This window comes from Nocardioides sp. CFH 31398 (genome assembly GCF_022436705.1).
GTDB lineage: Bacteria > Actinomycetota > Actinomycetes > Propionibacteriales > Nocardioidaceae > Nocardioides.
This window is the reverse complement of the sequence record NZ_JAKUHT010000009.1, coordinates 1-55,149: the sequence shown is the minus strand read 5'-3', so window position 1 is coordinate 55,149 and position 55,149 is coordinate 1. Positions and strand designations below refer to the sequence as shown.

Here is a 55,149-nt window from a genome sequence, read left to right as displayed (position 1 = left end):
CCCCCGCACCGGGGTGGCCCGCCCGCCCCCATAGGGGCGGGGCGCCCCCGGGGGGGGGGGGGGGCCCCCCCCCCCCCCCCCGCGGCTCGTCTACCTCCGGAATCGGGCAGCCCGACCACCGCGGGCCGGGCCCGACGTCAGCGGAAGTCCGACTGCTTCGTGAACTGCCCGCTGCTCGGGTCCCAGGCGCCGACCTCGCTGTAGCCGTCGCCGTCCCAGTCGCCGGCGACCGGCAGGGCGCCGCGGGGGCCGAGGACGAAGGTCTTCGTGGTGCCGACCGGGTACCGCAGGGTGAAGGTGCGGGACTCGCGGTCGTAGAGACCGACGTCCGCGCGGCCGTCGCCGTTCCAGTCGCCCACGAAGGGCAGCTGACCGGCCTTGCCGAAGGTGATCTTGCGGAAGACGCCGCCGTCGTGGCCGCGCAGGTCGAAGCGGGTCACGTTGGCGCGCCACACGCCGACCTCGTCGCGGCCGTCGCCGTCCCAGTCACCGGCCAGGGGCACGTTGCCCTTGTAGCCGAAGCGGAACTCCTTCAGGCCCTTCGAGGTCTTCAGGCGGAAGGTGCGGTCACTGCCGTTCCACACGCCGGGCAGCGCCTTCCCGCGGCCGTCCCAGTCGCCCATGACGGGGCGGTCGGTGCCGCCACCCATCTGCCGGCGGAACATCCCGCCGTCCGGACGACGCGTCTCGAAGCGCCCGGTCTCCCGTCGCCAGACGGTGGCGTCGTCGGCCCGCCCGCCCAGCACGTTCGCCGCGAGGGGCACGTCACCGGCGTACGGCGCGGTCGGCAGCTCGGCCTGCGCGCAGTTGCGCGACACCAGCGTGGTGCCGAACGCGAACTCCTTGCCGTCGAACCAGGGGTGGATCACGGTGCCGTTGCGGCGCTGTTCGTAGTGCAGGTGGGGGCCGGTGCTGTTGCCGGTCGTGCCGAGGCGGCCGACCATGTCACCGGAGTCCACCTGCTCGCCGACACCCACCGCGATCGAGTTCAGGTGGGCGTACAGCGTCGACTCGCCGTTGCCGTGGTCGACGACGACCCAGTTGCCGTAGCCGCTGGAGGACCGCGTGGCCGTGGTCACCCGGCCGTCGGCGGAGGAGACCACCGGCATGTCGAAGTCGTCAGCGCGGTTCCAGTCGACCGAGAGCACGCTGGGGCTGTGCGAGGAGCGCGTGGAGCCGTACCAGTCCTCGCCGCAGCGGAAGGGCATCTGGAAGGCGGTCTGGGGCCGGGTGCTGGCCTGCAGCTCCAGGCGGTCCTTGCCGTCGCGCCTCGTCCCCTTCTCGCGCGAGCCGTCGATCCGGATCCCGTCCACCACGCTGCCGACCGGGTCGTTGGGGATGACGAGCGTGTCGCGGTCGCGACCCTGGGTGCGGTCCTTGTCCTTCTCGGCCGCGGAGGCCGAGCCGGCCGCGAGCCCGAGGGTCGTCACGGCGAGCGCCGCGGTGGTCAGGAGGGCGACGGAGCGGCGCACCGAGCGACGCGGGGGGAAGGGCATACGGAGTCCTCGAGATCGTGGGGAGCCGGCGAGTCACACCCTCCTCAGGAGTGCTCATCCGTCACAGCAGTCACAACCGTGACATGCGTCGGCGTGTCTGTCACCACGATCCCGTGAATTACAACGGTGTAGTGCTATAAGGCCCCGTCAGCCCGGCTTGTTCGCCGTGAGGCGGATCAGGCCCTCCTGCGCGACCGAGGCGACCAGACGCCCGTCCTCGGTGAACACCCGGGCCGTCGCGAAACCGCGGCCGCCGCTCGCCGACGGGGAGGCCTGGTCGTAGAGCCACCAGCGGTCCGGCCGGAACGGACGGTGGAACCAGATGGCGTGGTCCAGGGACGCCGGCTGGATGCGCGGGTCGCCGATCAGCAGCCCGTGCGGCACCAGGGACGCCCCGAGCAGCGTCAGGTCGCTGGCGTAGGTGAACGTCGCCAGCTGGGTCAGCCGGTCCTCGGGCAGCTCACCGTCGACGCGGATCCAGAGCCGGGCGCCGTGCCCCTCGGCGTCCTTCGGCGGGACGACGTAGCGGACGTCGAGCGCCGCCCACTCCTTCTCCCACCGCTCCCGCGCGTCGTCGCCGGCGGAGCCGACGATGTCGACGAGGCGCATCGCCTCCTCGGGGCCGGGCACGTCCGGCATCGGGTCGGCGTGGTCCAGGCCCTCCTCGGCCCGCTGGAAGTTGGCCGTGAGGTAGAAGATCGGGCGGCCGTGCTGGCGCGCCACGACCCGCCGGGTCATGAACGAGCGGCCGTCGCGGATGGCCTCGACGTCGTACAGGATCGGGATCTCGCTGTCACCCGGCCGCAGGAAGTAGCAGTGCATCGAGTGCGCCTCGTAGGCCGGGTCCACCGTGTGGCTGCCCGCGACCAGCGCCTGGGCCGCCACCTGGCCGCCGAAGACCCGCTGGCGCATCTTGACGGTCGGCTGGCGACCACGGAACAGGTTGTCGTCGAGCGTCTCGAGGTCGAGGAGCTCCACGAGCTCGTCGGCGGACCGGGGCACGGTGCCTCCTGGGGTCGTGTCGGGGTCAGGGGCGCGGGGGCTCGTCGCCGCGGTCGAGACGGGCGAGGAACTCCTCGAACTCGTTGCCCAGCTCGTCGGCCGTCGGCAGCGGCCGGTCCTCGGCCAGCAGCCCCTCGCCGGACTCCTCGGCGCGGCGGAACGCGTCGTACTGCCGCTCGAGGCCGAGGACGACCTCCGCCACCTCGGGGTGCTCGGCGAGGTACTCGGAGACCTCCTCGGCGCGGACGGCGGCGGCCTCGCGCAGGGCGGTGAGGTCGACCGCGATGGCCGCGGCCCGCTCCACGTGCTCCAGCAGGACCACGGAGGCTGCCGGGTACTCCAGCTGCGCCAGGTAGTGCGGCACGTGGGCGACGTAGCCGAGCGCCTGCTGGCCCCACTCCCCCAGCCGGATCTCCAGCAGCGCCTGCGCGCTCGAGGGGACCCGCATCTCGCCGTCCCAGGGGCTGGTGGTCGTCAGCAGCCCGGCGCGGCGGGCGGGGGCGTTGGCGTGCTCGGTGAACGTGATGGGGCGGGTGTGCGGCACGGCCATCGGGACGGCGCCCATCCCGACGACCCGGGACACCGAGAAGCGCTCCACGACCTCCCGCACGGCGCGGGCGAACGCCTCCCAGCGGTTGTCGGGCTCCGGTCCGGTCAGCAGCAGGTACGGCGTGTCCGCGGCGTCCCGCTGGAGCCGCACGACGAGACGCGGGGCCTCGTAGTCGGTGTAGTGGTCGCGCGCGAACGTCACCGGCGGCCGGCGGGCGCGGTAGTCGTAGAAGGCGTCGACGTCGAAGGTGGCCACGACGGGGCCCTCGGCCAGGCCGGCCAGGTGGCGGGCGGCCAGCCCGGCCGCGCTGCCGGCGTCCAGGAAGCCCTCGAGGGACAGCACCAGGACCGGCCCCTCGCCGTCCCCGGCACCCGAGGACAAGCCCTCGACGTCGTCGACGATGTGCACCAACCGACCCGACGAGCTCATGGGTCCACGGTAGTCGTCAGCCGTACTGCGCCAGGATCCGGTCGGCGGCCGCCGACGCCAGCCGGGGACCGGTGGTCCCCAGCACGCGGCGCACGAGCACGTCCGGGTCGGTCCGGGGCCGCCGGATCATGGCGTCGAGCAGCATCCACGGGGCGCGCTCGCCGTAGGTGAAGGCGATTCCCTCGCAGACCTGCCAGGCGATGTCGTAGTTGGCGCTCGAGCGGGGCCCGTCGTTGAACTCCTCGTCGCTCGGGAGGTCGTCGATCCCCGCCCGGGCCTCCCGCACGGCCGCCGCGGAGATGAGGCGGTCCGCCACGGGCAGCGGCTGCACCGAGACCCACTCGGCGAGCCCCTCCGCGAGCCAGCGCGGCACCAGCTCGTCACGGGCGGCCAGCGCCACGTGGGTCAGCTCGTGGCGCAGCAGGCGGTCGCGCTCGGCCGGGTCGGCCTCGAGCATGCTCGGGTTGAGGACGACGCGCTCCGCGTGGACGGGCCCGTCCTCGCTGGACCGGACCGGGAAGGACACGCCCTCGAGCCGGTCGGCCACGCCGCCCGGCAGCCCGGAGATCGCGTCGAGGAGCACGAGGTCGGACGGCGCGTAGACGACCACGGGGCGCGTCCAGCGGTAGGGCACCGCGTCGCGGACGTCGGCCGCGGCCGCGACCGCGGACGACACGACCTCCGGCGCGAACTCCGCGCTGCCGACGTCGAAGACCCCCAGGACGCCGTCCTGGCGCAGCGTGCCGATGGGCCGCAGGTCCCACGGCTGGGCGCCGCCGGTCGAGGGGTCGTCGGAGACCGGCGCCTCGGAGACCACCCGCAGTCGGTCGCGACGTCCGGGGCTCAGGACCAGCTCGTGCTCGGAGCGGACGGGACCGGCGTCGAAGCGCGACAGCTGCAGGACCTGGCGCACCCTGACCCGGACGTCCTCGCCGTCGACCGCGACCTCGGGCGGGCTCTCGTAGCGCAGCACCCCGACCGGCAGCCGGGAGAGGTTGACGGCGTAGCGGCGCTGGGCCCGCCGCGCCTCCCCGTCGTCGACGGTCTGCGCGACGACGCCGTCGACGTCACCCCGTCGCAGCAGCGTCGCGCGACGGTCGAGCAGGTCGCCGACGGCGGCGTCGAGCCGGTCGGCGTCCTCGAGCAGGCCCGGCCGCTCCGGCTGCGCGGGCCGCTGCTCGCGCGCCGGGACGGCGGCGGGGTCGTCCTCGAGCCAGGAGCAGCCCGCGACGGTGGTGGTCCCGGCCAGCAGGAGGGCGACGAGGCGGACCCTGCCGCCCCGCGGGCTCACCGGGCGGCGTCGCCCCGCGCGCTCTCGCGCGCCGGGGCGGCCGTCCCGCCGAGGGCGGTGACGTCCTCCACGATGCCGCGCGCCAGCGTCTGCGCGTCCAGGCCGACCCGCTCCAGGATCGCCCCGCGCTTGGCGTGGTCGAGGAACTCCTGCGGGATCCCGTGCAGGCGGAACGGGACGTCGACGCCCGCGTCGACGAGGGCCTGGAGGAGCGCGGTGCCGCAGCCCCCGACGCGGCCGTTGTCCTCGACGCTCACCACCAGCCGGTGCCCCCGGGCGAGGTCGACGAGCGCCGGGTCGACCGGCTTGACCCAGCGGGGGTCGACGACGGTCACGCCGATGCCCTGGTCGACGAGGCGGCGTCCGACCTCCACGGCGGTCGTGGCCATCGAGCCGATGCCCACGACGAGCACGTCGCGGGTCCCCTCCGCGCCGGTCGAGCGCAGCAGGACGTCGCAGCCGCCGACGCGGTCGACCGCCTCGACGTCCTCGGGCGGCGGGCCCTTGGGGAACCGGACGACGGTCGGGGCGTCGGACACCTCGACCGCCTCGTTCAGGAGCTCGCGCAGCCGGGCGCCGTCCCGGGGCGCGGCGAGGCGCAGGCCGGGCACCACCTGGAGGACCGACATGTCCCACATGCCGTTGTGGCTGGCGCCGTCGTCACCGGTGACGCCGGCGCGGTCGAGCACGAAGGTGACGCCGCAGCGGTGCAGCGCGCAGTCCATGAGGACCTGGTCGAAGGCGCGGTTGAGGAACGTGGCGTAGACCGCGACCACGGGGTGCAGACCACCCATGGCCATGCCGGCGGCGCTGGTGGCCGCGTGCTGCTCGGCGATGCCGACGTCGAAGGTCCGCTCGGGGAAGTGGGCCTGGAAGTGGTGCAGGCCCACCGGGTGCATCATCGCCGCGGTGATGGCGACGACGTCCGGACGGCGGTGGCCGACCCTGACGATCTCGTCGGCGAACACGTCGGTCCAGATGCTGGCCTTCGGGTTCTCGACCCCGCTGTCCACGTCGAAGGGGCCCGGCGAGTGGAACTGGTCGGCCTCGTGCTGCTCCGCGGCGTCGTACCCGAAGCCCTTGCGGGTCAGCGCGTGGACGATAACCGGGCCGTCGAAGCGCTTCGCCTGGGCCAGCGCCTGCTCGGTGGCGGCGCGGTCGTGGCCGTCGACGGGGCCGACGTACTTCAGCCCCAGGTCCTCGAACAGGCCCTGGGGGGCCAGGGCGTCCTTCATGCCCTTCTTCATCGCGTGCAGCGCGTCGTAGGCCACCGGTCCGATGCCGGGCACGGCGTTCAGGCGCTTCTTCACCACGTCGAGGACCTGCTCGTAGCGCGGGTCGGTGCGCAGGCTGGTGAGCGCGGTCGCGAGCCCGCCGATGGTCGGGGTGTAGGAGCGGCCGTTGTCGTTGACGACGATGACGAGGCGGGAGTCCTCGGCGATCGCGATGTTGTTGAGGGCCTCCCAGGCCATGCCGCCGGTGAGGGCGCCGTCGCCGATCACGGCGACGACGTGGCGGTCCTCGCCGCGGACGGCGTAGGCCTTGGCGAGCCCGTCGGCGTACGACAGGGCCGTGGAGGCGTGGGAGTTCTCCACGATGTCGTGCTCGGACTCCGCCTGGCTCGGGTAGCCGCTGACGCCACCCTCCTGCCGCAGCTTGTCGAAGCCCGCCCGGCGCCCCGTGAGCAGCTTGTGCACGTAGGCCTGGTGACCGGTGTCGAAGACGACGCGGTCGCGCGGCGAGTCGAAGACGCGGTGGATGGCCATGGTCAGCTCGACCACGCCGAGGTTCGGCCCCAGGTGACCCCCGGTGCGCGCGCAGGTGGCGACCAGGAAGTCGCGGATCTCGACCGCGAGGGTCTCCAGCTGGTGGTCGTCGAGCCCCCGCAGGTCGCGCGGTCCGGTGACTCCGTCGAGCAGGCCCATGGGCACCAGCCTAGTTGCCGGTTCCTCGGGTCCCGTCGAGGACGGCGACGGCGGGCTCCTCGAGGCTGCCGAGCCACACCCGGCCGTGGTGCTCCCGGACCCCGGTGACGAAGTGGAACGCCCGGTCGCCGACGGCCTGCGGTGTCGCGTCGAGGTCGTGGACCAGCGTCCCCGTGGCGCCGTCGTAGGCCTGGACGCGGACGCTGCGGCGCGGGCTCGGCCTGAGCGCCGCCGGCGCCCGGGTCGAGGCCCGGCGCAGGACGGGCGGGAGGCGGTGGATGACGGCGAGCAGGGGCACGACGGGGCTCGCCAGGGCGACCCAGACCAGCCCGTCGGTGCCGAGCGAGGCGTTGTCGGGGTAGCCGGGCAGGCCGTCGACGAGGACGTCGGTCGTCCCGGCGCGGTCCCCGGACAGGTGGTGGCGACGGATCCGGGCGGCCCCCGTCTCGTTGACCGTGATCCAGGCGCCGCCGGGGTCGACCACGACCCCGTTGGCGAACGACAGGTCGTCGAGGACGACGTCGACCCGGCCGTCGGGGTCGCGGCGCAGGAGTCGCCCGGTGCGGGTGTCCTGGGCCATCTCCTCCTCCCACTGCTCGCGCCCGTGGTGTAGCGAGGAGTCCGTGAACCAGACGGTCCCGTCGGCGGCGACCGCGGCGTTGTTGCAGAAGCGCATCGCCCGCCCGCCGAGCGTGCTCACGAGGGGCTCGACCGCTCCGCTCGCGAGGTCGACGGCGAGCAGGCCGCGGGTGCTGTCGCACACGAGCACCCGACCGTCGGGGAGCCACTCGAGGCCGAGCGGGCGCCCGCCGGTGCTCGCCACCCGGGTCGCCCGCCGACCGTCGGGGGTGATCCGCAGCAGCGAGCCGTCGTCGACACCGACGACGAGGGAGCCCGTGTGGGGTCCGAGGTCGTGGACCAGGACGTCCTCGGGCCCGACGCCCGGGATCGGCAGGACCGTGAGCCTCATCGCGCGCCTCCGGCCAGGAGCTCCGACGCGGTCAGGGACGGCCACAGCGTGCGTGCCGCGAGCGTGAGCGGCAGCGACGGGGCGGCGCCCGGGTCGACGAACACCATCCGGCGCCCCTCGCCGCAGACGACGTCCTCGTCGGAGACATCGAGGCGGACGCCGTACAGGTGGCAGTGGTGCAGGCCGACGACCGGGTGGTCGACGGCGAAGACCCCCAGCGGCACGAGGTCCTCGGCGCGCAGGCCGGTCTCCTCGTCGAGCTCGCGGTGCGCGGCCTGCTCGGGGCTCTCCCCCGGCTCGACCGAGCCGCCCGGCAACCCCCAGCACTCGGGGTCGATGACGGGGTGCTCGTCGCGCTCCTGCATGAGCACCCACCGGCGGGCGTCGGCCACGGCGACGCAGGCGAAGTCGGGAACGCTCCCTGAGTGGGTCACGGGGCCACCGTAGGACCCTGGCAGCATGGGCGCCGTGACCGTTCGCCGCCTCGCCCTGGCCACCTGCTCGGAGGTCCCGGACCTCGACGACGAGGGTCGCCTGCTGCTCGACGCGCTGCGCGACGCGGGCGCCGAGGTCGTCCCGGTCGTCTGGGACGACGCCGACGCCGACTGGGCGGCCCACGACCTGGTGGTCGTCCGCTCGACCTGGGACTACGCCGAGCGCCGCGGGGAGTTCCTCGCCTGGGCCGACCGGGTGTCGGGGCTGACGAGGCTGGAGAACCCGCCCGCGCTGCTGCGCTGGACGACGGACAAGCGCTACCTCGCGGACCTCGCGGCGGCCGGCGTCCCGACGGTGCCCTCGGCGTTCGTCGCGCCGGGCGAGGACACCGCCCACCCGTACCTGGACGTCGAGCACGTCGTGAAGCCCAGCGTCGGCGCCGGCTCGCGGGGGGCGCTGCGGTTCGGCGCCGACGAGGCGGACCGCTCCCGCGCCCACGTCGACGCGCTCACCCGGGACGGCCTCACCGCGCTGGTGCAGCCCTACCTGGCGGAGGTCGACACCGCCGGCGAGACCGGCGTGGTCTGCATCGACGGGGAGATCTCGCACGCCTTCCGCAAGGGCGCCCTCCTCGCCGTCGGGGACGCGCTGGTCGAGGGCCTGTTCAAGGAGGAGGAGATCACCGCCCGCGAGCCCTCCCCGCTGGAGGTCGAGGTCGCCCGCCGCGCCCTGGCCGCCGTGCCCGGCGGCAGCGCCGCGCCGCTCTACGCCCGTGTCGACCTGCTCCCGACCCCCGACGGTCCGCTGCTGCTCGAGCTGGAGCTCTGCGAGCCGTCGTTCTTCCTCGACACCGCCCCCGAGCGCGCGGCGTCCGTCGCCGCGGCGTTCCTGCGGCGGGCCTGACGCTCAGCCCCGGCGCTCGGGCGGCGGGCCGCCGTACAGGTCGGCCCACACCTCGACGCTCTCCACGATCAGACCGCCGCGGAGGGTCAGGAAGCTGGCGACCGCGAAGTGCTCCGGCTCCCCCATCGCGTTGCGCCCGACGACGTGGGCGCGACCGACCGCGCGGTCGCCGCTGACGAGCGAGTCGTCGAGGTGCAGCCGCTCGAAGCCGGGGTACCCGGCGTTGAAGTCGACCCACGCGTCGCGCGCGAACTCCTCGCCGGTGTGGACGAGCCGGCAGGTGAAGTCCGGGTGCAGCAGCGCTCGCAGCCCCTCCCAGTCGTGGGCGTCGATGGTCGCGGCGAAGCGGGCGAGGGCGGTCTCGGCGTCCATGCGAGGCGATGGTCGCAGAGAACTCAGTCCTCCGGGAGGGCCGCGAAGTCCTGCTTGACCTGGCGGTACCAGCCGAGCGACCGCTTCGGGTGACGCCAGCGGCCCTTCATCGCGTCCCGGGCCTCCTGGTGGGTGGCGTCGCCGTCCTTCTCGGCGGCCTTCAGGTGCTGGTCCTGGGCGTTGATCACGTCGTCGGCGCTCTCCCCGTGGTGGGCCAGGTCGCAGGGGCCGCCCAGCTGGCGGCAGGTCATGGTCTTCACTGTCGTTCCTCCGTGGTGGTGGGGGTGGCCCGGCGCCGCACCACGCGGGCCAGGACGTCGGGGTCGGCCCGGAACACGAGACCGGTGACGACGCCTCCGGCGACGGTGAAGTCGAAGAGGACCCGCGCGTCGCCGCGGTCGAACCAGGCGTAGCCGGGCCGGTCGTCGAGCAGCACCGGCAGGGCGGCGTGGGCGCTGCCGTCGAAGAAGGCGGCCACCTCGGTGGCGCCGGTGAGGCGCTGCGGGGTGCCGAGGCCGAGGGCGGCCGCGTCGGCGGTGACCTCGACGTCCGGGGCGAGCAGCCGCAGCAGGCCCTCGAGGTCACCGCCGCGCGCAGCGGCCATGAACGCGTCGACGACCCGCCGGTCGGCGGCCGCCTCCTCGGAGACCGGCTCGGCGACCTTGGCCCGCGCCCGGGAGGCGAGCTTGCGGGCCGCCGCCGGGGTGGTGCCGAGGACGGCGGCGACGGTGGCGTGCTCGACGCCGAAGGAGTCGTGCAGCACGAACGCGACCCGCTCGGACGGCGTCAGGCGGTCGAGCACGACCTGCAGGGCCACTGCGACCGTGTCGGCGAGGACGACGTCCTCGGCGGGGTCCGGGGCGGTGCCCCCGGGCTCGACGTCCTCGAGGAGCAGGGGTCGGCGGGCCTTGAGCCGGTCCAGGCAGATCCGCGTGGTCACGGTGGTGAGCCACGCCGGGAGGCTGTCGATCGTCCGCCGGTCCGTGCCGTCGAGCCGCAGCCAGGCCTGCTGGACGACGTCCTCGGCCTCGACGGGGTCGCCGAGCACGCGGCTGGCGATCGCCACGAGTCGCGGTCGCTCGGCCTCGAAGGCGTCCTCGACGTCCTGCACCGTGTTCTTCACAACCCCCTGACGATCCAGGGGACGCCGATGTGACCGCTAGCCCGCCAGGAAGCTGAAGCGGACCTCGCGCTCGTGGTTGTCGACGTTGAGGTCGACGAGGCAGACGCTCTGCCACGTGCCCAGCGCGAGCCGTCCGCCGAGCACCGGCACGGTGGCGTACGGCGGCACGAGGGCCGGCATCACGTGCGAGCGGCCGTGCCCGCGGGTGCCGTGGGCGTGGCGCCACCGGTCGTCGGCGGGCAGCAGGTCGTCGAGCGCGGCGAGCAGGTCGTCGTCGCTGCCGGCGCCCGTCTCGAGGATCGCCAGACCGGCGGTCGCGTGCGGGACGAACACGTGCAGCAGCCCGTCTCCGCGTCCCCCGACCCACTCCCGGACGTCGCCGGTGAGGTCGAGGACGACGTCCGAGCCGCCGGTGCGGTAGCTGCGGGTCTCGGAGTCCATCAGCCCTCCGAGGACTCGCGCAGCGACTGCTCGAGGCGGTCGAGCTTGCCGGTCATCTCACCGGTGCGGCCGGGACGGATGTCCGCCTTCAGCACCAGCGAGACGCGCGGGGAGACCTCGGCGACGACGTCGACGCAGCGCTTGACGACCGTCATCACCTCGTCCCACTCGCCCTCGAGGTTCGTGAACATCGAGTTCGTCTCGTGGGGCAGCCCGGACTCGCGGACGACGCGGACGGCGGCGGCGACGGCCTCGGTGACTCCCCCGGCCTCGTCGGCGGTGGCGGGCGCGATGCTGAAGGCGACGATCATGGGTCCACCGTACGGACCCCCGCCGGTCGGCCCCCTAGCTGATCAGCTCGTCCAGCCGGGAGTACGCCGAGGCGTCGCCGCGCAGCACGCGGCTGCGGCGGCCGTCGACCGACACCGGCACGTCGCCCGACACGGTCACCCGGCGCACCTCGCGCCGCTGGGTGTCGAAGTCGGCGACCGCGTAGTGCTGGGTGGCGCGGTTGTCCCAGATCGCGACGTCGCCGTCGGACCACGTCCAGCGCACCGTGTTCTCCAGCTTGGTGACGCGGTTCTGCAGCAGGGTGAACAGCGCGACCGACTCGGCGCTGTTGAGCCCCGAGAAGCGCTTCACGAAGTGCCCGAGCACCAGCGAGCGCTCACCGGTCTCCGGGTGCACGCGGACGACGGGGTGCTCGGTCTCGAAGACGGTCGAGGCGAACTCGTCGCGCGGCAGGGCGGCGGTGTCCTCCGCGTCCGGGTCCTCGGCCTCGCGGACGTAGTCGTACTCGTTGGTGTGCACGGCCCACAGCTCGTCGACGAGCGCGCGCAGCGGCGCCGGGAGCGCGTCGTACGCGGTGACGGTGTTGGCCCACACCGTCGTGCCGCCGTACGCCGGCATCGTGACGCCGCGGAGCACGCTGAAGGCGGGCACCCGGTCGACGAAGGTGACGTCGGTGTGCCAGGAGTTGGCCGCCATGCCCTTGGTCGCCTCGAAGCGCAGCACGCGGGAGTCCCCGGTGCTGACGGTCGGGTGGGCGGTGGTGAGGGGGCCCAGCAGGGAGGCGAACGCCGCCTGCTCGGCGTCGTCCAGGTGGTGCTGGCCCCGGAGGAAGACCACCTTGTGCGCCAGCAGCGCCGCCCGGACGTCGGCCACGGTGGCGGGGTCCAGGCCACCCCCCAGCTGCACGCCGTCGATGCGGGCGCCCAGCCGTCCGCCGAGCTTGGTCACCGTGAGGGTCCGGTCCTCGAGTCCTGCCGTCATGGTCCACACCTTTCTCAACAATCTGTGTAGAGATTGGCGAGATTAGCAGGACGCCGCCGCGGTCAGGACAGCGACACGACGAGGACGGTCGTGGCGGAGGCGGCGCAGGCCAGCAGGACCAGGGGCCGCACCCGCTCGGGCGCCAGCCGCTCGCGCAGCACGCCGCCACTGACGGTCCCGACGGCGAGGGCGGGGAGCAGCGAGAGCGCGACCACGGCGCTCGCGGGGCTGAGCTGTCCGCCGAGGCCCAGGCCGGCGAGGCTCAGCACCCCGCCGAGGACGAAGTAGACGGCCAGGGTGCTGCGGATCTGCGCCGGCGGGCGGTGCTGGTAGAGCAGCGCGACGGGCGGGCCGCCCACCGACGTCGTCGTCCCCGTGAAGCCCGAGACGACGCCGGCGCCCAGCAGGCTCGGGCGCGTCATCGGGATGCGGACGGACCGCCAGGTGAGGAGGGTCGCGAGGAGCACCATGAGGCCGACGGCCACGCCCAGGGCGTCGTCGGAGAAGGCGGCGACGGCCGCGACGCCGAGGGCGATGCCGGGCAACCGTCCCGGGACCACCCAGGCCAGCCCGCGCCAGTCCACGCCGTCGTGGTCACGCAGCAGCGTGAGCAGCGGCAGGGTCAGCACCAGCCACAGCAGCATGTCGGGCATGAGCTGGGGTGCGACCAGCACCGTCACCGGTGCGGCCAGCAACCCCAGCCCGAGTCCGACCAGCCCCTGGACGAGGGTCCCCGCCGCGACGGCGACGAACAGGATCGTCCAGGCCCAGGGGCCGAGGTCGGTGAGCCCGGTGAGCAGGTCCGGCAGGACCTCAGCCCCGGAGGCTGCGGAGCACGTACTGCATGATCCCGCCGTTGCGGTAGTACGACGCCTCGCCGGGGGTGTCGATGCGGACGGTCGCCTCGAACTCGGTGTCGCCGGCCTTCACGGTGACCGTGCGCGGGGTCTCGCCGTCGTTGAGCGCGGTCACGCCGGTGACGGAGAACTCCTCCTCGCCGGTCAGGCCCAGGCTCTCGGCCGACTCGCCCTGCGGGTACTGCAGCGGCAGGACGCCCATGCCGATGAGGTTCGAGCGGTGGATCCGCTCGTACGACTCGGCGATGACGGCCTTCACGCCCAGCAGCGCGGTGCCCTTGGCGGCCCAGTCGCGCGACGAGCCGGAGCCGTACTCCTTGCCCGCCAGGACGACCAGCGGGGTGCCGGCCTCGGCGTAGTGCTGCGCGGCGTCGTACACCGTGGTGACGTCGCCGTCCGCGGTGAAGTCGCGGGTCACGCCGCCCTCGGTGCCCGGCGCGAGCTGGTTGCGCAGGCGGATGTTGGCGAAGGTGCCGCGGATCATGACCTCGTGGTTGCCGCGGCGCGAGCCGTAGGAGTTGAAGTCCCGCTGCTCGACACCGTGCTCGGCGAGGTACTTCCCGGCCGGGCTGTCCTTCTTGATCGCACCCGCGGGGCTGATGTGGTCGGTCGTGACCGAGTCACCCAGCTTCAGCAGCACGCGCGCACCGGCGATGTCGGTGACGGGCTCCGGCTCGGCCGGCATGCCGTCGAAGTACGGCGGACGACGGACGTAGGTCGACCCGGCGTCCCACTCGAAGGTGTCGCCCTCCGGGGTGGGCAGCGAGCGCCAGCGCTCGTCGCCGGCGAACACGTCGGCGTAGTCCTCGGCGAACATCTCGGCGGTGATCGCCTGGCCGACGACCTCCTCGACCTCGGACGGCGAGGGCCAGATGTCGCGCAGGAACACCTCGTTGCCCTGCTCGTCCTCACCCAGGGCGTCGTTGAACAGGTCGACGTCCATCGACCCGGCGAGCGCGTAGGCGACGACCAGCGGCGGGCTGGCGAGGTAGTTCATCTTCACGTCGGGGTTGATGCGGCCCTCGAAGTTGCGGTTGCCCGAAAGCACCGAGGTGACGGCGAGGTCGTTGGCGTTGACCGCGTCGGAGACCTCGGGGATGAGCGGGCCCGAGTTGCCGATGCAGGTGGTGCAGCCGTAGCCGACGAGGTTGAAGCCCAGCTTGTCGAGGTAGGGCGTGAGGTCCGCGCGCTCCAGGTAGTTGGAGACGACCTGCGAGCCGGGGGCCAGCGTGGTCTTCACCCAGGGCTTGCGCTGCAGGCCCTTCTCGACGGCCTTCTTGGCGAGCAGCGCCGCGCCCACCATGACCGACGGGTTCGAGGTGTTGGTGCACGAGGTGATCGCCGCGATCGTCACGGCGCCGTGGTCGATCGTGACCTCCTGGCCGTCGATCGTGATGGTCGCCGGGTTGCTCGGGCGGCCGCCGTCCGCGGGGACGCAGGACAGGTAGTCGCGCGGGGCGCCGTTGGTGCCGGACGCCGAGCCGCTGGGCGCGTCGGAGGCCGGGAAGGTCTCGTCGAGCGCCTCGTCCTGGGCGCCGTCGATGCCGTCCCCATCGGTCTCGACGTAGTTGGCCAGCGCGCCGCGGAAGGACTCCTTCGCGTCGGTGACCGCGACACGGTCCTGCGGGCGCTTCGGGCCGGCCAGCGAGGGGACGACGGTCGACACGTCGAGCTCGAGCTTCTCCGAGAAGCGGGGCTCGGCGCTCGGGTCGTGCCAGAGGCCCTGCTCCTTGGCGTAGGCCTCGACCAGCGCGAGCTGGTCGTCGGGGCGGCCGGTCAGGCGCAGGTAGTCGATGGTCTGCTCGTCGATCGGGAAGACCGCGATGGTCGAGCCGAACTCCGGGCTCATGTTGCCGATGGTGGCGCGGTTGGCCAGGGGCAGCGCCGAGACGCCCTCGCCGTAGAACTCGACGAACTTCCCGACCACCCCGTGCTCGCGGAGCATCTCGGTGATCGTCAGGACGAGGTCGGTGGCCGTGGTGGCCTCGGGCAGCTCGCCGGACAGCTTGAAGCCGACGACGCGCGGGATGAGCATGGAGACCGGCTGGCCGAGCATCGCGGCCTCGGCCTCGATGCCGCCGACGCCCCAGCCGACCACGCCGATGCCGTTGACCATCGTGGTGTGCGAGTCGGTGCCGACGCAGGTGTCGGGGTAGGCCAGCGTCTCGCCGTCCACCTCGCGGGTGAAGACGGTGCGCGCGAGGTGCTCGATGTTGACCTGGTGGACGATGCCCGTGCCGGGCGGGACGACCTTGAAGTCGTCGAACGCGCCCTGGCCCCAGCGCAGGAACTGGTAGCGCTCCTTGTTGCGGTCGTACTCGATCTCGACGTTGCGCTCGAAGGCCTCGGGGGTGCCGAAGACGTCGGCGATGACGGAGTGGTCGATGACCAGCTCGGCCGGGGCGAGCGGGTTGATCTTGGACGCGTCGCCGCCGAGCTCGGCCATGGCCTCACGCATCGTGGCGAGGTCGACGATGCAGGGCACGCCGGTGAAGTCCTGCATGATCACGCGCGCCGGCGTGAACTGGATCTCCTCGCTGGGGTCCGCGTCGGCGTCCCAGCCGGCGAGCGCGCGGATCTGCGCCTCGGTGATGTTGGCGCCGTCCTCGGTGCGCAGCAGGTTCTCGAGCAGCACCTTCAGCGAGAAGGGCAGGGTCTTGACGTCGTCGTCGCCGACGCCCTCGCCCGCGACCTTGTCGAGGCGGTAGATCGTGTACGACGTCCCGTCGACGTCCAGGGTGTCCTTCGCGCCGAAGCTGTCCTTGCTGGCCATCCGCGGTGTCTCCTCGCTGTCGCTGGCGTCGTCGGTGACGTGGTGGTCCCGCTCGAGTCATCTTGCCGCCGCGGGGGCGGCCCGACCTAGCAAGGCTTGCCTTACCGGTACCCGAGCAAAGTCTCTTGACGTCAAGATAACACGGTCTCGGGAACACTGCGGTCCATGACGCTCTCCGGACTCCCCTGGCCCCGTCGTACCGACCGGTGCGTGGTCCGGCCCGTCCGCGACGACGCCGACGTCGACGCCATGTGGGCCTACTGGGGCCGGCCGGAGGTCGTGCACTGGACCGGCGGCGGCGACGAGGACCTCGACGCCCACCGCGAGCGCCTGTCGGACCCCGAGAAGCGGGCGCGCCGGCTCGTGGTCGAGCACGGGGGCGCGGTGGTCGGGGACCTGGTCCTCTTCCCCCGCGACGGCTGGGGGCAGCGCCCGGTGCGCGAGCAGGCCGCCGGCACCGAGGCGGAGATCGGCTGGGCCTTCGACCCGGCGTACGCCGGCCGCGGCCTGGCCACCGAGACGGTGCCGGTCCTGATCGACGCCTGCCTCTCCCCCGCCCCCGACGGCCTCGGTCTGCGCCGCGTGATCGCGAGCTGCTTCGCCGACAACGTGCCGTCGTACCGGCTGATGGAGCGGGTCGGCATGCGCCGCGAGGCCCACCACCGCCGCGACTCCCTGCACGCCGAGCTGGGATGGCTCGACGGCCTCGTCTACGCCGTCCTCGCCGACGAGTGGCGCCGACGGCCCCAGTGACCGATCGGTGTCGCTGAGCGACACCACTCGGTCACCCAGTCCCGGGCACCCGGTCGACCGGCGGGGTGCTCGACCCGGGTCGTGGACTCGGGTAGGTTCTCGCGCTTGTGCGCCCAGGCGCGGAGGTGGCCGTGACACAGGCCCCCCGGGGTAGGTCTCGGAGGGTCCGCCCTGTCCTGCGCACCTACTCCCGGCTGCTGGCCGCCGGGTTCCGGCGCGGGTCGCGCTACCGCCTCGCGGCGTTCGGGGGTCTCGTCGCGAACGCGACGTTCGGGCTGCTCAAGGTCGCCGTGCTGTTCGCGGTGGTCGACGCCGCGGGCGGCGAGGTCGCCGGGTACGACGTCGGCGCGATGAGCGCCTACATCTGGATCTCCCAGGGCCTGCTGGGGTCGGTCAACCTCATGGGGCGCACCGACATCGCCGAGCGCATCCGCACCGGCGACGTCACCACCGACTTCCTGCGGCCCCTCGACGTCCAGGCCGCCGCGGTCGTCGAGGACGTCGGGAAGTCGCTGTTCGCCCTGATCCCGCGCGGCGTCCCCACGGTCACCATCGGGTTGCTGCTGGTCGGCATGGACGGCCCCGACGGCCCGCTCGGCCTGCTGCTCGGGGCGCTCAGCCTCCTGCTGGGGATCACCGTCTCCTGCGCGACCGTCTACCTCGTCGCCGTCGCCGGGTTCTGGATGGTCGACAACCGCGGGCTCCAGATCCTCTACATGGTCCTGTCCGGGTTCCTCGCCGGCTTGTTCGTGCCGATCGCCCTGTTCCCGGGCTGGCTGCACGCGACGGCCCTCGCCACCCCGTTCCCCTCGATGCTGCAGTTCCCGGTCGACGTCCTCTCCGGCCGGGCCGACCACGCCACGGCGGCGCTGCTCGTCGTCGTCCAGGTGGGGTGGCTCGTCGCCGTCGCCGCTCTCGGGCAGGCGCTGACCCGCGCGGGCCGGCGGAGACTGGAGGTGCAGGGTGGGTGACCGGACGGCCGTCCTGGCCCCCTACCGCGCCGTCCTCGCCTCACGGGTGCGCGCGCAGCGCTCCCACCGCGCCAGCTTCCGCCTCGACCTGGGCAGCTCGATGCTCGTCGGGGTCGTCGAGCTCGCCGAGATCGCCGTGCTGTTCCTGACCGTCGACCGCCTCGGCGGCCTCGACCTCGCCGCGATCGTGCTGGTCTTCGGCATCGCCGACCTGTCCTTCTCGCTCGCCGACACGGTGTTCGGCCACTGCGACAACCTGCCGACGTACCTGAAGGCCGGCACGCTCGACGTCTTCTACCTGCGACCGCAGCCCCTGCTGGCGCAGCTCGTCACCAGCGACATCTCGCTCCGACGGCTGGCGCGCGCCTTCGTCGGCCTGGTCGCGCTCGTCGCGGGGCTCGTGGTCAACGACGTCGCCTGGAGCCTCGGCAACGTCGCCCTCCTGGTGCTCGCCGTGCTGTCCGGGATCGCCACCTTCTCGGCGATGTTCGTGTGGGCCGGCGGCATGCAGTTCTTCCTCGTCGACGGCTACGAGGCCACCAACGCCTTCGTGTACGGCGGCCGGTACGCCGCCACGCAACCGGCCTCGGTGTGGGGCCGCCCGCTGGTCGTCGTCTTCGGCTTCTTCTTCCCCATGGCCTTCACCGCCTACCTGCCGGCGCTGACGATGCTCGGCCTGCCCGGCGGGGACTGGCTGCCCGGCTGGCTGGGCTGGCTCGCGCCGGTGGCCGCGGTGTGGGCGTGGGTGCTGGCGCTGGCCGGCTGGCGGATCGGGGTGCGGCACTACCAGGGAGGCGGCGGATGAGCGGCGGGACGATCATCGAGACCGAGGGGCTGGGTCGCGACTTCCGCGTCCGGGAGGGGATGCGGCGTCGCACCGTCGTCGCGCTCGACGCCCTCGACATGCGGGTCGAGGCGGGCGAGGCCGTCGGCTACATCGGCGCGAACGGCGCCGGGAAGTCCACGACCATCAAGATGCTGTGCGGGATCCTCGTTCCCACCCGGGGGCGCGTCGTCACGTGCGGGCTGCGCCCGGTGCCGGACCGTCGTCGCCTGGCCCGCGAGATCGGCGTCGTGTTCGGTCAGCGCAGCCAGCTGTGGTGGGACCTGCCGACCCAGGAGTCGTTCCGGATCCTCGCCGCCGTCCACGGCCTGAGCCCGGAGCAGGAGCGCGGGCGCACCGCGGAGCTGGTCGAGCGTCTCGAGCTCGGCGAGTTCCTCACCGTCCCGGTCCGCCAGCTCTCCCTCGGCCAGCGGATGCGCGCCGAGGTCGCCGCCGCGCTGCTCCACTCCCCCCGCCTGCTCGTCCTCGACGAGCCGACGATCGGCCTCGACGTGCTCAGCAAGCAGCGGCTGCGGGAGTTCCTCGTCGCCGAGCGGCGCGAGCACGGGACGACGCTGCTGCTCACGACCCACGACATGGGCGACGTCGAGCGGCTGTGCGACCGCGTGCTGCTCGTCGACCGCGGGGCGCTGGTCTACTCCGGCACGCTCGCCGGGTTGTCCCGCACCGTCGGCGCCGAGCGGGTGATGGTGCTGGACCTGGCGGAACCGGTGCCGCCCCTCGAGGTCGCCGGCACCACGCACCGCGGGTCCGAGGGAGGGTCCGAGGGACGCAGCTTGCGCCAGCGCCTGGCCTTCGACCCCGAGGCGACCACCGCCGCCCGGGTCCTGGCCGCCGTCACCGAGCAGCTGGGGGACGACAACGAGGTGCTCGACCTCGCCATCGAGGAGCCGGACGTCGAGGACGTCGTCCGCCGGGTCTACGCGGCGCGCCGCTGAGCGGCTCGGCCCCCTGGGTCGGGGCAGGCGGGTCAGGGGTCGGCAGGACGAGCCGGTGGGCTAGACGTCCGCGGCGAGGAGGTCCAGGGAGTGCCGGGCCAGGTCGGCCCGCAGCGCACACGTCGCGGCCAGGGACTCCGGGGGTGACCCGAGCTGCTCGAACGGCACGGCCGAGACCCCGGCGAACAGCCACAGCAGCATCGCGTGGTGGCGCCGGACCATCTCGTGCAGCCCGGGCCGCCCCTCGGCGGCGAGCCCCTCGGCGTACGCCGCGACGCAGGCGGCCGAGAGCTCGGGCAGCGGCACGGGTGGCGCGACGCCGAGCTGGAGGGCGCCCGCCACGAGCTGGGTCAGGTCGAAGCCCAGCGGCTGCGGCTGCCAGAAGCCGAGGTCGATGACGGTGAAGGAGCCGGCCTCGGGACCGGGGAGCAGGTTGGCCGGGCAGGCGTCGCCGTGGCTGGGAGCGGTCCCGGCGGCGTCGAGCTCGGCCGCGACCACGTCGACGTCCACCGTCGCGGCCAGCAGCTCCTCGCGGAGGTCGCCGAACGCCGCCGCCACCGCGGGGTGCGCCCAGAGGGCGTCGTCGGCGAGCGCCGGGAGCACCTGGAACCGCAGGCGACCGGTGACGTAGTGCGCGATGCTCCAGTCGAAGCCACCCACCCCGGCCAGCGGCGCCACCGCCGGGCTCCCGGCGAGGCGGCCCAGCAGGTACGCCGCCCGCTCGTAGCGCGCGCGGTCCCAGGGGACCGCCGGCCGGGTCACGTCCTCCAGCCAGGCCACCCACGACTCCGGGCAGGGGTCCGGGTCGAGGTCCACGACCGCGAGCGCGCGCGGCATCGTCAGACCCGCCGGCAGCCGGTCGCGCAGGTCGGACCGGTACGCCGCGGCCTCGTTGCGCCAGGGGTAGCCGGCGGCCGCCACCTCGCGCACCGGCTCCGGCACGTGGGCGAAGAACGCCGAGTGCCGCCAGGCCTGGACGTGCTTGACGAAGACCCGCCACGACTCCTCCCCGTCGGGCGTCCGCGCCGTCCCCGAGACCCACCAGCGCGCCACGGTGGTGAGCGCCGGGACGTCGTACGCGACCCGCTCGACGGACACCGGGCCGACGGCGACCTCCTCGGTCGGGTGGCCCAGCAGGTCGGCCACGACCCCCCTCAGCGTCGTGTCGTCGAGGTCGGCGGGTCCCAGCAGCGATCGGTCACCCATGCGGGTAGTAAAGTCACTTTCATGTCTCGGGTCAACGGCTCCCACCACGTCGCCGCCCTGCTCGCGGCGCTGCTGGACGACGTCCGCGCCGCCCACGGCCGCCGTCTCGACCTGCGGGTCTCACACCTGCGGGTGCTCGACGCCTGCCCGCCCGACGGCGCAGGCGTCGGTGACCTCGCCGCACGTCTGGGCATGACCGCGCAGGGCTGCGGGCAGCTCGTGAACCGGCTGGTCGACTCGGGGCACGTCGAGGTGCGGCGCGACCCGGACGACGGGCGCGCCCGGCGGGTCCTGCGGACGGCAGCCGGCGACCGGGCCCTGACGGAGTTCGAGCAGGCGCTCGTCGAGGTCGAGACGGCCTGGTCCGCGCGAGTGGGTGCCGGGCGCTACGCGGCGTTCCGGGAGGTGCTGACCGAGCTCGGCGCCGGCGGCTAGAAGCCCAGCACCTTGCCGAGTGCCGAGAAGACGGCGTCGAAGGTCCTCGTCACCGGGTTGGTCGGCCCCTCCGCGCTGGACTTCTGCCAGAACAGGGGGTGGGCGCCGGTGAGCTCGTCGTCCACGAGGGGCTCCTTGCCGCGCAGGTACGGCCAGAAGACCTCGGTCCGGTTGACGCCCTTGAGCAGGCGGGAGTCGAAGCCCATGAGGAGGTTCTGCTCGATCCGGGTGGACCCGCCCCGCGGGTTGGTCGCGACGGCGTCGCCGACGCCCTCGACGACGAGACCACCGGTGCCCGCGAACAGGATGTAGCGCACCTGCCAGGTCGCGAACGACTGGATGCCCCACCGCCACCTCGTCCGCAGCTCGGGTGCGCCGACGACGCCCACGACGTGGCGCGGGTGGATCACGACGCCGGGATGGTCCGTGAAGTCGATGCGCATCAGGTAGGCGTCCGCGTCGTCGGGCGAGCCGAGCGTCGCCGACGTCACGCCCTCCCCGCCGCTGATGCGGCTGAGGAAGGACAGCCCGGCGGCGAAGCTGATGAAGGGCGCGGACCAGTCGTACAGCAGGCGGCTCCGCGTCCGCCCCTGCACGGGGCGGACGTACTCCGAGCGCGCGGAGAGCACCTCGCCGTCGGCCAGGTCCACCGTCAGGGTCCGTCGGGCTTCGCCGACGCTGAGCTCGGCCGCCTCGTCCTCCGACGGGTCCGCGAGACGTATCGGCGTCTGCGCCCGGTGGACCAGCGGCATCAGCACGAAGTAGCTGACCGTGCGCAGGGCCGGGGGCAGGAGGATCAGCAGCACCGCCAGGCCGACAAGCCATCGCCAGGACCGCGCCCACTGGTCGACGACCCACCCGGCCGCGGTCGACCTCGTCTGCTCGAGGCTCTCCTGCTCCGCCCGGTTCCGGGCCAGGTCGGACTCCGTGGCCTCGATCTCCCGGTCGGCGAAGGAGGAGCCACCCCCCTCCCCGATCCGGTCCAGCTTCTCCGCCGGCGTGAGGGACGGGTCGGCCAGGACGGCGGCGTCGTCCTGGGCCTGCTCCAAGGACTCCTGGACGGTGTCGACGGACCGCGCGGCCGCCTCGGCCGCGGCCTCGGCGGCCTCGCAGGTGTCCCCGGGGGTCAGCAGGTCACCGAGCCGCTGCCAGAGGTCGCACTGGACCCGGGCGTCCTCACGGAGGTCCTCGGCCTCGGCCCGTGCGTCCGCCACCTCACCGGCCAGCCCGTCCACCTGCTCGGCGGCGAGGGACTCGAAGTACTCGACGGACGCGCTCTGGTCCGCGACGGAGGAGTCCTCCAACCGCTCCAGGTCGGCCTCAAGGTCCGCTCGCTCCGCGGCCAGCTGCTGCAGTCGCTCCCGGTCCGCCGCAGCCTCGCGGAGGCTCGGGACGACGGTCTGGCCGACCAGGTAGCCGAGGAAGAGGACGAGCACGAGCACGAGGAAGAGCCCGACCTTCTTCAGCAGGAAGCCGAGGACGGCCGCGACCAGGCGCACCCGACGAGCCTAGTTGGACGGGCTGAGCTCCAGCAGCGCCACGCCTTCGACGTCAGCGCGATCACGTGAGGCCCACTGCACTCATGGTGCCGAGCGAGCCCGTGACCCGCGGCCGGTGCGGGTGGTCCCGAACGAGAGCATGCACGACGCGGGCCCGCCCGCCCACGACAGCCGACGACCGCAGCTCGTCTCCTGCCCCGCGTGGGCGACATGAGCCCGCGGCGCGTCTCGGACCCGACGTCCTCGTCCGGCTGACGCCCCGGCCAGCCTGCCCGCTCCAGCTGGCCCGTGAGCGGCGTACGTCCCGGCGCGCAGCGACGACGTCCCAGAACCTCTCCCAGGCCGTCGGCGGACAGGCCCCGCCCCCGACCTCGACGGCCCGCTCGGCCGCCGAGGTCGGATCACCGAGCAGGTACCGGGCGGCTCCAGGTCATGGAGCGTGAGTCTCGGCAGGCTCCTCGACGTAGATGGACGAGCCCAGCTCCACGAACTGCGTGGACTTCTCCGCCATGCCGGAGTCGACGTAGTCGCGGACGTCCTGACTGATCCGCATGGAGCAGAACTTCGGCCCGCACATGGAGCAGAAGTGTGCGGTCTTGCTCGCCTCGGCCGGCAGCGTCGCGTCGTGGAAGGACTCCGCCGTGTGCGGGTCCAGCGACAGCGCGAACTGGTCGTGCCACCGGAACTCGAAGCGCGCCTTCGACAGTGCGTCGTCCCAGTCACGCGCGCCCGGGTGGCCCTTCGCGACGTCCGCGGCATGGGCGGCGAGCTTGTAGGTGATCACGCCGGTCTTGACGTCGTCGCGGTTCGGCAGGCCCAGGTGCTCCTTGGGGGTGACGTAGCAGAGCATCGCCGTGCCGTGCATGGCGATCGCGGCCGCGCCGATCGCCGAGGTGATGTGGTCGTAGCCCGGAGCGATGTCGGTGGCCAGCGGGCCGAGGGTGTAGAACGGCGCCCCGTGGCACCAGTCCTGCTGGAGCACGACGTTCTCCTCGACCAGGTTCAGCGGGACGTGGCCGGGGCCCTCGACCATCACCTGCACGTCGTGCTCCCAGGCCCGCTGGGTGAGCTCGGCCAGCGTGCGCAGCTCGGAGAGCTGGGCCTCGTCGTTGGCGTCCGCGGTGCACCCGGGGCGCAGCCCGTCACCCAGGGAGAACGACACGTCGTAGCGCGCGAAGATCTCGCACAGCTCGTCGAAGTGGGTGTAGAGGAAGTTCTCCTGGTGGTGGGCCAGGCACCAGCCGGCCATGATCGCGCCGCCACGCGAGACGATCCCCGTGATCCGCTGCGCGGTGAGCGGGACGTAGCGGAGCAGCACGCCGGCGTGCACGGTCATGTAGTCGACGCCCTGCTCGCACTGCTCGATCACGGTGTCGCGGTAGATCTCCCAGGTCATCCTCGAGGCGTCGCCGTCGACCTTCTCGAGGGCCTGGTAGATCGGGACGGTGCCGATCGGGACCGGGGAGTTGCGCACGATCCACTCCCGGGTGGTGTGGATGTCGTCCCCGGTGGAGAGGTCCATCACGGTGTCGGCGCCCCAGGTGACCGCCCAGGTCATCTTGTCGACCTCCTCGGCGATGGAGCTCGTCACCGCGGAGTTGCCGATGTTGGCGTTGACCTTCACCAGGAAGCGCTTGCCGATGATCATCGGCTCGGCCTCGGGGTGGTTGACGTTGGCCGGGATGATCGCGCGTCCGGCCGCGACCTCGCTGCGCACCAGCTCGACGTCCATCCCCTCGCGGATCGCGACGTACTCCATCTCCGGGGTGACCACACCTCGGCGGGCGTAGTGCATCTGCGTCACCGTGCACCCGGGCCGTGCACGGCGCGGTCGTGCCCGGTGCCCGCGCCAGGGGTCGCGGGCCTCCCCGCGGCGTACGGCCGCCCTGCCGTTGTCGAGCAGCTGGGCCTCGCGGCCGTCGTAGTCCTCGGTGTCGCCGCGCTCCGCGACCCAGCCGCTGCGCAGCGCGGGCAGGCCGACCTCGGGGTCGCTGCCGGGGCCGGCAGTGGCATAGCGGTCGAAGGTCTCGCCGTTGGTGAGCGCGACGCGGGTGAACGGCACGGCGATGTCGTCGCGCTGTCCGGTGCGGTGGACGGTGCTGTGCTGGGGGTGGATGTGCATCAGTTCTCCTCGTGGGGGATGGGTGGAGACGTGGGCGTGCCGGGCAGCGGTCAGGAGGTCGGGGCCGCGGGCCCGGTGGACGGCGAGGGCTGCGCTGTCGGTGCCGGAGTCCGTGCCGGGGTCGCCGAGGACCATCAGCGGGGCGGCCATCACTCCCCCAGCTCGGCCATCAGCGCGGAGACGACGGCGGCCGGGTCGTGGGCCCGCATGACGGCACCCATCACCGCGACACCGTGGGCCCCGGCCGCGCTCAGGTGGGCCGCGGACCCAGCAGACACGCCGCCGAGCGCCAGCACCGGCAGGCCGCCGGCGGCCTCGACGGCCCGGCGTACTCCCTCGGCGCCGAGCGCCGGACCGTAGCCCGGCTTGGAGACCGTGGACGCGACCGGCGAGATCGTCACGTAGGCCGCCCCCTCCTCGGCGGCCCGCGCGACCGCGGCCTGGTCGTGGCAGGAGCGGCCGTGCGGCGGGCCGCCCGGTGCCGGAACGGCCTGGTGGGCAGCGAGGTGCAGACCCCTCACACCGGGTAGGACGGTGCGCGCCGAGATGACCTGCATGTGAGCCGACAAGGCGTCGGCGAGGGCGGCACGCGCCGGCTCGTCCAGGTCGAGCTCGCGCAGCACGACCGTCGTCGCGCCGGCCGCCGCGCACGAGGCCAGGGTCTCGACCAGGCCACGACCCGGGGGCAGCTGCCCGCGGTCGGTGAGCAGCAGCAGCCTCGGCACCTTCACCTCCCCACCCGCCCGCGCATCGGGCTCGATGCCCGCGCCGTCTCCCGGCGCGGGATCCGCCCGGCCCGACGGGCGAGCTGTCCCGCCTCGACGGCCAGGCTCATCGCGCGCGCCATCGCGACCGGGTCCTCGGCGCGGGTGACCGCGGTCGCCACGAGCACCGCGTCGCAGCCGAGCTCCATCGCGTGCGCCGCCTCGCTGGCCGTGCCGATCCCCGCGTCCAGGACGACCGGGACGTCCACCGCCGCCCGCACCGCCTCGATCGTGTGCGGGTCAGCGATCCCGCGCCCCGAGCCGATCGGGGAACCCAGCGGCATCACCGCGGCGCAGCCGACCTCGACCAGCCGACGGGCGACGACCGGGTCCCCGGTCGTGTAGGGCAGCACGGTGAAGCCGCGAGCCACCAGCGTCTCCGCCGCCTCGACCAGCTCGACGACGTCGGGCAGCAGGCTGAGCTCGTCACCGATCACCTCGAGCTTGACCCACTCGGTGTCGAGCGCCTCCCGGGCGAGCTCGGCGGTCAGCACCGCCTCCTGGGCTCCGAGGCAGCCTGCGGTGTTGGGCAGCACCCGGACGTCGAGCCCACGCAGGGTCGCCAGCAGGCTGCCGGTCCCCGTGTCGGAGGTCCGCCGGACCGAGACCGTCACCAGACCGGGGCGCGCCGCCTCGACCACGCGGCGCACGGTCTCCAGGCTGGTCAGTCCGCCCGTGCCCAGCCACAGCGGGGCGAGCCGCACGCCCGCGACCTCGAGCACGTCCACCCCCTCACCCGCCCTGGTGGGCGGTGACGACCTCGACGAGGTCGCCGTCGCGCAGCGGGGTGGCCGGCCACTCGGCGGCACGCACGACGCTGCCGTTGAGGGCGACGGCGACGCCGCGGGGGTCGGGGGCCACCGTCTCCAGCAGGCCGGTCAGCGCGGTGCCCTCGGGCAGCTCGTGCGGTCGTCCGTTCACGCTCAGGCGCATGGTTCCTCGTTCCGATCGGTGTCGCGGTCCGTGTTGCGGTCTGCGGGGCGGTCCGTGTCCCCGGGGCGGTCGAAGCGCTGGGGGTGGAACGGCCGCGCCGCCGGCGGCACCGCAAGGCCGTCGACGTGGGCGCGCACGGTCGCCGCGGTCACCGGCGCGAGCAGCACGCCCCCGCGGTGATGTCCGCCGGCGAGCAGCAGCCGGGCGCTCCCCGTGCCCGGCACCGGTCCGAGCAGGGGGCCGTTGTCGGGGCTGCCGGGCCGGTCCCGGGCGACCACCTCGAGCAGCTCGGCGGTGGCGAGGCCGGGCACCAGGGCGCGCGCGGTCTCGAGCAGCCGGGCCACCCCGCCGAGGGTGGGCAGCGGTTCGCCGTCGCCGGCCGGGTGCTCCTCCTCGGTCGCGCCGATGACCAGCTCGGAGTGCGCGCGCGGCACGACGTAGACCCGCTCCCCGTGGACGCGGGCCCGCAGCACCCGGGCCGGGCCCGGCCCGGACCGCACCCGGACCGCCTCGCCGCGCACCGGGCGCACGTGCGGCATCCCGGTCGCACCGGTGGCGAGCACCACCACGTCCGCTCGCAGACGGGAGCCGTCGTCCAGGACCACGCCGTCGGACCCGGGTGTCGCGCGGGCACGGACCACCCGGTCCCCCAGCACCGCGAGCAGCGCGTCGGCGACCCGCCGCGGGTTGACGTGGCGGTCGTCGGGCAGCAGCGCCCCGCCGACGAGGCGCCCCGAGAGCATCGGCTCCGCCGCTCGCAGGGCGCGCCGGTCGAGCTCGTCCACCAGCACCCCGCTGGCGTCGAGCAGCCGGCAGGCACGGTGCACCTCGGCGAGGTCGTCGCGGTCGGCGGCGACGAGCACGGTGCCGGTCGAGCGCAGGTCGGGCTCGCGCCCCGATCGTTCCGCCAGCGAGGCCGCGAAGGCCGGCCACCGCGCGAGCGAGTCGATCCCCAGCCGCAGCAGTGCCTCCTCGCCGAACCATGCCTCGCCACCCGGCGCGAGCATCCCGGCGGCGGCGTACGTGGCGCCACCGCCCGGTCGGGGGTCGCAGACGGTCACCTGGTGCCCGGCCCGGACCAGCTCGTCGGCGCAGGCCAACCCGATCACCCCGCCGCCGACGACCACCACCCGGAGCCGGGGCGTCACCGGGCTCACGACGTGTGCACGGGCTCGGCGATCTCCCGGGCGGCGCCGGGTGGGTCGGGGTCCTTCCAGACCGCGGCGAACACGGCGACCACGGCGACGCCGAGCGCCCCGGTGGCGGGGGCGACGTCGAGGCGGTCGTCGTCGATCACCCGCGTCCCCGGTGCCGCGAGCCCAGCCACCAGCTCACGCGTCCGGGCGACGACCCCACGGTCCCTGGCCTGCTTCGCACGGACCCGCACCGGTTCGACGCCCGTCGTGCCGACGGTGCCCTCCCCGACGACGGCGAGCAGGCGCGACAGTGCTTCCCGATCCAGAGGACCGAGGTCGGTGATCAGGTGGCAGCGTGGCAACACGTCGATCTCACTTCCTTCGCCGGCATGACCCGGAGCAGGTTCGACGGTCAGGGCGGCTTCAGCCCCATCTCAGCCCGATGCATCGGGCTCCCGTGTGGATGCTGAGGACACTAGCACCGGACCGGTCCGTGCCCACGGGTGTCGTCCGCGCGGGTGTGCGGGGAGCGGCGCCACCAACGTCGGAGGAGCCCGCGCGGGCGTCCGCGGCGCCCGCGCCGCCCTGGAGTGCCGGGACCGACGTCGGGACGCTGACGGTGGGTCGAACCCGGCCGCGCAGTCCTCCTGGGTCGTCTCCGGGTCGGCGGCGTACCGACCTCGGAGGAGCAGCGGGTCAGGGGCGTCGACGTCGCGCGCCGGCCATCACCGCGGTCTCACCGTGAGCCCCGTGTGAGCCCCGTGTGAGCCCCGAGGCCGGATCCCGGGGTTCGGCACCGAGACGACCAGTCGCCTCACCGGAGGTCAGAGCCGGTCCTCGTCAGCAGGGCCACGCACTCGACGTGGTGGGTCATGGGGAACAGGTCGAACGCCCTCAGCGACGTGAGCCGGTAGCCCAGCTCGGCGAGCGTCGCGACGTCGCGGGCCAGCGCCGCGGGGTCGCACGCGACGTACGCGACCGCGCGGGGGGCGCGGGCGGCGACGGCCTCGCAGACCTCCCGTCGCGCACCGGTGCGGGGCGGGTCGAGGACGACGAGGTCGACGCGCGACGGCGCGTCCGGGCCCGCGAGGACGGCGGCCACGTCACCGGGCAGCACGTCGACGCCGGGGAGGTTCTCGGCGGCCAGGGCGGCCGCGGTGGCGTCCCCCTCGACGGCGGTCACGCGCCCGACCGGGCCGACCTCCTCGGCGAGGAAGGCGGCGAACAGGCCGACGCCGGCGTACAGGTCCAGCACGGTCTCCCCCGGCTGCGGCACGAGGGCCTCGAGGACGGCGGACAGCAGCGCCTCGGGCGCCCCGGGGTGCACCTGCCAGAACCCGTCCGCCGCCACGGCCAGCCCGCGACCGCGGACGGTCTCGACGACGCTGAGGCCCTGGGTGGCCGGGCCCGGCTCCCTCGCGTCGCGGGCAGTGATGAGGCAGTCGTCGACCTCGACGACCTCGTGGGAGCGGTGCTTGCGCATCCCCCGCCGTCCCCCGGGCAGGGGCACGAAGCGCTGTCGTGTCCGCCAGCGCAGGCCGGGCGGGGCGTCGGGCTCGCCGGGCACCTTCTCCACCACGACCGCCACGTCGAGACCGGCGAGCCGCTCGAGCTGCTCGGCCACCACGTCGGCCTTGAGCCGGCGCTGGGCCGGCAGCGCCACGTGCTGCAGGTCGCAGCCGCCGCACAGACCGGGACCGGCGTACGGGCAGGGCGCCTCGACACGGTCCGGGGAGGCCTCGAGCACCTCGACGGCGTCCCCGCGCCAGAAGCGGTCGCCCTCCGTGCCCTCGGTCAGCTCGACGACGACGCGCTCGCCGGGCAGCGCGTGGCGCACGAACACCACCCGACCCGGCTCGCCCTCGGCCACGGTCACCCGCGCGACACAGTGCCCACCGTGGGCCACCGGCCCGACCTCGACCTCGTGGCGCCGTCCGACCACGGAGGCACCGCGGGCGGCGCGCTGCCGGGGCCGTCGGTCCCCGCGGCGGGGCGTCGTGCGGCGGGGGCGGCTCACCGGGTGTTGCTGGGTCGGCTGGGGCCCCGGTTCTCGGGGTCGATCAGGCGGCCGCGGCGCACGTCGCCGGCGCGGACGCGGCCCTGGTCCCGCTTGGCGCGCTCGAGCGCGATGGACGACGAGCGCAGCTGGTAGGGCACCGAGATGACCATGACGCCGGGCGCGAACAACAGCCGCCCCTTGAGGCGCAGCGCGGTCTGGTTGTGCAGCAGCTGCTCCCACCACCGGCCCACGACGTACTCGGGGATGTAGACCGCCACGACGCCGCGCGGGTTGCCCTTCCGGATCTCCACCGCGTACTCGACGACGGGGCGGACGAGCTCGCGGTACGGCGAGAAGAGCACCTTGAGCGGGACGTCGAAGCCGCGCTCCTCCCACTCCTTCAGCAGCGTGTTGGTCGCCGCCTGGTCGGTGCCGACGTACACCGCCTCCAGGACGTTGGGCCGGCTCGCCTTCGCGAACGCCAGGGCGCGCAGGGTCGGCTTGTGCAGCTTCGAGACCAGCACGATGGCGTGCACGCGCGTCGGCAGGACCTTGTCGGACTCGTCGGCGGCGAGCTCGAGGGCGACGTCGTCGTAGTGACCGCGGATCCGGCGCATGAGCCAGAAGAAGAAGCCCATCGCGAGGATGGTGATCCAGGCGCCCTCGGTGAACTTGGTGAGGACGACGATGACCAGCACGACCGCGGTGAACGACAGGCCGATCGTGTTGATCGTGCGCGAGCGCATCATCCGGCGGCGCACCGCGGGGTCCTTCTCGGTGGCGAGGTGTCGCGTCCAGTGCTTGATCATCCCGAGCTGGGAGAGGTTGAACGAGACGAAGACACCGACGATGTAGAGCTGGATGAGCCGGGTGACCTCGGCGTCGAAGGCGACGATCAGGACGATCGACATGACGGCGAGGAAGACGATGCCGTTGGAGTAGGCGAGGCGGTCGCCGCGGGAGGCGAGCGCGCGGGGCGCGAAGCCGTCCTGGGCGAGGATCGAGCCGAGCACCGGGAACCCGTTGAACGCCGTGTTGGCCGCCAGCAGCAGGATCAGGCCGGTCACCGACACGACGACGTAAAAGCCGGGCGGGAAGCCGTCGAAGATGCCCCGGGCGATCTGCGCGATCAGCGTGCTCTGGTCGTAGCCCTCGGGCAGCATCTCGCCGGTCGCGGTGCGCAGCCGCTCCAGCTCGTGCGGCTCGACGTACTTCACGCCCATCTCGCGGGCCAGCACGATGACCGAGATCATCATCGTCACCGCGATCATGCCCAGCAGGAGCAGCGTGGTCGCCGCGTTGGCCGACTTCGGACGCCGGAAGGCGGGCACGCCGTTGCTGATGGCCTCGACCCCGGTCAGCGCCGCGCACCCCGAGGAGAAGGCGCGGGCGAGCAGGAAGACCAGCGCCAGCGCGGTCAGCGGCTCCTCGAAGCCGGGCCTCGGCTCGATGATCAGGTCCGCCGACTCGGCCTGCGGCAGCGTGCCGGTGAGCAGCCGGAAGACGCCGATCGCGCACATGCCGAGGATCGCGACCATGAAGGCGTAGGTCGGGACGGCGAACACCGAGCCGGACTCGCGGACGCCCCGCAGGTTCACGGCGGCCAGCAGGACCACCATGACGACCGCGAAGGTCGCCTCGTGGCCCACGAGGAACGGCAGCGCCGACGCGGCGTACTGGGCCCCGGAGCTGATGGACACGGCCACGGTCAGCACGTAGTCGACCAGCAGCGCGCTCGCGACCGTCGTCCCCGCGGTGGGGCCGAGGTTCACCGTCGCGACCTCGTAGTCGCCGCCGCCGGAGGGGTAGGCGTGGACCGTCTGCCGGTACGACGCGATGACCGCCGTCATCACGACCGCGACGGCGATCGCGATCTGCCAGGACCACACGTACGCCGAGGCGCCGGCGATCGCGAGCATCAGGAAGATCTCGTCGGGTGCGTACGCCACGGACGACAACGCGTCGCTGGCGAACACGGGGAGCGCGATGCGCTTGGGGAGCAGGGTCTCCCCCAGCTGCGAGCTGCGCAGCTTGCGGCCGAGGAGGATCCGCTTCGAGGCGTCGGTGAGACCCACGATCGGCAACGGTAAGCCATGCGGGGACTCGCCCGTGGGCGGACGCCGCCTGGGATAGCGTGCGTGCCGTGCACGTCGTGATCATGGGTTGCGGGCGGGTCGGGTCGACCCTGGCGCGCAGCCTCGAGGACCGGGACCACACGGTGGCCGTCATCGACACCGACCCGGACGCCTTCCGGCGCCTGGGCCCGTGGTTCAACGGGGACAAGGTCACCGGGGTCGGGTTCGACCAGCAGGTCCTCGCCAAGGCCGGCATCACCCGCGCCGACGCCTTCGCGGCCGTCTCCAGCGGCGACAACTCGAACATCATCGCGGCGCGCGTCGCCCGCGAGACGTTCGGCCTCGAGCAGGTCGTCGCCCGGATCTACGACCCCGGCCGCGCCGAGGTCTACCAGCGGCTCGGCATCACGACGGTGGCGACGGTCAAGTGGACGGCCGACCAGGTCCTGCGCCGGCTGCTGCCCGCGGGCACCGAGCCGGACTTCCGCGACCCGTCGGGCACGATCCGCGTCGACCACCTCGTCGCGCCGATCTCCTGGGTGGGCAGCCGTGCCGGGCAGCTGCAGGAGCAGTCCGGCGCCCGGATCGCCTGGATCGACCGCCTCGGCGAAGGCGTCCTGCCGACCCGCGAGTCCGTCATCCAGGAGGGCGACATGCTCCACGTCGTCATCCGCGAGGAGCACGCCGGCCACGCCCACCGCGTCTTCGAGCGCGGACCCGAGAAGGACTGAGGACCCCGATGCGAGTCGCCATCGCCGGAGCCGGCGCCGTCGGACGCTCCGTGGCCGCCGAGCTGATCGAGAACGGCCACCAGGTCCTGCTCATCGACAAGGCACCCGTGTCCATCAAGCCCGAGCGCGTGCCGGACGCCGAGTGGCTGCTCGCGGACTGCTGTGAGCTGTCGTCGCTCGAGGAGGCCCGCCTCGACGCCTGCGACGTGGTCATCGCCGCCACCGGCGACGACAAGGCCAACTTGGTCGTCTCGCTGCTCGCCAAGACCGAGTTCGGGGTGCCCCGCACCGTCGGCCGGGTCAACCACCCCGACAACGAGTGGCTCTTCACCGAGGCCTGGGGCGTCGACGTCAACGTCTCGACCCCGCGCATCATGTCGGCGCTGGTCGAGGAGGCCGTCGCCATCGGCGACATCGTCCGCCTCTTCACGTTCCGCCAGGGCAACGCCAACCTGGTCGAGCTGACGCTGCCGGACGACTCGCCGTACGTCGGCACGCCGACGGGCCTGATCCCCTTCCCCGAGAACTGCGCGCTGGTGACGATCCTGCGCGACGGGCAGGTCTACACCCCGGACGGCGAGCAGCCCATCGAGGGCGGCGACGAGCTGCTGTTCGTGGCCTCCGCCGACGTCGAGGCCGACCTCGAGCGTCTGCTCGCGCCGTCCCGCCACCCCCAGTAGACGCGAGTCGGCCCGAACGCACGCCGTACAGACACCGAGTCGGCCCGAACGCACGCCGTACAGACACCGAGTCGGCCCGAACGCACGCCATGTCCTGGACCCCGTGGGGATCCGGAGGCCCGTTCAGTCGTGGTCGCGGCCATCCGGGGCGAGCCGTCGCGAGGGTGCGCGAGGCGGCGGCGGGCCGCCGACTCCTCTGCGTCGACGTGCACCTGTCCCCCGACTCATCCAGGAGGTCGACGAGAGGCTCAGTCTGCGCGTGCCGGAGCACGACGTCGTGTTCACCCACTGGGACCTGCCCAGCGGCCGCGTCGGCTTCCGACGCCGCACGGCGCTCGGGCACCGGTAGCCAGGAGACGCGGAGTCCCTTGACGGCTCGAGGGCTTGCCTGCGCTCGGGCCGACTCGGCGTCCCCCAGTCAGGAGTTCGGGCCGACTCGGCATCCCTCAGCCGCGAGTTCAGGCCGACTCGGCGTCCCCCAGCCGCGAGTTCAGGCCGACTCAGCATCCCCCAGCCGCGAGTTCGGGCCGACTCGGCGTCCCCCAGCCGCGCGTTCGGGCCGACTCGGCGTCCCCCAGCCGCGAGTTCAGGCCGACTCGGCGTCCCCCAGCCGCGCGTTCGGGCCGACTCGGCGTCCCCCAGCCGATAGCTCCGGCCGACTCGGCGTCCCCCAGCCGATAGCTCCGGCCGACTCGGCGTCCCTCAGTCGGTAGTTCGGGCCGACTCGGGGGTGACGGGGGTGGCGTTGCGGCCGAGGACCCAGGCCATGGCCGCCAGGGCACCGACCTGGAGCGGCCAGCCGAGGACGACCTTCATCACGCCGAGCGCGGCGATGACCGGCTCCGCGGGCAGGACGTCGCCGTTCGCACCGAGCCACAGGGGCCCCTGCGAGACCACCCGGACGACGCACGGCAGCACCAGCAGCCAGGTCAGCCGCGTGCAGAGCCTCACGACCTGGGGGTCGGAGCGCCACGCGGTGGGGTCGCCGGTGACGCTGCCGACCATGAAGCCGACGACGGGCCAGCGGGTGATGCACGACAGCGACATGAGGACGGCGTACCCGGCGTTGTAGATCAGGCCGGGCAGGAAGTAGGCGAGCGCCTGCTCGTCCTCGGTGCCGCCCGAGCGCGCCGACAGGGTCACGAAGAGCGCCCCGATGCCGATGCCGAACAACGCGTTGAGGACGAACTGCACCGAGGAGCGCTGGGCGAGACGGACGACGAGCAGCACGAGCGCGGCGCCCACGCTGCAGATCAGCGCCAGGCGCAGGTCCCGGGCCGTCAGCCAGGTCGCGGTGAAGACCAGCGTGGGCACGGCCGCCTCGAGCATGCCGCGGACGCCGCCGAGGGCGGTCGAGAGCTGGCCGCGGACGACCTGCTCGACCGTCCGGGTGGTCGCGGCCTCGCTCACGACAGGAGCTCGTAGCGGGGGTTGTAGATGACCCGCGCCTTCTCGTTGCGGCCGATCCGGCCCTCGACGGCGAGCTGTCGCCCGGCGCTGATGCCCGCGATGTGGCGTCGGCCGAGCCAGACGACCACGATCGTCCCGGTGCCGTCGCTGAGCTCCGCCTCGAGGGCGGGGACGCCGCCCCGCGGGCGCAGCGTCACGGTGCGCAGGTGTCCCTCCAGCCGCACCCGGACCCGGTCGGGCGCGCTGCCGACGGGACACGCCTTGACCGGCGCGGGCCCCGACCCGGGCGCGCGCGGCGGGCCCTGCTCGACGGCCGCCGGTGTCGGGCCCTGCTTCTGGCGTCGCAGCCCGGGGAGTCCTCGTCCAGCCACGGCCCTAGCCCAGCCTGCGGGCGCTGTCGGGGAGCACGATCGGCAGCGGGTCGCCGACAGGCATGGCGTGGGTGCCGCGCCGGACCACCACGGTGGCGAAGGCGTCCTCCCAGTCCTTCGCCTCCTCCGCGTCGACGGCGGGCTTGCCCAGCAGGGTGGCGCGCAGCAGCCAGCGCGCGCCGTTGTAGCCGATCACCCGCGACGGCTGCTCGGCGGCGGTGCCGTCCGAGCGCTTCACCGGCATGCGGCAGACGAGCTCGGTGCCGAAGCGGCCCTCCCGCTCCGAGGCCGTCCCGCCCCGGCGGGTCAGGTCCTCGGCGATCTGGGGACGCACCTCGGACCACAGGTCGCCGTTGCGGGGGGCGGCGAACGCCCGGAGCTCCATCGCCCCGTCGGGGGCGGCGACGAGCACGGAGCGGACCGCCTGCGTCTTCTCGTCGACCTGCACCCGCACCTCGCGGCCGTGCCAGGGGGCGATCAGGAGCGAGCCGAGGTCGACACGCTCGGTGCCCTTGAGGTCGACCTCGCTGACGTCGAACGGGCCGGCGGCGGAGTCGTCGGTGCCCGCCTCGGTGGTCCCGGTGGCGGCCTTCTCGTCCGTGGTCGCGCTGCTGTCCTTGCGGCGGAACCTCACGGTGCGCTGCTCCTCGGGTCGGTGGGATCGGGCTCGGCTGGGGGGCCGAAGCCACCGGTAGAACCGTAACCCCCGGTCCCCCGGGGCGAGTCGGGAAGGACGTCGGCCTCGACGAACACCGCCCGCTCGACGCGCTGGACGACGAGCTGGGCGATCCGGTCGCCGCGCCGCAGGGCGACGGTCTCGGCGGCGTCGGTGTTCACCAGGAGCACGCTGACCTCCCCGCGGTAGCCGGCGTCCACCGTGCCCGGCGTGTTGACGATGGAGAGCCCGTGGCGCACGGCCAGGCCCGAGCGCGGGTGCACCAGCGCGACGTAGCCCTCCGGGAGCGCGATGGCGATACCGGTGGGGACCAGGCGGCGCTCCCCGGGTGCGAGCTCGACGTCGACGGTGGTCCGCAGGTCGGCGCCGGCGTCGCCGGGGTGCGCGTACGACGGGGGCGGGAGGCCGGGGTCGAGGCGCTGCAGGAAGATCTCGGGTCCGGGCACGGGGGCGAACCTACGCCCCGGGCACCGCCGCCGACCGCGACAGTGGGAGGCTGGGGGGCGTGCAGGACGCTCCGCCCACCCACCACGAGCGGCTCACCGTCCCGCTTCGCTGGTGGGTCCAGGCCACGATGATGGTCGCGTCGTTCTGGCTCGCGCTCGTCGTGGCGCTGCCCGGCGTCGCCGCCTGGGGGATCACCGCACTGGTGATGGGACTCGTGGCGGCGGCCTTCCTCACCTACGGCTCGGCCTCGATCACGGTCACCGACGGGCACCTGCAGGCCGGCCGGGCCCGCATCGAGCTCGAGCACGTCGGCCGGGCCGTCGCCCTGGACCGCGAGGCAGCCCGTCGCGCCGCCGGCGTGGAGGCCGACGCCCGCGCGCACCTGCTGCTGCGCCCCTACCTCCATCGGGCGGTGCGGGTCGAGATCACCGACCCGGCCGATCCGACGCCGTACTGGTTGCTGGGGACCCGGCACCCGGACGACCTCGCGGCCGCCCTCGCCGGGGACCGGCACGAGCGCGCCTGACCCGTCGCTAGGGTGAGGTCGAACACCCCCGTCGCGCAGCTTCGAGCAGGAGGACAGCATGGCCAAGGACTCGTCGAAGGTCTGGTCCGCCTTCTCGCTCGTCTCCGCGCTCGCCGCCGCGTCGGTGGCGAAGAAGACGCTGAACACCGGGTGGCGAGCCGCCACCGGCAAGAACCCGCCGGCGAACCCGGCCGACCCGGACGTCGAGCTGTGGGAGGCCGTGCTGTGGGCCACCGCCAGCGGGGCCGCCGTCCAGCTCGCCCGCATGTTCGCCGCGCGCCGTGCCGCCGGCTACTACCTCAGGAGCACCGGCCACCTGCCGCCGGAGCTGCGGGCCGACGACCAGCGCGCCGACAAGGCCCCGGCCCCCACCACCTGAGCCCGACCGGGCCGCGACCCCGGGAACGACGAAGCCGCCTCGGAGGTCTCTCCGGGGCGGCTCTGACGTGGGCGTGCTGGTTCGGCCGGGCGCGCTCGTCGCGCCCGGCGCGCGCTCAGGCGCAGTCGCGGCAGATGAGCTTCTTCTCGTCGAACAGCTGGCTGCGGTGGTGGACCAGGAAGCAGCTCATGCAGGTGAACTCGTCGTCCTGGCGGGGCTTGACCTCGACGGCCAGCTCCTCGTGGGACAGGTCGGCGCCGGGGAGCTCGAACGACTCGGCGGCCTCGGTCTCGTCCTCGTCGACCTTGCCCGAGTTCTTGTCGTGGCGGCGAGCCTTGAGCTCCTCGATGCTCTCCTCGCTCTGGTCTTCCTCTGTCTTGCGTGGTGCGTCGTAATCGGTGGCCATCGTCGGTGTGCAACTCCCGTGTGCAGGGTGGGGCTTGGGGGGCGGACGGGCCGTGGCTGGACCTCGTCCGTGGTGGTGCCGGCCAGTCATGGTGCACCATCCCGGGCGGGGGCGGCACATCGGTGTCCGGCGAGTCGGAGCAACCGCGTGGGGGTCCCTCCTATTCCGCCGCAGTACCCCCGGTGAAACCGGCCCACTCGACCGCGTCCAGCAGCTCCTCGAAGCCGTGTGAGGGGGCACACACCAGGAGGTCCAGACCTCCCACACCGGGCAGGACCCGCGTGCTCGCGCCGGCCTCGCGGGCGACGAGCCCGGCCGCCGCGTGGTCCCAGAGGTGGACGCCCTCCTCGACGTACCCGTCGGCCCGCCCCTCGGCCACGAGGCAGAGGTCGAGGGCCGCCGAGCCGCGCCGCCGGATGTCCCGGACGTGCGGCAGCAGCCGGACCCAGGCCTCGGCCTGGAGCACCCGGATCCGCCGGTCGTAGCTGAACCCGGTGCACAGCAGCCGCTCCGCCAGCGGCGCCGGGCCACGGACCGCGAGCGGGACGCCGTCGCGCCGCGCGCCGCCACCGAGGACGGCCTCGTACTCGGTACCGGTGGCGGGGTCGACGACGACACCGGCGACGACCTCGCTCGTGCCGTCGACAGTGACTTCCGCGGCCACGCAGACGGAGTAGCCGTCCAGGTCGTAGAGGAAGTTCACGGTCCCGTCGATGGGGTCGACGATCCAGCGGACACCGTCGGCGGGGACGGCGTGCTCGTCGTCCGCGCTCTCCTCCCCGAGGAACCCGTCCTCCGGGCGCGCCGCGAGGATCCGCTCGCGGACGAGGGCCTCGCAGGCCCGGTCGGCCTCGGTGACCACGTCGATGTCGCTCGTCTTCGTCGCGGCGACCTCGACGGCGCCGCTGCGACGCTCGCGCACCAGGGCCGCCCCCTCCCGCGCCACCGCGAGCGCGAGGTCACGCAGCGCCTCCGGTGACGCGCCCGACGGCCCGGACGGCGCCGACGGCGCCGACGGCGGGCTCATGCCTCCTCGACCCCGCCGGCGACGGGCAGCGCCTGGCGGGCGTTGGCGCAGCAGTCCACGGCGCAGCGGTCCCAGGCCGGGCCGAGCTCGCCGGTGGTGGCGCGGGCGACGTCCTCGCCGCGCTCGACCGCGGCGCGCTCGAGCAGGAGGTCGCGCACGGTGGCGACGAACCGGGCGTCGGTGCCGGCGGTCCCCGCCCGGACGGCGGGCAGGCCGAGCTCGCGGGCCGTCTCGAGGGCCTCGGTGTCGAGGTCGTAGACGACCTCCATGTGGTCGGAGACGAAGCCGATGGGGGCGATGACGACGGCCGTCGTCCCGGACTCCTTCAGCGCGGCCAGGTGGTCGTTGACGTCGGGCTCCAGCCACGGGACCTGCGGCGGGCCGGAGCGCGAGCAGTAGACGAGGTCGGCGCCGTGGGTGCGCCCGGTCTGCTGCGCCACCTCGGCCACGATCGCGTGCATGACGCTGGTGTGCTGCGCGACGTACGCGCCGCCGCCGAGCGCCGGCGGGCCGGAGGCCTCGTTCATCGACGTGGGGATCGAGTGGGTGACGAACACCAGGCGGGCGTCGTCGCGGACGTCCTCGGGCAGCTGCGCCAGCGCGGCGAGGACGGCGTCCACGTTGGGCTCGAGGAACCCCGGGTGGTCGAAGTACACGCGGAACCGGTCGAGCTTCGGCGGGGTGCCCACCTCCGGCGGCACCGAGTCGCGCGCCGCGGCGAGGTTCTCGCGGTACTGCCGGCACCCCGAGTACGACGAGTACGCCGAGGTGACGAAGCAGGCCGCGCGGGTCACGCCGTCGGCGGTCATCTCCCGCAGCGTGTCGGTCAGGTAGGGGTCCCAGTTGCGGTTGCCCCAGTAGACGGGCAGGTCGACGCCCGCGCCGGTTAGGTCGGCGCGCAGCCGCTCGAGGAACGCCCGGTTCTGGTCGTTGATCGGCGAGCGGCCGCCGAACTGGAAGTAGTGCTCCCCCACCTCCACGAGCCGCTCGCGGGGGATGTTGCGCCCCCGCGTCACGTTCTCGAGGAACGGGACGACGTCCTCGGGCTTCTCGGGGCCGCCGAAGGACACCAGGAGCACGGCGTCGTACGGCGAGGGGTCGGGGACGGGCGCGGACTCCGGGGGCGAGGTGGTCATCGTCCTCAATCGTAGGCAGGGCGACGCGGCCCCGACACCGCGCTCCCGGGCCCCGCCGGGCAGGATCTGGCCATGCCCCCCTCCGACGCCTCCCCCGGTGCCCCGGCCTCGGGTCTCGCCGAGCAGGTGGCGCGTGACCTGCGCGAACGCATCCTGACCGGCGAGCTGGGCAGCGGGCAGCCGTTGCGCGAGGCGGCGCTCGCGACGGCGCACGGGGCGTCGCGCAACACGGTGCGGGAGGCCTTCCGGCTGCTGGCCCGTGACCGGCTCGTCGTCCACGAGGCCCACAAGGGCGTGACGGTGCGGACCCTGACCGCGGACGACGTCCGTGACATCTATCGCGTGCGCCTCGCCCTCGAGCCCGCCGGCCTGGGCTCGGTGGACCCCGACGAGCTCGGCGCCGTGGTCGAGGCCGCCCAGCGGGCCGCGGCGGCCGGGGACTGGGCCGCGGTGTCGACCGCCGACCTGCGCTTCCACCAGCTGCTGGTGACCGCGCTGGGCAGCCCGCGCTTCGACGAGATGTTCCTCTCCGTCCTGGCCGAGCAGCGGCTCGCCTTCGCGCAGGTGGCGTCGGGCCGCGACCTCCACGCGCCGTACCTGGAGCGCAACGCCGGCATGGTCGCCATGCTGCGGCGCGGTGAGGTGGAGGCCGCCGAGACGGAGCTCCGCGCCTACCTCGCGGACGCCCGCGAGGAGCTGTGCGCGGCGGTCGAGGCGTAACGGCCCCGTTAAATCGTTGAACAATCCCTTGACGGGGTTGTTGAACAATCCCTACGTTCGTGAGCCATGACACACGAGCAGCCCGCGGCGACGACCCCGCCGCCCGCCTCCCCCGAGTCCAAGGCGCTGAAGGTGGCGGGCCGCAAGGGCTTCGTCGGCGCCATGTTCCTCATGGCCACCTCGGCCATCGGGCCCGGCTTCCTGACCCAGACCACGACGTTCACCATCCAGCTCGGGGCGGCGTTCGCGTTCGCGATCCTCGCCTCGGTGCTGGTCGACATCGCGATCCAGCTGAACATCTGGCGGATCATCGGCGTCTCCGGCCGCCGGGCCCAGGACCTCGCCAACACGGCGGTCCCCGGGTCGGGCTACGTGCTGTCGGGCCTCGACGTCTTCGGCGGCCTGATCTTCAACATCGGCAACATCGCCGGCTGCACGCTGGGCCTGGCGGCCCTGTTCGGGCTCGACGTCCGCATCGGCGCCGTCGTCTCCGCGGCGTTCGCGATCGTCGTCTTCCTGGTCCGCCGCGCCGGCGTGGCGATGGACCGCATCGTCGTCGTCCTCGGCGTCGTGATGCTGGTCCTCACCGCGTACGTCGCGCTCACGACGTCCCCGCCCGTCGGCGACGCCCTCGTCCAGACGGTGGCCCCGGAGACGATCAGCTGGCTCGCCGTCGCCACCCTCATCGGCGGCACCGTCGGGGGTTACATCGTGTACGCCGGGGCGCACCGCATGGTCGACAACGGCGTCCGCGGCGCCGAGGCGGTCGGCGAGATCACCCGCGCCTCCGTCCTCGGCATCGCGATCACCGCCCTGATGCGCGTCCTGCTGTTCCTCGCCGTCCTCGGCGTCGTCACCGCCGGCGCGGAGATCGACGAGGCCAACCCCGTCGCCTCCGCCTTCACCGCCGCGCTCGGCGACGTCGGCCGGATCGTGTTCGGCACCGTCATCTGGATCGCCGCCATCACCTCGGTCATCGGGGCGTCCTACACCTCGACGTCCTTCCTCAAGGTCATGGGCCAGTGGGTCACCGACTACGAGCGCTGGGTGGTCGTCGGCTTCATCGTCGCCTCCACCGCGATCTTCGTCGCCCTCGGCACCCAGCCGGTGACGCTGCTGGTCTTCGCCGGCGCCTTCAACGCCTTCATCCTCCCCGTCGGTCTCGGCCTGCTGCTGTGGGTCGCCTGGCGCCGCAGCGAGGTGCTGCACGGCTACGTCTACCCGAAGTGGCTCCTCGCGATCGGCGTCCTGGCGTGGCTGGCGACCTTCGGCGTCGGCGTCCCCGCCGTCATGGCGCTGCTCGAGGGCATCTGATGGGGGCCGCCACCTCGCCGGCCGTCGACCTCAACAGCGACCTGGGCGAGAGCTTCGGCACCTGGCGGCTCGGGGACGACGAGGCCATGCTCGGGATCGTCACCAGCGCCAACGTCGCCTGCGGCTTCCACGCCGGGGACCCGACGACCATCCGGCAGTCGTGCGCCTGGTCGGTCGCCAACGGCGTGGTGGTCGGCGCCCAGGTCGGCTACCGCGACCTGCCCGGCTTCGGCCGCCGCTTCATCGACGTCGCCCACGACGACCTCGTCGCCGACGTCCTCTACCAGCTCGGCGCCCTGGACGGCCTGGCCCGCGCCGCCGGGGACCGCGTCCGGTACGTCAAGCCGCACGGCGCGCTCTACAACACGATCGTCACCCACACCGCGCAGGCGGCGGCGGTCGTGGAGGCGGTCACGACGTACGCCGACGCCGTCGGCCACGCGCTGCCCGTGCTCGGCCTGCCGGGCTCGGAGTGGCTGCGCCTCGCCGGGGAGGCGGGGCTGGCCACGCACGCCGAGGCGTTCGCCGACCGCGCGTACACGCCCGAGGGCACCCTGGTGTCGCGCCGCGAGCCCGGCGCCGTGCTCGCGGACGCCGACGAGGTGGCCGACCGCGTGCTGCGGCTCGTCACCGAAGGCGTCGTGACGGCCGTCGACGGCAGCGAGGTCGCCGTCGAGGCCGACTCGGTCTGCGTGCACGGCGACTCCCCCGGCGCGGTCGGCATGGCCCGCGCGGTGCGGGAGAGGCTGACCGGCGCGGGCGTCGAGGTCCGGGCGTTCGTGGGGCCCGAGGCGTGAGGTGGCGCCCGTGCGGTGACGCCGCCGCGCTCGCCGAGGTCGAGGACCTCGACACGGTGCTGCGGCTGCACGCCGCCGTCGCCGCCGCCCGCGAGGACGGCGGCCTGCCGGGCGTGGTCGACGTCGTCCCCGCCGCCAGGACCCTCCTGCTGCGTTGCGCGACCGGCGCCGACCTGGAGCGGGCGGTCGACACGGTCACCGCGCTGGAGCTCCCCGACGCCCCACCGACCTCCGGCGAGGAGGTGACCGTCGAGGTGGTCTACGACGGCGAGGACCTCGGCGACGTCGCCACCCACCTCGGCTGCGACGTCGAGGAGGTGGTGCGCCGCCACACCGCCACCCGCTGGCGGGTCGCGTTCACCGGGTTCGCCCCCGGTTTCGGCTACCTGGTGCCGGACACCGGTCGGGACGCCGGTCACGACGCCGGTCACGACGGGGCCGACGACGAGCCGCACCCGCTCGAGGTCCCCCGCCGCCCCGAGTCCCGCACGGCCGTCCCCGCCGGGGCGGTCGGGCTGGCCGGGGAGTTCTCCGGGGTCTACCCGCGGTCCTCCCCCGGCGGCTGGCAGCTGATCGGCTCCACGGCGACGCCCACGTGGGACGTCGACCGCGACCCTCCCGCCCTGCTGACCCCGGGCGCGCGGGTGCGCTTCGTGGAGGTGGGGGCGTGAGCGCGCTCGAGGTGGTCGCCACCGGCGCCCAGGCCGTCGTCGAGGACCTCGGCCGGCCCGGGCTCGCCGGTCTCGGCGTCGCGGAGTCCGGCGCGCTGGACCCCGGGGCGCTGCGGCTCGCCAATCGGCTCGTGGGCAACCCCGAGGACGCCGCGGGCCTGGAGGTCACGTTCGGGGGCCTCGTCCTGCGTGCGCGCGGGGACGTCCTGCTCGCCGTGACCGGCGCGCCCGTCTGCGTCACCGTGGCCACCGCGGACGGTCGCCGCACCCACGGGGCGGGGGCGGCCGTGGCCGTGCCCGACGGGGCCGAGGTCACCCTCGACGCCCCCGCGCACGGCCTGCGCAGCTGGGTCGCCGTGCGCGGCGGCCTGGACGTCGCCCGGCCGCTCGGGTCGGCCAGCACCGACCTCCTCGCCGGGCTCGGCGCCGCGCTCGGGGCGGGGGACGTGCTCGACGTCGGACCGGCGCCCGCCGACCCGCCGCCGGCGCTCGACCAGGCGCCGCTGCCGACCCCCCTCGACGGCACCGTGGTGCTGCGCGTCGTGCTCGGCCCCCGCGACGACTGGTTCACCGCCGAGGCGCTCGCGACACTCGGGAGGCCGTGGTCGGTCGACGCGCGCAGCAACCGGGTCGGCGTCCGGCTCGACGGGCCGCCGCTCGAGCGCGCCCCGGCGTACGCCGAGGCCGAGCTGCCCAGCGAGGGCACCGTCGCCGGCGCCGTCCAGGTCGCCGCCAACGGCCTGCCCGTGCTCTTCCTCGCCGACCACCCGGTCACCGGCGGCTACCCCGTGATCGCCTGCGTGGTGACCGAGGACCTGCCGCTGGCCGCCCAGGCCGTCCCGGGCCAGCAGGTCCGGTTCCGCACCGTGAAGGGACCCCGCTTGCCATGAGCACCGCCACGACCACCCCGCTGCCCCCGACCGACCCCCGCAGCCTCACGCCCGCGCAGGCCCGCACCCTGTTCCGCGACGGCCTGCGCGTCCCGACGTCCGGCTGGTGCGAAGGCTGGACGCAGGCCAACCTCGTCGCCGTCCCGGCGCTGTGGGCCTACGACCTGCTGCTGTACTCCCAGCGCAACCCGAAGCCGTGCCCCGTGCTCGACGTCGGCGACGCGGGCGCGACGTCGTTGTCGATCCTCACGGGCGACGTCCGCACCGACCTGCCGGCGTACCGGGTGTACGCCGACGGCGAGCTCGTCGCCGAGGTCGAGGACGCCACGTCGTACTGGCGCGACGACCTGGTGACCTTCCTCATCGGCTGCTCCTTCACCTTCGAGGACGCCCTCGCCCGGGCGGGCGTGCCCGTGCGGCACGTCGAGCAGGGGCGCAACGTGCCCATGTACCGCACCAGCATCGACACCCGCCCCGCCGGCACCCTGCACGGGCCGCTGGTGGTCTCGATGCGGCCCGTGCCCGCGAGCCAGGTCGCGGACGCCGTCCGCGTCACCTCCCGCTACCCCGCGGTCCACGGGGCGCCGGTGCACGTCGGCGACCCCTCGGCGATCGGCATCGCCGACCTCGACGCCCCCGACTACGGCGAGGCGGTCGATGTCCGCCCCGGGGAGGTCCCGGTCTTCTGGGCGTGCGGGGTCACCCCGCAGGCCGCCATCGCGGCCTCGCGCCCGGCGTACGCGATCACGCACGCCCCGGGCCACATGGCGATCACCGACGCCCGCGACTCGGACTACGTGGTGCCCTGAGTCGGTCCGGCCGGTCGCGCAGCCGGGCCGCGCCAGCGGCTCCCGGTGGTCGAGCAGGGAGCGCTGGCGAGCGACCACGTCGAGACCGCCGGTCAGGTCTCGACGCCGCAGGCTCGCCGAGGGCTCGCGTGCTGCTCGACCACCTCTCGGTGCAGGTGGTCGAGCGGGGAGCGAGCCCCGGCGAGCGAGCGCGTCGAGACCGCCGCACCGGACCCGGGGCCCCTCACCGGGTCGGTGCCGCTGTCCCGGCCCCGCCGATGGCGCTGGCGGCGTGCCCGCCTCCTAGGCTCGGGGGGTGCTGGAGACGTACCGCCGGGTGCTCGTGGTGCCCGGGGCGGCGGCGTTCAGCGCCACGGGGCTCGTGGCGCGGCTGCCCATCTCGATGGTCAGCCTGGGGCTGGTGCTGCTGGTCTCGGCGCGCACCGGCTCGTACGGCAGCGCGGGGTCCGTCGCGGCGGCGTACGTGCTCGCGCAGGCGGTCGCCACGATCGTCCACGGGCGGCTCTCCGACACCTACGGGCAGGCCCGGGCGCTGCCGCCGGCGATCCTGCTGTTCGGGGTCGGCCTGACCGCCACCGCGTGGTCGGTCGAGGCCGGGCTGCCGCTGTGGGCCACCCACGTGCTCGCGGTCGTCGCCGGCTGCGGGCTGCCGCAGGTCGGGGCGTGCGTGCGGGCGCGCTGGTCGCACGTCCTGCAGGACTCCGAGAAGGTCCAGACCGCGTTCGCCCTCGAGGCGGTCGCCGACGAGGTCGTCTTCATCCTCGGCCCGGTCGTCGTCACGCTCCTCGCCACGACCGTCGACCCGGTCGCCGGGCTGGCGGTGGCCGTCGTCAGCGGCGTCGCCGGCACCCTCGCGCTGGCGGCCCAGCGCGGCACCCAGCCGCCCCCGACGCCCCGCGGGCGCCGCGCGCCCGAGGACACCGTCGCCGCGCCGATGCCCTGGGACGCCGTCGTCCCCCTGACCGTGGTGTGCCTCAGCCTCGGCGGGTTGTTCGGCTCGGTCGAGGTCATCACGGTGGCGTACGCCGAGGAGGCCGGCGTCCCCGCGGCCGCCGGCCCGCTGCTCGCCGCCTTCGCCGCCGGGAGCCTGCTCGCCGGCGTGGTCGTCGGGGCGGTGACGTGGCGACGCGGGCCGGAGCACCGGCTGCGCTGGGGCATGGGCGTCCTGACCGCGGCGATGCTGCCGCTGACGGTCGTCGGGCCGGTGTGGCTGATGGCCGTCGTCCTGCTGCTCGGCGGGTTCGCCATCTCCCCCACCCTGATCTCCGCGATGTCGTTGGCCGAGGCCGTCGTGCCGTCGTCCCGGCTCACCGAGGGCATCGCCATCCTGTCGACCGGGATCTCTGCCGGTCTCGCCCCCGGTGCGGCCCTCGGTGGCCTGGCCGTCGACGCGTACGGCGCCTCCCTGGCCTTCGGGGTGTGCGCCGCCTCGGGCGTGGTCGGCATTGTCGGCACCGCACTCGTGCGGGCGCCCGCGAAGGCCTCTACGGTGACCGCGTGAACCGCTGGCAGAACTGGTCGCGGCTCGAGACCGCGGTCCCGCGCGTCGTCGAGCACCCCCGCACCCCTGCCGCGGTGGTGGCGCTCGTCGAGCGGGCACGCGCGGACGGGCGGCCGGTCAAGATGGTCGGCAGCGGCCACAGCTTCAGCGCGATCGCCGCGCCGGAGCACACCCTCGTGCGCCCCGACCGCCTCGTCGGCATCACGGACGTCGACCGCGACGCCGGCACCGTCGAGGTCCTGGCCGGCACGCCGCTGCACCACCTCACCCGCGAGCTCGCCCGGCTCGGTCTGGCGCTCGGCAACCTCGGCGACATCGACGTGCAGACCGTCGCCGGTGCGGTGTCCACCGGCACCCACGGCACCGCCGGCCGGGTCGCCGGGCTCGCCGCCCAGCTGGTCGGCCTGCGGATGGTGACCGGCACCGGCGAGCACCTCACCCTCTCGCCGACCGAGGACGCCGAGACCTTCTCCCACGCGCGCCTCGGCCTGGGCGCGCTGGGCGTCCTGACCTCGTTGCGGTTCGCGGTCGAGCCCGCCTACCGCCTGGCCGCCACCGAGCGCGTCGTCGGCTGGGACGAGCTGGTCGGGGGGCTGCACGACCGCATCGGCGCCCACGACCACGTGGACGCCTACTGGTTCCCCGGCACCGACCGCTGCCTGCTGCGGATCAACGACCGGGTGGCCGACGGCGCCCCCGCGCCGAGCCGCTCGCGTGGACGCGTCGCCCGGTGGGTGGACGACGAGCTCGTCGCCAACGGCGCCCTCGGCGTGGCCACCGCCCTCACCGCCCGCGTGCCCGCCCTGACGTCGCCGGTGAACCGCGTCGTCGGCCGGCTCGCCGGCGGCACGTCGTACACCGAGCCGTCGCACGAGGTGTTCTCCGGCACCCGGCGGGTCCGCTTCCGCGAGATGGAGTACGCCGTCCCGCTGGCCGCCGCGGCCGACGCGCTGGCCGCCGTGCGCCGGATCGCCGACGCCCACCGTGTCGGCTTCCCGGTGGAGGTCCGCACCGCCGTCGCCGAGGACGTGCCGCTGTCCCCGGCACACGACCGCGACACCTGCTACGTCGCGGTCCACGTGCACCACTCGGCGGTGCACGAGCCCTACTTCGCCGCGGTCGAGGCGGCGCTGATGGACCTCGACGGCCGCCCCCACTGGGGCAAGGTGCACCGACGTCAGGCCGCGGACCTCGCCCCGGCGTACCCGCTGTTCGACGAGTTCCTCGCCGTGCGCGAGCGGCTCGACCCCGAGCGCCTGTTCACGAACGCCTACCTCCGGCGGGTCCTGGGGGTCTGAGCCCCCACGCGGTTCAGACGCTCGCCGGCCCCCGCGGGCGCGGCGCCGTCCACTGGCGCCACATCGCCAGCAGGCGCCAGGTCAGGCACACCAGCGCGCCGACCGGGGCCACGACGATGGCCGGCGCCCCCAGCCCGAGGCCCACGACCGCGACCGCGGCTCCGCCGAGGGCCGGGGTGGCGTAGAGGGTGGCGTCCGCGAACACCTGCGGCGTCTGGCCCACCAGCACGTCGCGCACCATGCCGCCGCCGACGGCGGTGACCATCCCCATGAGGGCGGCGGGCACCGGGCCCAGGCCGTACTCGGCCGCCTTCAGCGCCCCCGCGACGCAGAACAGGGACAGCCCGAAGGCGTCGAGCACGCCGATGGGCCGCTCGAAGCGGCCGACGGCCGGGTGCGCCACGAAGGTCAGCAGCCCGGCCAGGACGGGCACCAGGAGGTAGCGCCAGTCGGTGAGCGCGGCCGGCGGGGTGGCGTCGATGAGGACGTCGCGCAGGAACCCGCCGCCGAGACCCGTCGTCCCCGCCAGCACGAGCACGCCGAACACGTCGAGGTCGCGTCGCACGCCGACCAGCGCCCCGGCCAGCGCGAAGACGAAGATCCCCAGCAGGTCGAGCACGACCAGCACCACGGGGTAGTCGGTCCACGACACCCCCGAGACATTAGGCGTCCGGCGTCCCACCCCGGCGGGGCGGGCTGTCGTAGGCTCGGTCGGACGGAGCAACGGGGCGCCGTGCCCACCCGGGTCGGCGCCGGGGAGCAGGGACGAGCGGACCATGACGGGCGACGGTGAGCGGCTGACGCTCGACGGCACCGACAGTGCCGACGACGGCGTCCACCTCGTCCTGCTCGACGAGGAGGGACGACGCTTCCTCCTGCCCGTCGACGACGGGCTCCGCGCCGCGGTGGGGCACCAGTCACAGCCGTCCCGCGACGACGACCGATCGGCCGGGGCCACGCCGGCGACACCCCCTGCAGGGAAGGCCACCATGGACGCCCCCGTACCGCTCCGCCCCCGCGACATCCAGGCGCGCATCCGCGCCGGCGCCACCGCCGAGGAGGTCGCGGAGGCCGCGGGCTCGACCCTCGAGAAGGTGCTGGTCTACGCCCGCCCCGTGCTCGCCGAGCGTGCCCACATGGCCCAGCGAGCCCAGCGCTCGTCCGTACGACGCTCCGGCGGCGAGGGCGCCGCGCACCGCACGCTCGGTGACGCGGTCGCCGCCCGGCTCCGCGGGCTGGACGCCGACCCCGGCGCCGTGGAGTGGGACTCCCGCAAGCGCGAGGACGGACGCTGGGTCCTCACCGCGTCGTACGCGACGCCGGAGCGCACCGGCCTCGCCCGCTTCACCTTCGACCCGCCGGGCAACTTCGTGCTCCTCGACGACGACGACGCCCGCTGGCTCGTCGGCGACGACCCGGCGCCGGTGGCCGCACCCGTCGACCCCTCGGCGGTCGACGACTGGGAGGACGACGCGGTCACCACCGCGCCGCGCCTGGTCGCGGTCGCGGACGACGAGCTCCCGCTCGGCGACGAGCTGCCCCTCGGCGGCGACGCCCTGCGTCTGGTGGCCGAGCCCCCGTCCGAGCCCTCGTCCGACCGGCCGTCGGGCCCCGCCGACGCCGGTTCCGCCGCCACCGCGGAGGCGCTCGAGCAGGTCAGGGCGTCCGAGTCGACCGACGGCGCGGACCCGAGCGGGGAGGCCCGCCAGAGGCCCGCGACCGACACCCAGGCCGGACCGGCGGAGGAGGAGCCCGACGACTCCCGCCGACGCCGAGGCCGCAAGCGCGGTCGTGCGTCGGTGCCGAGCTGGGACGAGATCATGTTCGGTGGACGCAAGGAGTAGCGGGTCCCCCGTGTGCGGCACCGGCCCTCGCGGTACCGCACCAGCAGCCCGCTGGTCCCTCACCCCCCCTCGGGATCGCGGGCCGGTCCCGTCCCGCTGAAGAAAACGGTGGCGCGGGATCACCCCGACCGGGGGTCAGTGCCGAGGCACGTCGCCCGTGCGGACGACCTTGGCCGCGAGCACACCGATGCCCTCCTCGCGGGTCGACGCCAGCTGGAGCAGGTGCTCGAAGGCCGCCTCCTCGTCGAGGTCCAGCCGCTGCATGAGGATGCCCTGCGCGACACCGATGGTGTGGCGGGCATCGATCGCCCGCTGCAGCCCCTCGGTCCTGCGGGCCGTGGACAGCGCGATGGCCGCCTGGGCGATCCACAGCAGGGCGAGGCCGACGGCGTCGTCCTCGCCGAAACGGCCGCTGTCCTCGGAGTAGAGGGTGATCGCGCCGAAGGGCTCGCCCCGGTCGAGGAGCTGCGCGCACAGCACCGACCGGACTCCGACGGCCTCGGCCTGGGCCGCCCACCGCGGCCAGCGCCGGTCGTCGCCGAGGTGGCTGCTGCGCGACCAGTCGTCACCCCCGGGCGAGGCCGCGTCGACGCACGGACCCTCGCCCGACTCGTGCTGCAGGTCGTCGAGGTGCCGCGCGAGCGGGCTCGTCGACCCGATGGACCGGTAGGTTCCCCGCCGCGCCCGGACCGTCACACCGACGTGGTGGGCGCCGGGCGCCACCGTCCGCGCCTGCGACAACATCCGCGCGACGGTGTCGTCGACGTCCTGCCCGTCGTGGAGCTGCTGGGCGAGCCACGTCAGCAGCCGGGCGTCCTGGTCGTTGCTCGTCGGCATCGGCCGACCCCATTTCCGAGAGGGCGTCGCGCACCACGGACGTCTCGGGACGGCTGCCGGAGGGGATGGCGCGCTACCCCTCCGTCGTACCCACCCGCCCCGGGGTCGATCCGGGACCGCGCCCACCGGGGGCACGAGTGGCTACCCACGGGTAGCAACCGCCACTAGCCTCCCCCCATGACGTATCTGGTCACGGGGGCAACGGGGTTCATCGGTCGTCATCTCGTCAACCAGCTGCTGGAGAACCGCAGCGGCGACGTCCACGTGCTGACGCGCGCGTCCTCCGTGGAACGGATGGAGCGCCGGATCGCCCGGTGGGAGTCCTCCCGCGTCAAGATCGTCGTCGGCGACCTGACGCAGCCACGCCTCGGTGTCGCCGAGGAGTGGATCGCCGAGCACCGCGGCGCGATCGACCACCTCGTCCACGTCGCGGCCGTCTACGACATGGCTGCCGACGACGAGGCGAACGACGCCGCGAACGTGGGCGGCACGGCGAACGCGCTCGACCTGGCCGCCGACCTCGAGGTCGGCTGCTTCCACCACGTCAGCTCCGTCGCCGTCGCCGGCGACCACCGGGGCCGCTTCGACGAGACGATGTTCGACACCGGGCAGGCACTGACCTCGCCGTACCACCGCACGAAGTTCGAGGCGGAGAAGCTCGTGCGCGACCAGGACGACGTGGCGTGGCGGGTCTACCGGCCCGCGATCGTGCTCGGTCACTCGGAGACGGGCGTCATCGACAAGGTCGACGGGCCCTACTACTTCTTCGGCCTGCTCAAGCGGCTGCGCGACAGCCTCCCCGGCTGGGTGCCGCTGGTCGGGGTGGACCTCGGCGACACGAACGTGGTGCCCGTCGACTACGTGGCCGCCGCGATGGACCACCTCATGCACCTGCCCGACCGTGACGGCGAGGCCTTCCACCTCGTCGACCCCGAGCCGGTGCCGGTCGTCGACCTCGTCAACGCGTTCTGCAACGCCGCCGGGGCGCCCGAGTTCGCCACGCCGGTCGATCGTGGGCTGCTGCGGGCGCTCTCGGTGCCGCGTGCGCTGCGGCCCGGCTCCTGGCTGCCCTCCGTGCTCGGCTCCCGGCCCGTGCAGGCACTGCTCGAGCAGACCGTGGGACGCACCGGCATCCCGGCCGACGTCCTCGCCCACTCGACGTTCCCGTCGGTCTTCGACTCCGCCCGCACCCGCGAGGCGCTCACCGGCTCGGGCATCGAGGTGCCCGCGGTGTCGTCGTACGCCGCGGAGCTGTGGGCGTTCTGGGAGGAGCAGCTCGACCCGAGCGTCCCCCGCGACCGCGCCGCGCGCGCCGAGCTGGAGGGCAAGTACGTCGTCATCACGGGCGCGTCGTCCGGCATCGGCAAGGCGACCGCCTGGCGGGTCGCCCGCCTCGGCGGCATCCCCGTGCTCGTCGCCCGGAGCAAGGACAAGCTCGACGACCTCCGCGCCGACATCATCGACCGCGGCGGCGACGCCGTGGTCGCGCCGTGCGACCTGTCCGACCTCGACGCGATCGACCGGTTGTGCGAGCAGCTCGTCGCCGAGCTGCCGTCGGTGGACGTGGTCGTCAACAATGCCGGCCGCTCCATCCGCCGGTCGCTGAAGCTGTCCGAGGACCGCTTCCACGACTTCGAGCGGACCATGCAGCTCAACTACTTCGGCGCCATCCGCCTCGTCATGGGGCTGCTGCCGGCGATGCGCCCGCAGCGCTCGGGCCACGTCGTGAACATCTCCTCGATCGGCGTCCAGACCCACCCGCCGCGCTTCTCGGCGTACGTCGCGTCGAAGGCCGCGCTCGACGCCTGGAGCACCGTGGTGGCCTCGGAGCTGTTCGGCAACGGCATCACCTTCACCTCGATCCACATGCCGCTGGTGAAGACGCCGATGATCGCGCCGACGAAGCTGTACGACCGCTTCCCCGCCATCTCCCCCGCCCAGGCCGCGGACCTCGTCGTCACTGCGATCGTCCGCAAGCCCCACGAGATCAACACCGCCCTCGGCAACCTCGGCGCGGTGGCGCACACGCTGACCCCGAAGATCACCTTCCGCGTGCTCTACCAGGCGTACAAGGTCTTCCCCGACTCCGCCGCCGCCCGCGGCGACGTCGAGTCCGGCGACCGCCGTACCGACTCCGAGCGCGCCCTGCTGTCGCAGGTCTTCCGCGGGGTCCACTGGTAGGGCTCCGGGCCCGCCCGGTCATGTAACGCGGAGTTACTGCTTGATCACAAGGCACGGGCGGGGGTCAGGACCACCACAGCCCCGCGGCAGATGCGCCGCGGCCGGTTGCGGACCTGGCAGGTGACCTCGTGACCGGCGCCACCCTAGGGTCACCAGCATGAAGAAGCTGCTGAACGACGTCGCGGACGTCGTGCCCGAGATGCTCGAGGGACTCGTCGCCGGCGCGCCCGGCCTGGTGCTGCTGGACGGCCAGACCGTCGTCCTGCGCCGCGACCACGCGGAGCTCGGGAAGGTCGCGCTGGTGTCCGGCGGGGGCGCGGGGCACGAGCCGGCGCACGGCGGGTACGTCGGACCCGGCATGCTCACCGGCGCGGTCGTCGGCGACATGTTCACCTCGCCGTCCACCGACGCCGTGCTCGCCGCCGTCCGCGCGATCGCCGCCGGCGAGCAGCAGCAGTCGGCGGGCGTCCTGCTGATCGTGAAGAACTACACCGGCGACCGACTCAACTTCGGCCTCGCCGCCGAGCTCGCCCGCGCCGAGGGCACGGCCGTCGACATGGTCGTCATCGGCGACGACGTCGCCCTGGCCGCGGACGGCGACCACGCCGGACGCCGGGGCATCGCTGGGACGGTGCTGGTCCACAAGGCCGCCGGGGCAGCCGCCGATCGCGGCGACGACCTCGCCGCCGTCACCGCGGTGGCGCAGCGGGTGGCGGACGACGTCCGCTCGATGGGGGTCTCCCTCGGCGCGTGCACCGTGCCGGCCGTCGGCGAGCCCGGGTTCACCCTGGAGGACGACGAGGTCGAGTGGGGCCTCGGCATCCACGGAGAGGCGGGGGTGGAGAGGGGCCCGCTGGTCAGCGCCGACGAGACGACCGCCCGCCTGGTGGACGCCGTGGCCGACGACGCCGACCTGGTGGAGGGCCAGCGCGTCGTCCTGCTCGTCAACGACCTCGGCACCACCCCGCCGAGCGAGCTGGACGTCGTCGCTCGCGGTGCCCTCGCCCGCCTGCGCGACCGCGGCCTGGTCGTGGAACGCATGTGGGTCGGCCGGTTCCTCACCGCCCTCGACATGCCGGGCGTCTCGGTCTCCGTGCTGCCGGTGGACGACGAGCTGCTGGGCCTGCTCGACCACCCCACCGAGACCGCCGCGTGGCCGGCCCCGCACCAGGGCATGGTCGCCGAGGCGCGCGCCGTCCCCGCACCCGCCGAGGAGGAGCCCGCGACCGGCGAGCACCTCGCCGAGGACAGCCCCGTGCGCCGAGCGCTCGTCGCCGCGTGCGAGTCGCTGAAGGCCGCCGAGCCGGAGCTGACGCGCCTCGACAGCGAGGTCGGTGACGGCGACCTCGGCACCGGCCTGGAGCGCGGCGCGACCGCCGTCCTCTCCGAGATCGACCGGTACGCCGCCGACCCCGTCGGCGCCCTGCGCGACACCTCGGCGACGCTGCGTCGCGCCATCGGCGGCACCTCGGGCCCGCTCTACTCGATCCTGCTCATGCGGGCCGCCGCGTCGCTCGAGGAGTCGGGCTCCACCGACGCCCAGGCCTGGGCGGCGGCGCTGCAGGCCGGCGTGGACGGCATCGGCGAGGTCGGCGGCGCCTCCGTCGGCGACCGCACGATGCTCGACGCCCTGGTGCCGCTGGCGACCTCCTTCGCCCAGCACCTCGACGCCGGCGACTCCCCCGCCTCCGCGTGGCGCGACGCCGTCGACGCGGCCGCGCGGGGCACCGAGGAGACCGCGCAGTCGAGCGCCCGCGTCGGCCGCTCGTCGTACCTCGGCGACCGGGTCAAGGGCACCCCCGACCCCGGCGCCCGCGCGGTCGTCGTCTGGTCGGGCGCGGTGGGCGAGGAGCTGGGTTCGTAGCGATGGACGGTCGCACTGCGATCGCCGTCGCGGTCCTTGTGCGCCATGGGCACGTGCTGTTGGTGCATCGTCACCCAAATCGACGGTGGTATCCGGACTGCTGGGACTTCGTCGGCGGCCACGTCGAGAGCGACGAGTTGCCGGAGGAGGCTGTGCGACGGGAGTGCCTGGAGGAGCTGGGAGTCGTCGTCAGCGACGTCCGGTCCGTCCCCTTCGAGGTCCGCGACCCTGGGCTTGCCGTGCACGCCTTCGCCGTGCGGCAGTGGACGCCAGAGCCAGTAAATGTTGCACCGGAGGAGCACGACGACCTCAGATAGTTCAATCGCGTCGAACTCCAGTCGCTGGCGCTCGCGCATCCGGCGATCTTGACGACGGTGGACCTACTGGTCGGTTGACCCGCATCGTCAACGTTCCGTTGCGCGGGGCGTCCGATCGGGAGCAGACGCGGCCTTCACTGTCGGCGGTCGAGCGTATGTTCGAATCGTGGTCAGTGAGATGGTGCGCGAGGCGGGCTGGGAGGCGGGCTCCCACCCGCTGCTGAGCGCGGTCACGACCATCACCGCCGCCCTCGACACCGCGACCGCAGCCATCGCCGCCGGCACCGACCCGGCCTGGCTCGACCCCACCGACCAGGGCGTGCTTCTCGTCGGGATCACCCAGGCCGAGCAACGCCTCACCGCCCTCCGGCTCGCGACCCTGACGGCCACCGCGGGCGCCGACGGCGTCGCCGCGACCACCGGCGCCCGCAGCCCGGCGGACTGGCTGGCCGACCGCCTCCACCTCAACGCCCGCCGCACCGGCGGTGAGGCCCGCCTCGGCACCCGCATCGCCCGCCGCGGCGTGCTGGCCGCCGCTGCACTCGACGGCGGGATCTCCCTCGACCACGCCCGCGCCATGGTCGACTGCCTCGACGCCCTGCCACCCGACCTCGTCGACGAGCAGACCATGACCGACGCCGAGCAGGCCCTGGTCGGCTACTGCGCCGAGTTCACCCCCGCCGAGGTCACCCACCTCGGACGCCGGATCCTCGAGACCGTCGCCCCCGAGGTCGCCGACGCCATCGAGGCCGAACGCCTCGCCCGCGCCGAACGCGAGGCCCACCGACGCACCAAGGCCACCC

57 protein-coding genes and 1 riboswitch are annotated in these 55,149 nt (G+C 74.2%); of the genes, 23 read left to right on the top strand and 34 right to left on the bottom strand.

What is annotated here, in order from left to right:
- Positions 1-137: 137 nt before the first annotated feature.
- The 7 genes from MJ876_RS09130 to MJ876_RS09100 all read right to left on the bottom strand — a co-directional run bounded on the left by MJ876_RS09130 (position 138) and on the right by MJ876_RS09100 (position 8,097).
- Complete coding sequence (locus tag MJ876_RS09130) at positions 138-1,496, bottom strand: VCBS repeat domain-containing M23 family metallopeptidase (protein ID WP_240235961.1); 1,359 nt, start codon at positions 1,494-1,496, stop codon at positions 138-140.
- Between the two features lie 147 nt (positions 1,497-1,643).
- On the bottom strand, positions 1,644-2,498 hold the full coding sequence (locus MJ876_RS09125; RefSeq protein WP_240235960.1) for an acyl-CoA thioesterase II: 855 nt from the start codon (positions 2,496-2,498) through the stop codon (positions 1,644-1,646).
- Positions 2,499-2,523: 25 nt separating this feature from the next.
- Entirely contained in the window at positions 2,524-3,477 is a 954-nt protein-coding gene (locus tag MJ876_RS09120) for a proteasome assembly chaperone family protein (RefSeq protein ID WP_240235959.1), read from the bottom strand.
- Between the two features lie 16 nt (positions 3,478-3,493).
- A complete protein-coding gene (locus tag MJ876_RS09115; protein ID WP_240235958.1) occupies positions 3,494-4,768 on the bottom strand; it encodes a hypothetical protein in 1,275 nt (424 codons plus the stop codon).
- Positions 4,765-6,693: a 1-deoxy-D-xylulose-5-phosphate synthase gene (gene dxs / locus MJ876_RS09110; protein ID WP_240235957.1), complete on the bottom strand. Its 1,929-nt coding sequence runs from the start codon at positions 6,691-6,693 to the stop codon at positions 4,765-4,767. The genes MJ876_RS09115 and dxs overlap by 4 nt, the downstream gene beginning before the upstream one ends.
- Before the next feature lie 10 nt (positions 6,694-6,703).
- Positions 6,704-7,663, bottom strand: coding sequence for an SMP-30/gluconolactonase/LRE family protein (locus MJ876_RS09105; protein WP_240235956.1), 960 nt, complete (start codon positions 7,661-7,663; stop codon positions 6,704-6,706).
- Entirely contained in the window at positions 7,660-8,097 is a 438-nt protein-coding gene (locus MJ876_RS09100) for an NUDIX domain-containing protein (RefSeq protein WP_240235955.1), read from the bottom strand. The genes MJ876_RS09105 and MJ876_RS09100 overlap by 4 nt, the downstream gene beginning before the upstream one ends.
- Before the next feature lie 34 nt (positions 8,098-8,131).
- Here MJ876_RS09100 and MJ876_RS09095 point away from each other — a divergent pair, with 34 nt between their 5' ends.
- Positions 8,132-9,001: a RimK family alpha-L-glutamate ligase gene (locus tag MJ876_RS09095; RefSeq protein WP_240235954.1), complete on the top strand. Its 870-nt coding sequence runs from the start codon at positions 8,132-8,134 to the stop codon at positions 8,999-9,001.
- A gap of 3 nt (positions 9,002-9,004) precedes the next feature.
- On the opposite strand, the gene MJ876_RS09090 is transcribed toward MJ876_RS09095, so the two are convergent.
- The 8 genes from MJ876_RS09090 to MJ876_RS09055 form a co-directional block, all read right to left on the bottom strand.
- Complete coding sequence (locus tag MJ876_RS09090) at positions 9,005-9,373, bottom strand: nuclear transport factor 2 family protein (RefSeq protein WP_240235953.1); 369 nt, start codon at positions 9,371-9,373, stop codon at positions 9,005-9,007.
- A 23-nt stretch (positions 9,374-9,396) separates the two neighbouring features.
- Positions 9,397-9,624, bottom strand: a complete 228-nt coding sequence (locus MJ876_RS09085) for a hypothetical protein (protein WP_240235966.1) — start codon at positions 9,622-9,624, stop codon at positions 9,397-9,399.
- A gap of 5 nt (positions 9,625-9,629) precedes the next feature.
- Entirely contained in the window at positions 9,630-10,496 is an 867-nt protein-coding gene (locus tag MJ876_RS09080; protein WP_240235952.1) for a sigma-70 family RNA polymerase sigma factor, read from the bottom strand.
- 36 nt (positions 10,497-10,532) lie between these two features.
- Positions 10,533-10,937 (bottom strand): YjbQ family protein, encoded by a 405-nt coding sequence (locus MJ876_RS09075; RefSeq protein WP_240235951.1) that lies wholly within the window; start codon positions 10,935-10,937, stop codon positions 10,533-10,535.
- Entirely contained in the window at positions 10,937-11,248 is a 312-nt protein-coding gene (locus MJ876_RS09070; protein ID WP_240235950.1) for a thiamine-binding protein, read from the bottom strand. The genes MJ876_RS09075 and MJ876_RS09070 overlap by 1 nt, the downstream gene beginning before the upstream one ends.
- 34 nt (positions 11,249-11,282) lie before the next feature.
- Complete coding sequence (locus MJ876_RS09065) at positions 11,283-12,209, bottom strand: TauD/TfdA family dioxygenase (RefSeq protein ID WP_240235949.1); 927 nt, start codon at positions 12,207-12,209, stop codon at positions 11,283-11,285.
- Between the two features lie 62 nt (positions 12,210-12,271).
- Positions 12,272-12,964, bottom strand: coding sequence for a sulfite exporter TauE/SafE family protein (locus MJ876_RS09060; RefSeq protein ID WP_240235965.1), 693 nt, complete (start codon positions 12,962-12,964; stop codon positions 12,272-12,274).
- 58 nt (positions 12,965-13,022) lie between these two features.
- Positions 13,023-15,839 (bottom strand): aconitate hydratase, encoded by a 2,817-nt coding sequence (locus MJ876_RS09055; protein WP_240235948.1) that lies wholly within the window; start codon positions 15,837-15,839, stop codon positions 13,023-13,025.
- A 165-nt stretch (positions 15,840-16,004) separates the two neighbouring features.
- Here MJ876_RS09055 and MJ876_RS09050 point away from each other — a divergent pair, with 165 nt between their 5' ends.
- The 4 genes from MJ876_RS09050 to MJ876_RS09035 all read left to right on the top strand — a co-directional run bounded on the left by MJ876_RS09050 (position 16,005) and on the right by MJ876_RS09035 (position 19,345).
- On the top strand, positions 16,005-16,592 hold the full coding sequence (locus MJ876_RS09050) for a GNAT family N-acetyltransferase (protein WP_240235947.1): 588 nt from the start codon (positions 16,005-16,007) through the stop codon (positions 16,590-16,592).
- Between the two features lie 131 nt (positions 16,593-16,723).
- On the top strand, positions 16,724-17,563 hold the full coding sequence (locus MJ876_RS09045; RefSeq protein ID WP_240235946.1) for an ABC-2 family transporter protein: 840 nt from the start codon (positions 16,724-16,726) through the stop codon (positions 17,561-17,563).
- Positions 17,556-18,368: an ABC transporter permease gene (locus MJ876_RS09040; protein ID WP_240235945.1), complete on the top strand. Its 813-nt coding sequence runs from the start codon at positions 17,556-17,558 to the stop codon at positions 18,366-18,368. The genes MJ876_RS09045 and MJ876_RS09040 overlap by 8 nt, the downstream gene beginning before the upstream one ends.
- Positions 18,365-19,345: an ATP-binding cassette domain-containing protein gene (locus MJ876_RS09035; RefSeq protein WP_240235944.1), complete on the top strand. Its 981-nt coding sequence runs from the start codon at positions 18,365-18,367 to the stop codon at positions 19,343-19,345. Before MJ876_RS09040 ends, MJ876_RS09035 begins: the two co-directional genes overlap by 4 nt.
- Positions 19,346-19,405: 60 nt before the next feature.
- On the opposite strand, the gene MJ876_RS09030 is transcribed toward MJ876_RS09035, so the two are convergent.
- Complete coding sequence (locus MJ876_RS09030) at positions 19,406-20,551, bottom strand: aminoglycoside phosphotransferase family protein (protein WP_240235943.1); 1,146 nt, start codon at positions 20,549-20,551, stop codon at positions 19,406-19,408.
- A 21-nt stretch (positions 20,552-20,572) separates the two neighbouring features.
- On the opposite strand from MJ876_RS09030, the gene MJ876_RS09025 reads away from it, so the two are divergent.
- On the top strand, positions 20,573-20,986 hold the full coding sequence (locus MJ876_RS09025) for a MarR family winged helix-turn-helix transcriptional regulator (protein WP_240235942.1): 414 nt from the start codon (positions 20,573-20,575) through the stop codon (positions 20,984-20,986).
- Here MJ876_RS09025 and MJ876_RS09020 read toward each other — a convergent pair.
- The 9 genes from MJ876_RS09020 to MJ876_RS08980 all read right to left on the bottom strand — a co-directional run bounded on the left by MJ876_RS09020 (position 20,983) and on the right by MJ876_RS08980 (position 31,514).
- Complete coding sequence (locus tag MJ876_RS09020) at positions 20,983-22,485, bottom strand: hypothetical protein (protein ID WP_240235941.1); 1,503 nt, start codon at positions 22,483-22,485, stop codon at positions 20,983-20,985. The two genes, MJ876_RS09025 and MJ876_RS09020, sit on opposite strands and share 4 nt — an antisense overlap.
- 430 nt (positions 22,486-22,915) lie before the next feature.
- Positions 22,916-24,607 (bottom strand): phosphomethylpyrimidine synthase ThiC, encoded by a 1,692-nt coding sequence (gene thiC, locus MJ876_RS09015; RefSeq protein ID WP_240235964.1) that lies wholly within the window; start codon positions 24,605-24,607, stop codon positions 22,916-22,918.
- Positions 24,608-24,756: 149 nt separating this feature from the next.
- Entirely contained in the window at positions 24,757-25,338 is a 582-nt protein-coding gene (locus MJ876_RS09010; RefSeq protein WP_240235940.1) for a thiamine phosphate synthase, read from the bottom strand.
- Positions 25,335-26,093 (bottom strand): thiazole synthase, encoded by a 759-nt coding sequence (locus tag MJ876_RS09005; protein ID WP_374202465.1) that lies wholly within the window; start codon positions 26,091-26,093, stop codon positions 25,335-25,337. The genes MJ876_RS09010 and MJ876_RS09005 overlap by 4 nt, the downstream gene beginning before the upstream one ends.
- Positions 26,094-26,103: 10 nt before the next feature.
- Entirely contained in the window at positions 26,104-26,292 is a 189-nt protein-coding gene (thiS, locus tag MJ876_RS09000) for a sulfur carrier protein ThiS (RefSeq protein WP_374202464.1), read from the bottom strand.
- A 2-nt stretch (positions 26,293-26,294) separates the two neighbouring features.
- Entirely contained in the window at positions 26,295-27,452 is a 1,158-nt protein-coding gene (thiO, locus tag MJ876_RS08995; RefSeq protein ID WP_240235937.1) for a glycine oxidase ThiO, read from the bottom strand.
- Positions 27,453-27,457: 5 nt separating this feature from the next.
- Positions 27,458-27,805, bottom strand: a complete 348-nt coding sequence (locus tag MJ876_RS08990; RefSeq protein ID WP_240235936.1) for a hypothetical protein — start codon at positions 27,803-27,805, stop codon at positions 27,458-27,460.
- Positions 27,800-27,909: riboswitch (TPP riboswitch) on the bottom strand. (Overlaps the previous gene by 6 nt.)
- Before the next feature lie 345 nt (positions 27,910-28,254).
- Complete coding sequence (locus tag MJ876_RS08985) at positions 28,255-29,457, bottom strand: TRAM domain-containing protein (RefSeq protein WP_308192582.1); 1,203 nt, start codon at positions 29,455-29,457, stop codon at positions 28,255-28,257.
- Positions 29,454-31,514: an APC family permease gene (locus MJ876_RS08980; RefSeq protein ID WP_240235935.1), complete on the bottom strand. Its 2,061-nt coding sequence runs from the start codon at positions 31,512-31,514 to the stop codon at positions 29,454-29,456. Before MJ876_RS08980 ends, MJ876_RS08985 begins: the two co-directional genes overlap by 4 nt.
- A gap of 83 nt (positions 31,515-31,597) precedes the next feature.
- On the opposite strand from MJ876_RS08980, the gene MJ876_RS08975 reads away from it, so the two are divergent.
- Together MJ876_RS08975 and MJ876_RS08970 are read left to right on the top strand one after the other, a co-directional pair.
- Positions 31,598-32,245, top strand: coding sequence for a TrkA family potassium uptake protein (locus MJ876_RS08975; protein WP_275694719.1), 648 nt, complete (start codon positions 31,598-31,600; stop codon positions 32,243-32,245).
- A gap of 8 nt (positions 32,246-32,253) precedes the next feature.
- Positions 32,254-32,925, top strand: a complete 672-nt coding sequence (locus tag MJ876_RS08970) for a TrkA family potassium uptake protein (protein ID WP_240235933.1) — start codon at positions 32,254-32,256, stop codon at positions 32,923-32,925.
- Positions 32,926-33,627: 702 nt separating this feature from the next.
- Here MJ876_RS08970 and MJ876_RS08965 read toward each other — a convergent pair.
- The 4 genes from MJ876_RS08965 to dut are packed head-to-tail and all read right to left on the bottom strand — an operon-like array spanning position 33,628 to position 35,828.
- A complete protein-coding gene (locus MJ876_RS08965) occupies positions 33,628-34,335 on the bottom strand; it encodes a DUF3159 domain-containing protein (RefSeq protein WP_240235932.1) in 708 nt (235 codons plus the stop codon).
- Complete coding sequence (locus tag MJ876_RS08960) at positions 34,332-34,706, bottom strand: OB-fold nucleic acid binding domain-containing protein (protein ID WP_240235931.1); 375 nt, start codon at positions 34,704-34,706, stop codon at positions 34,332-34,334. Before MJ876_RS08960 ends, MJ876_RS08965 begins: the two co-directional genes overlap by 4 nt.
- Before the next feature lie 4 nt (positions 34,707-34,710).
- Positions 34,711-35,340 carry a DUF3710 domain-containing protein gene (locus MJ876_RS08955; RefSeq protein WP_240235930.1) on the bottom strand — a complete coding sequence of 210 codons (630 nt, stop codon included), beginning with the start codon at positions 35,338-35,340 and terminating at the stop codon, positions 34,711-34,713.
- A complete protein-coding gene (gene dut / locus MJ876_RS08950) occupies positions 35,337-35,828 on the bottom strand; it encodes a dUTP diphosphatase (protein WP_240235929.1) in 492 nt (163 codons plus the stop codon). Before dut ends, MJ876_RS08955 begins: the two co-directional genes overlap by 4 nt.
- Before the next feature lie 59 nt (positions 35,829-35,887).
- Between dut and MJ876_RS08945 the strand changes: the two genes are divergently transcribed.
- Both MJ876_RS08945 and MJ876_RS08940 read left to right on the top strand, forming a co-directional pair.
- Positions 35,888-36,355: a DUF3093 domain-containing protein gene (locus MJ876_RS08945; RefSeq protein WP_240235928.1), complete on the top strand. Its 468-nt coding sequence runs from the start codon at positions 35,888-35,890 to the stop codon at positions 36,353-36,355.
- Positions 36,356-36,413: 58 nt separating this feature from the next.
- On the top strand, positions 36,414-36,734 hold the full coding sequence (locus tag MJ876_RS08940; protein WP_240235927.1) for a DUF4235 domain-containing protein: 321 nt from the start codon (positions 36,414-36,416) through the stop codon (positions 36,732-36,734).
- Between the two features lie 115 nt (positions 36,735-36,849).
- On the opposite strand, the gene MJ876_RS08935 is transcribed toward MJ876_RS08940, so the two are convergent.
- The 3 genes from MJ876_RS08935 to MJ876_RS08925 all read right to left on the bottom strand — a co-directional run bounded on the left by MJ876_RS08935 (position 36,850) and on the right by MJ876_RS08925 (position 39,303).
- Positions 36,850-37,140 (bottom strand): DUF4193 domain-containing protein, encoded by a 291-nt coding sequence (locus tag MJ876_RS08935; RefSeq protein ID WP_240235926.1) that lies wholly within the window; start codon positions 37,138-37,140, stop codon positions 36,850-36,852.
- A 160-nt stretch (positions 37,141-37,300) separates the two neighbouring features.
- Positions 37,301-38,167, bottom strand: coding sequence for an inositol monophosphatase family protein (locus MJ876_RS08930; protein ID WP_240235925.1), 867 nt, complete (start codon positions 38,165-38,167; stop codon positions 37,301-37,303).
- Positions 38,164-39,303, bottom strand: a complete 1,140-nt coding sequence (locus MJ876_RS08925) for a ferrochelatase (RefSeq protein WP_240235924.1) — start codon at positions 39,301-39,303, stop codon at positions 38,164-38,166. The genes MJ876_RS08930 and MJ876_RS08925 overlap by 4 nt, the downstream gene beginning before the upstream one ends.
- Positions 39,304-39,375: 72 nt before the next feature.
- Here MJ876_RS08925 and MJ876_RS08920 point away from each other — a divergent pair, with 72 nt between their 5' ends.
- From MJ876_RS08920 to MJ876_RS08885, 8 genes are all read left to right on the top strand, one after another.
- On the top strand, positions 39,376-40,023 hold the full coding sequence (locus tag MJ876_RS08920) for a GntR family transcriptional regulator (RefSeq protein WP_240235923.1): 648 nt from the start codon (positions 39,376-39,378) through the stop codon (positions 40,021-40,023).
- 66 nt (positions 40,024-40,089) lie between these two features.
- Entirely contained in the window at positions 40,090-41,337 is a 1,248-nt protein-coding gene (locus MJ876_RS08915; RefSeq protein WP_240235922.1) for an NRAMP family divalent metal transporter, read from the top strand.
- Complete coding sequence (locus MJ876_RS08910; protein ID WP_240235921.1) at positions 41,337-42,134, top strand: LamB/YcsF family protein; 798 nt, start codon at positions 41,337-41,339, stop codon at positions 42,132-42,134. Before MJ876_RS08915 ends, MJ876_RS08910 begins: the two co-directional genes overlap by 1 nt.
- Positions 42,131-42,805: an allophanate hydrolase subunit 1 gene (locus MJ876_RS08905; RefSeq protein ID WP_240235920.1), complete on the top strand. Its 675-nt coding sequence runs from the start codon at positions 42,131-42,133 to the stop codon at positions 42,803-42,805. The genes MJ876_RS08910 and MJ876_RS08905 overlap by 4 nt, the downstream gene beginning before the upstream one ends.
- A complete protein-coding gene (locus MJ876_RS08900; RefSeq protein WP_240235919.1) occupies positions 42,802-43,695 on the top strand; it encodes a biotin-dependent carboxyltransferase family protein in 894 nt (297 codons plus the stop codon). The genes MJ876_RS08905 and MJ876_RS08900 overlap by 4 nt, the downstream gene beginning before the upstream one ends.
- Complete coding sequence (locus tag MJ876_RS08895) at positions 43,692-44,504, top strand: putative hydro-lyase (RefSeq protein ID WP_240235918.1); 813 nt, start codon at positions 43,692-43,694, stop codon at positions 44,502-44,504. Before MJ876_RS08900 ends, MJ876_RS08895 begins: the two co-directional genes overlap by 4 nt.
- 295 nt (positions 44,505-44,799) lie before the next feature.
- Positions 44,800-46,005, top strand: a complete 1,206-nt coding sequence (locus MJ876_RS08890) for an MFS transporter (protein WP_240235917.1) — start codon at positions 44,800-44,802, stop codon at positions 46,003-46,005.
- On the top strand, positions 46,002-47,303 hold the full coding sequence (locus MJ876_RS08885) for a D-arabinono-1,4-lactone oxidase (protein ID WP_240235916.1): 1,302 nt from the start codon (positions 46,002-46,004) through the stop codon (positions 47,301-47,303). Before MJ876_RS08890 ends, MJ876_RS08885 begins: the two co-directional genes overlap by 4 nt.
- 13 nt (positions 47,304-47,316) lie before the next feature.
- Here MJ876_RS08885 and MJ876_RS08880 read toward each other — a convergent pair whose 3' ends face one another.
- Positions 47,317-47,955: a trimeric intracellular cation channel family protein gene (locus MJ876_RS08880; RefSeq protein WP_240235915.1), complete on the bottom strand. Its 639-nt coding sequence runs from the start codon at positions 47,953-47,955 to the stop codon at positions 47,317-47,319.
- 124 nt (positions 47,956-48,079) lie between these two features.
- On the opposite strand from MJ876_RS08880, the gene sepH reads away from it, so the two are divergent.
- Positions 48,080-49,147 (top strand): septation protein SepH, encoded by a 1,068-nt coding sequence (sepH, locus tag MJ876_RS08875; RefSeq protein ID WP_240235914.1) that lies wholly within the window; start codon positions 48,080-48,082, stop codon positions 49,145-49,147.
- Positions 49,148-49,282: 135 nt separating this feature from the next.
- Here sepH and MJ876_RS08870 read toward each other — a convergent pair whose 3' ends face one another.
- The gene (locus MJ876_RS08870; RefSeq protein WP_240235913.1) at positions 49,283-49,984 is read right to left on the bottom strand and encodes a GAF and ANTAR domain-containing protein; all 702 of its coding nucleotides are present in this window, start codon (positions 49,982-49,984) and stop codon (positions 49,283-49,285) included.
- A 177-nt stretch (positions 49,985-50,161) separates the two neighbouring features.
- On the opposite strand from MJ876_RS08870, the gene MJ876_RS08865 reads away from it, so the two are divergent.
- The 4 genes from MJ876_RS08865 to MJ876_RS08850 form a co-directional block, all read left to right on the top strand.
- The gene (locus tag MJ876_RS08865; protein WP_240235912.1) at positions 50,162-52,165 is read left to right on the top strand and encodes an SDR family oxidoreductase; all 2,004 of its coding nucleotides are present in this window, start codon (positions 50,162-50,164) and stop codon (positions 52,163-52,165) included.
- 157 nt (positions 52,166-52,322) lie between these two features.
- Entirely contained in the window at positions 52,323-54,029 is a 1,707-nt protein-coding gene (locus MJ876_RS08860) for a dihydroxyacetone kinase family protein (RefSeq protein ID WP_240235911.1), read from the top strand.
- 2 nt (positions 54,030-54,031) lie between these two features.
- Positions 54,032-54,346 (top strand): NUDIX hydrolase, encoded by a 315-nt coding sequence (locus tag MJ876_RS08855; RefSeq protein ID WP_240235910.1) that lies wholly within the window; start codon positions 54,032-54,034, stop codon positions 54,344-54,346.
- A gap of 166 nt (positions 54,347-54,512) precedes the next feature.
- Positions 54,513-55,149, top strand: a 637-nt coding sequence (locus tag MJ876_RS08850) for a DUF222 domain-containing protein (protein WP_308192581.1), incomplete at its 3' end; no start/stop codon positions are given.

Coding starts and splice junctions, on each gene's coding strand:
- MJ876_RS09130 (WP_240235961.1), bottom strand. CDS start 1,496: ATGCCCTTCCCCCCGCGTCGCTCGGTGCGCCGCTCCGTCGCCCTCCTG.
- MJ876_RS09120 (WP_240235959.1), bottom strand. CDS start 3,477: ATGAGCTCGTCGGGTCGGTTGGTGCACATCGTCGACGACGTCGAGGGC.
- dxs (WP_240235957.1), bottom strand. CDS start 6,693: ATGGGCCTGCTCGACGGAGTCACCGGACCGCGCGACCTGCGGGGGCTC.
- MJ876_RS09105 (WP_240235956.1), bottom strand. CDS start 7,663: ATGAGGCTCACGGTCCTGCCGATCCCGGGCGTCGGGCCCGAGGACGTC.
- MJ876_RS09090 (WP_240235953.1), bottom strand. CDS start 9,373: ATGGACGCCGAGACCGCCCTCGCCCGCTTCGCCGCGACCATCGACGCC.
- MJ876_RS09085 (WP_240235966.1), bottom strand. CDS start 9,624: ATGACCTGCCGCCAGCTGGGCGGCCCCTGCGACCTGGCCCACCACGGG.
- MJ876_RS09075 (WP_240235951.1), bottom strand. CDS start 10,937: ATGGACTCCGAGACCCGCAGCTACCGCACCGGCGGCTCGGACGTCGTC.
- MJ876_RS09070 (WP_240235950.1), bottom strand. CDS start 11,248: ATGATCGTCGCCTTCAGCATCGCGCCCGCCACCGCCGACGAGGCCGGG.
- MJ876_RS09065 (WP_240235949.1), bottom strand. CDS start 12,209: ATGACGGCAGGACTCGAGGACCGGACCCTCACGGTGACCAAGCTCGGC.
- MJ876_RS09055 (WP_240235948.1), bottom strand. CDS start 15,839: ATGGCCAGCAAGGACAGCTTCGGCGCGAAGGACACCCTGGACGTCGAC.
- MJ876_RS09050 (WP_240235947.1), top strand. CDS start 16,005: ATGACGCTCTCCGGACTCCCCTGGCCCCGTCGTACCGACCGGTGCGTG.
- MJ876_RS09035 (WP_240235944.1), top strand. CDS start 18,365: ATGAGCGGCGGGACGATCATCGAGACCGAGGGGCTGGGTCGCGACTTC.
- MJ876_RS09030 (WP_240235943.1), bottom strand. CDS start 20,551: ATGGGTGACCGATCGCTGCTGGGACCCGCCGACCTCGACGACACGACG.
- MJ876_RS09025 (WP_240235942.1), top strand. CDS start 20,573: ATGTCTCGGGTCAACGGCTCCCACCACGTCGCCGCCCTGCTCGCGGCG.
- thiC (WP_240235964.1), bottom strand. CDS start 24,607: ATGCACATCCACCCCCAGCACAGCACCGTCCACCGCACCGGACAGCGC.
- MJ876_RS08975 (WP_275694719.1), top strand. CDS start 31,598: ATGGGTTGCGGGCGGGTCGGGTCGACCCTGGCGCGCAGCCTCGAGGAC.
- MJ876_RS08970 (WP_240235933.1), top strand. CDS start 32,254: ATGCGAGTCGCCATCGCCGGAGCCGGCGCCGTCGGACGCTCCGTGGCC.
- MJ876_RS08940 (WP_240235927.1), top strand. CDS start 36,414: ATGGCCAAGGACTCGTCGAAGGTCTGGTCCGCCTTCTCGCTCGTCTCC.
- MJ876_RS08935 (WP_240235926.1), bottom strand. CDS start 37,140: ATGGCCACCGATTACGACGCACCACGCAAGACAGAGGAAGACCAGAGC.
- MJ876_RS08930 (WP_240235925.1), bottom strand. CDS start 38,167: ATGAGCCCGCCGTCGGCGCCGTCGGCGCCGTCCGGGCCGTCGGGCGCG.
- MJ876_RS08925 (WP_240235924.1), bottom strand. CDS start 39,303: ATGACCACCTCGCCCCCGGAGTCCGCGCCCGTCCCCGACCCCTCGCCG.
- MJ876_RS08920 (WP_240235923.1), top strand. CDS start 39,376: ATGCCCCCCTCCGACGCCTCCCCCGGTGCCCCGGCCTCGGGTCTCGCC.
- MJ876_RS08915 (WP_240235922.1), top strand. CDS start 40,090: ATGACACACGAGCAGCCCGCGGCGACGACCCCGCCGCCCGCCTCCCCC.
- MJ876_RS08910 (WP_240235921.1), top strand. CDS start 41,337: ATGGGGGCCGCCACCTCGCCGGCCGTCGACCTCAACAGCGACCTGGGC.
- MJ876_RS08895 (WP_240235918.1), top strand. CDS start 43,692: ATGAGCACCGCCACGACCACCCCGCTGCCCCCGACCGACCCCCGCAGC.
- sepH (WP_240235914.1), top strand. CDS start 48,080: ATGACGGGCGACGGTGAGCGGCTGACGCTCGACGGCACCGACAGTGCC.
- MJ876_RS08870 (WP_240235913.1), bottom strand. CDS start 49,984: ATGCCGACGAGCAACGACCAGGACGCCCGGCTGCTGACGTGGCTCGCC.
- MJ876_RS08865 (WP_240235912.1), top strand. CDS start 50,162: ATGACGTATCTGGTCACGGGGGCAACGGGGTTCATCGGTCGTCATCTC.
- MJ876_RS08860 (WP_240235911.1), top strand. CDS start 52,323: ATGAAGAAGCTGCTGAACGACGTCGCGGACGTCGTGCCCGAGATGCTC.
- MJ876_RS08855 (WP_240235910.1), top strand. CDS start 54,032: ATGGACGGTCGCACTGCGATCGCCGTCGCGGTCCTTGTGCGCCATGGG.